This is a genomic window from Nocardioides caricicola (assembly GCF_039541135.1).
Taxonomy (GTDB): domain Bacteria; phylum Actinomycetota; class Actinomycetes; order Propionibacteriales; family Nocardioidaceae; genus Nocardioides; species Nocardioides caricicola.
Genome location: NZ_BAABFQ010000007.1, coordinates 623,472 through 679,410, shown reverse-complemented (window position 1 = coordinate 679,410; position 55,939 = coordinate 623,472). Strand labels below are relative to the sequence as shown.

At 73.1% G+C, this 55,939-nt stretch carries 53 protein-coding genes and 3 tRNA genes (2 of these 56 only partly in view); 34 read left to right on the top strand and 22 right to left on the bottom strand.

The genetic code is table 11. From position 1 onward, the window contains the following. Together ABD875_RS17405 and ABD875_RS17400 are read right to left on the bottom strand one after the other, a co-directional pair. On the bottom strand, positions 1–801 hold the 5' portion of the coding sequence (locus ABD875_RS17405; protein ID WP_345180469.1) for a hypothetical protein. It extends 192 nt beyond the left edge of the window; the window shows 801 of its 993 coding nt (coding positions 1–801); its start codon is at positions 799–801; its stop codon lies beyond the left edge, outside the window. A gap of 3 nt (positions 802–804) precedes the next feature. Then, complete coding sequence (locus ABD875_RS17400) at positions 805–1,296, bottom strand: YajQ family cyclic di-GMP-binding protein (protein WP_345180468.1); 492 nt, start codon at positions 1,294–1,296, stop codon at positions 805–807. Positions 1,297–1,412: 116 nt separating this feature from the next. Here ABD875_RS17400 and ABD875_RS17395 point away from each other — a divergent pair. Together ABD875_RS17395 and ABD875_RS17390 are read left to right on the top strand one after the other, a co-directional pair. Further along, positions 1,413–1,494, top strand: a tRNA-Tyr gene (locus ABD875_RS17395). A gap of 314 nt (positions 1,495–1,808) precedes the next feature. Beyond that, positions 1,809–4,259: a TIM-barrel domain-containing protein gene (locus ABD875_RS17390; RefSeq protein WP_345180466.1), complete on the top strand. Its 2,451-nt coding sequence runs from the start codon at positions 1,809–1,811 to the stop codon at positions 4,257–4,259. 10 nt (positions 4,260–4,269) lie between these two features. On the opposite strand, the gene ABD875_RS17385 is transcribed toward ABD875_RS17390, so the two are convergent. Beyond that, the gene (locus tag ABD875_RS17385; RefSeq protein WP_345180464.1) at positions 4,270–7,212 is read right to left on the bottom strand and encodes a type II toxin-antitoxin system Rv0910 family toxin; all 2,943 of its coding nucleotides are present in this window, start codon (positions 7,210–7,212) and stop codon (positions 4,270–4,272) included. 55 nt (positions 7,213–7,267) lie between these two features. Here ABD875_RS17385 and ABD875_RS17380 point away from each other — a divergent pair, with 55 nt between their 5' ends. From ABD875_RS17380 to ABD875_RS17335, 10 genes are all read left to right on the top strand, one after another. Further along, complete coding sequence (locus tag ABD875_RS17380) at positions 7,268–7,867, top strand: TetR/AcrR family transcriptional regulator (RefSeq protein ID WP_345180463.1); 600 nt, start codon at positions 7,268–7,270, stop codon at positions 7,865–7,867. Positions 7,868–7,877: 10 nt separating this feature from the next. Beyond that, on the top strand, positions 7,878–8,579 hold the full coding sequence (locus tag ABD875_RS17375; RefSeq protein ID WP_345180461.1) for an acyltransferase: 702 nt from the start codon (positions 7,878–7,880) through the stop codon (positions 8,577–8,579). 44 nt (positions 8,580–8,623) lie between these two features. Beyond that, positions 8,624–9,580 (top strand): acyl-ACP desaturase, encoded by a 957-nt coding sequence (locus ABD875_RS17370; RefSeq protein WP_345180460.1) that lies wholly within the window; start codon positions 8,624–8,626, stop codon positions 9,578–9,580. Next, positions 9,580–10,587, top strand: a complete 1,008-nt coding sequence (locus tag ABD875_RS17365) for an RNA polymerase subunit sigma-70 (RefSeq protein ID WP_345180532.1) — start codon at positions 9,580–9,582, stop codon at positions 10,585–10,587. The genes ABD875_RS17370 and ABD875_RS17365 overlap by 1 nt, the downstream gene beginning before the upstream one ends. Positions 10,588–10,610: 23 nt before the next feature. Then, complete coding sequence (locus ABD875_RS17360) at positions 10,611–10,955, top strand: DUF6069 family protein (protein WP_345180459.1); 345 nt, start codon at positions 10,611–10,613, stop codon at positions 10,953–10,955. 89 nt (positions 10,956–11,044) lie between these two features. Then, entirely contained in the window at positions 11,045–11,257 is a 213-nt protein-coding gene (locus tag ABD875_RS17355; RefSeq protein ID WP_345180458.1) for a heavy-metal-associated domain-containing protein, read from the top strand. Beyond that, entirely contained in the window at positions 11,254–12,171 is a 918-nt protein-coding gene (locus ABD875_RS17350) for a heavy-metal-associated domain-containing protein (RefSeq protein WP_345180456.1), read from the top strand. Before ABD875_RS17355 ends, ABD875_RS17350 begins: the two co-directional genes overlap by 4 nt. A gap of 16 nt (positions 12,172–12,187) precedes the next feature. Then, positions 12,188–14,443 carry a heavy metal translocating P-type ATPase gene (locus tag ABD875_RS17345; RefSeq protein ID WP_345180455.1) on the top strand — a complete coding sequence of 752 codons (2,256 nt, stop codon included), beginning with the start codon at positions 12,188–12,190 and terminating at the stop codon, positions 14,441–14,443. 4 nt (positions 14,444–14,447) lie between these two features. Further along, complete coding sequence (locus ABD875_RS17340; RefSeq protein WP_345180454.1) at positions 14,448–14,747, top strand: metal-sensitive transcriptional regulator; 300 nt, start codon at positions 14,448–14,450, stop codon at positions 14,745–14,747. 163 nt (positions 14,748–14,910) lie between these two features. Further along, a complete protein-coding gene (locus ABD875_RS17335) occupies positions 14,911–15,447 on the top strand; it encodes a nucleotidyltransferase domain-containing protein (protein WP_345180453.1) in 537 nt (178 codons plus the stop codon). Between the two features lie 12 nt (positions 15,448–15,459). Here ABD875_RS17335 and ABD875_RS17330 read toward each other — a convergent pair whose 3' ends face one another. The 3 genes from ABD875_RS17330 to ABD875_RS17320 all read right to left on the bottom strand — a co-directional run bounded on the left by ABD875_RS17330 (position 15,460) and on the right by ABD875_RS17320 (position 17,605). Beyond that, positions 15,460–15,918: a hypothetical protein gene (locus tag ABD875_RS17330; RefSeq protein ID WP_345180451.1), complete on the bottom strand. Its 459-nt coding sequence runs from the start codon at positions 15,916–15,918 to the stop codon at positions 15,460–15,462. Between the two features lie 98 nt (positions 15,919–16,016). Further along, positions 16,017–16,700, bottom strand: a complete 684-nt coding sequence (locus ABD875_RS17325; protein WP_345180449.1) for a ZIP family metal transporter — start codon at positions 16,698–16,700, stop codon at positions 16,017–16,019. After that, complete coding sequence (locus ABD875_RS17320) at positions 16,697–17,605, bottom strand: metallophosphoesterase (RefSeq protein WP_345180447.1); 909 nt, start codon at positions 17,603–17,605, stop codon at positions 16,697–16,699. Before ABD875_RS17320 ends, ABD875_RS17325 begins: the two co-directional genes overlap by 4 nt. Before the next feature lie 132 nt (positions 17,606–17,737). On the opposite strand from ABD875_RS17320, the gene ABD875_RS17315 reads away from it, so the two are divergent. From ABD875_RS17315 to ABD875_RS17300, 4 genes are read left to right on the top strand one after another with little or no spacing between them, the layout of a single operon-like run. After that, a complete protein-coding gene (locus tag ABD875_RS17315; protein WP_345180446.1) occupies positions 17,738–18,826 on the top strand; it encodes a FecCD family ABC transporter permease in 1,089 nt (362 codons plus the stop codon). Positions 18,827–18,848: 22 nt separating this feature from the next. Further along, positions 18,849–19,853: an ABC transporter substrate-binding protein gene (locus ABD875_RS17310; protein WP_345180444.1), complete on the top strand. Its 1,005-nt coding sequence runs from the start codon at positions 18,849–18,851 to the stop codon at positions 19,851–19,853. After that, positions 19,850–20,638 carry an ABC transporter ATP-binding protein gene (locus tag ABD875_RS17305; protein ID WP_345180442.1) on the top strand — a complete coding sequence of 263 codons (789 nt, stop codon included), beginning with the start codon at positions 19,850–19,852 and terminating at the stop codon, positions 20,636–20,638. The genes ABD875_RS17310 and ABD875_RS17305 overlap by 4 nt, the downstream gene beginning before the upstream one ends. Beyond that, on the top strand, positions 20,635–21,321 hold the full coding sequence (locus ABD875_RS17300) for a class I SAM-dependent methyltransferase (RefSeq protein ID WP_345180440.1): 687 nt from the start codon (positions 20,635–20,637) through the stop codon (positions 21,319–21,321). The genes ABD875_RS17305 and ABD875_RS17300 overlap by 4 nt, the downstream gene beginning before the upstream one ends. On the opposite strand, the gene ABD875_RS17295 is transcribed toward ABD875_RS17300, so the two are convergent. Together ABD875_RS17295 and ABD875_RS17290 are read right to left on the bottom strand one after the other, a co-directional pair. After that, complete coding sequence (locus ABD875_RS17295) at positions 21,318–22,568, bottom strand: GNAT family N-acetyltransferase (protein WP_345180439.1); 1,251 nt, start codon at positions 22,566–22,568, stop codon at positions 21,318–21,320. The two genes, ABD875_RS17300 and ABD875_RS17295, sit on opposite strands and share 4 nt — an antisense overlap. Then, on the bottom strand, positions 22,565–23,875 hold the full coding sequence (locus tag ABD875_RS17290) for an FAD-dependent monooxygenase (RefSeq protein ID WP_345180437.1): 1,311 nt from the start codon (positions 23,873–23,875) through the stop codon (positions 22,565–22,567). The genes ABD875_RS17295 and ABD875_RS17290 overlap by 4 nt, the downstream gene beginning before the upstream one ends. A 92-nt stretch (positions 23,876–23,967) precedes the next feature. On the opposite strand from ABD875_RS17290, the gene ABD875_RS17285 reads away from it, so the two are divergent. Then, positions 23,968–24,282, top strand: a complete 315-nt coding sequence (locus ABD875_RS17285; protein WP_345180435.1) for a hypothetical protein — start codon at positions 23,968–23,970, stop codon at positions 24,280–24,282. Here the strand turns inward: ABD875_RS17285 and ABD875_RS17280 are convergent. Then, positions 24,234–27,098: an ATP-binding protein gene (locus tag ABD875_RS17280; RefSeq protein ID WP_345180433.1), complete on the bottom strand. Its 2,865-nt coding sequence runs from the start codon at positions 27,096–27,098 to the stop codon at positions 24,234–24,236. The genes ABD875_RS17285 and ABD875_RS17280 overlap by 49 nt on opposite strands. Positions 27,099–27,234: 136 nt before the next feature. Between ABD875_RS17280 and ABD875_RS17275 the strand changes: the two genes are divergently transcribed. Both ABD875_RS17275 and mptB read left to right on the top strand, forming a co-directional pair. Then, positions 27,235–29,169, top strand: a complete 1,935-nt coding sequence (locus ABD875_RS17275; RefSeq protein WP_345180431.1) for a hypothetical protein — start codon at positions 27,235–27,237, stop codon at positions 29,167–29,169. Positions 29,170–29,296: 127 nt separating this feature from the next. After that, a complete protein-coding gene (gene mptB / locus ABD875_RS17270) occupies positions 29,297–30,763 on the top strand; it encodes a polyprenol phosphomannose-dependent alpha 1,6 mannosyltransferase MptB (RefSeq protein WP_345180429.1) in 1,467 nt (488 codons plus the stop codon). On the opposite strand, the gene fahA is transcribed toward mptB, so the two are convergent. Together fahA and ABD875_RS17260 are read right to left on the bottom strand one after the other, a co-directional pair. Continuing rightward, on the bottom strand, positions 30,685–31,863 hold the full coding sequence (gene fahA, locus ABD875_RS17265) for a fumarylacetoacetase (protein WP_345180428.1): 1,179 nt from the start codon (positions 31,861–31,863) through the stop codon (positions 30,685–30,687). The two genes, mptB and fahA, sit on opposite strands and share 79 nt — an antisense overlap. Then, positions 31,860–32,705: a hypothetical protein gene (locus ABD875_RS17260; RefSeq protein WP_345180427.1), complete on the bottom strand. Its 846-nt coding sequence runs from the start codon at positions 32,703–32,705 to the stop codon at positions 31,860–31,862. Before ABD875_RS17260 ends, fahA begins: the two co-directional genes overlap by 4 nt. A 76-nt stretch (positions 32,706–32,781) precedes the next feature. Here ABD875_RS17260 and ABD875_RS17255 point away from each other — a divergent pair, with 76 nt between their 5' ends. Then, on the top strand, positions 32,782–33,984 hold the full coding sequence (locus tag ABD875_RS17255; RefSeq protein WP_345180426.1) for a homogentisate 1,2-dioxygenase: 1,203 nt from the start codon (positions 32,782–32,784) through the stop codon (positions 33,982–33,984). A gap of 31 nt (positions 33,985–34,015) precedes the next feature. Next, a complete protein-coding gene (locus ABD875_RS17250) occupies positions 34,016–34,882 on the top strand; it encodes an aldo/keto reductase (protein ID WP_345180424.1) in 867 nt (288 codons plus the stop codon). Positions 34,883–34,976: 94 nt separating this feature from the next. Here the strand turns inward: ABD875_RS17250 and ABD875_RS17245 are convergent, their stop codons facing one another. After that, positions 34,977–36,122 carry a glycosyltransferase gene (locus ABD875_RS17245; protein ID WP_345180422.1) on the bottom strand — a complete coding sequence of 382 codons (1,146 nt, stop codon included), beginning with the start codon at positions 36,120–36,122 and terminating at the stop codon, positions 34,977–34,979. Between the two features lie 86 nt (positions 36,123–36,208). Here ABD875_RS17245 and ABD875_RS17240 point away from each other — a divergent pair, with 86 nt between their 5' ends. Together ABD875_RS17240 and ABD875_RS17235 are read left to right on the top strand one after the other, a co-directional pair. Beyond that, positions 36,209–36,766, top strand: a complete 558-nt coding sequence (locus tag ABD875_RS17240; protein WP_345180419.1) for a GNAT family N-acetyltransferase — start codon at positions 36,209–36,211, stop codon at positions 36,764–36,766. Between the two features lie 45 nt (positions 36,767–36,811). Continuing rightward, on the top strand, positions 36,812–37,111 hold the full coding sequence (locus ABD875_RS17235; protein WP_345180417.1) for a DUF1905 domain-containing protein: 300 nt from the start codon (positions 36,812–36,814) through the stop codon (positions 37,109–37,111). 6 nt (positions 37,112–37,117) lie between these two features. Here ABD875_RS17235 and ABD875_RS17230 read toward each other — a convergent pair whose 3' ends face one another. Further along, entirely contained in the window at positions 37,118–37,906 is a 789-nt protein-coding gene (locus ABD875_RS17230; RefSeq protein WP_345180416.1) for a DUF2189 domain-containing protein, read from the bottom strand. Between the two features lie 119 nt (positions 37,907–38,025). Here ABD875_RS17230 and ABD875_RS17225 point away from each other — a divergent pair, with 119 nt between their 5' ends. The 3 genes from ABD875_RS17225 to ABD875_RS17215 are packed head-to-tail and all read left to right on the top strand — an operon-like array spanning position 38,026 to position 41,976. After that, complete coding sequence (locus ABD875_RS17225) at positions 38,026–40,380, top strand: FdhF/YdeP family oxidoreductase (RefSeq protein ID WP_345180414.1); 2,355 nt, start codon at positions 38,026–38,028, stop codon at positions 40,378–40,380. A 10-nt stretch (positions 40,381–40,390) separates the two neighbouring features. Beyond that, complete coding sequence (locus ABD875_RS17220) at positions 40,391–41,362, top strand: pirin family protein (RefSeq protein WP_345180413.1); 972 nt, start codon at positions 40,391–40,393, stop codon at positions 41,360–41,362. Positions 41,363–41,415: 53 nt separating this feature from the next. Next, positions 41,416–41,976: a DNA-3-methyladenine glycosylase I gene (locus ABD875_RS17215; RefSeq protein WP_345180411.1), complete on the top strand. Its 561-nt coding sequence runs from the start codon at positions 41,416–41,418 to the stop codon at positions 41,974–41,976. Here ABD875_RS17215 and ABD875_RS17210 read toward each other — a convergent pair. From ABD875_RS17210 to zwf, 4 genes are read right to left on the bottom strand one after another with little or no spacing between them, the layout of a single operon-like run. Further along, positions 41,957–42,766 carry an alpha/beta fold hydrolase gene (locus ABD875_RS17210; protein WP_345180409.1) on the bottom strand — a complete coding sequence of 270 codons (810 nt, stop codon included), beginning with the start codon at positions 42,764–42,766 and terminating at the stop codon, positions 41,957–41,959. The genes ABD875_RS17215 and ABD875_RS17210 overlap by 20 nt on opposite strands. Positions 42,767–42,770: 4 nt before the next feature. After that, entirely contained in the window at positions 42,771–43,403 is a 633-nt protein-coding gene (gene eda / locus ABD875_RS17205; protein ID WP_345180408.1) for a bifunctional 4-hydroxy-2-oxoglutarate aldolase/2-dehydro-3-deoxy-phosphogluconate aldolase, read from the bottom strand. After that, positions 43,387–45,258: a phosphogluconate dehydratase gene (gene edd / locus ABD875_RS17200; protein WP_345180406.1), complete on the bottom strand. Its 1,872-nt coding sequence runs from the start codon at positions 45,256–45,258 to the stop codon at positions 43,387–43,389. Before edd ends, eda begins: the two co-directional genes overlap by 17 nt. After that, the gene (gene zwf, locus ABD875_RS17195) at positions 45,255–46,751 is read right to left on the bottom strand and encodes a glucose-6-phosphate dehydrogenase (RefSeq protein WP_345180404.1); all 1,497 of its coding nucleotides are present in this window, start codon (positions 46,749–46,751) and stop codon (positions 45,255–45,257) included. The genes edd and zwf overlap by 4 nt, the downstream gene beginning before the upstream one ends. Positions 46,752–46,839: 88 nt before the next feature. Between zwf and ABD875_RS17190 the strand changes: the two genes are divergently transcribed. The 5 genes from ABD875_RS17190 to rpmG all read left to right on the top strand — a co-directional run bounded on the left by ABD875_RS17190 (position 46,840) and on the right by rpmG (position 49,936). Continuing rightward, entirely contained in the window at positions 46,840–48,030 is a 1,191-nt protein-coding gene (locus tag ABD875_RS17190) for an ROK family protein (protein ID WP_345180402.1), read from the top strand. A gap of 33 nt (positions 48,031–48,063) precedes the next feature. Then, positions 48,064–49,461, top strand: coding sequence for an amidase (locus ABD875_RS17185; RefSeq protein ID WP_345180400.1), 1,398 nt, complete (start codon positions 48,064–48,066; stop codon positions 49,459–49,461). Between the two features lie 62 nt (positions 49,462–49,523). Then, a tRNA-Thr gene (locus ABD875_RS17180) sits at positions 49,524–49,596 on the top strand. Between the two features lie 55 nt (positions 49,597–49,651). Beyond that, positions 49,652–49,725, top strand: a tRNA-Met gene (locus tag ABD875_RS17175). Positions 49,726–49,765: 40 nt separating this feature from the next. Beyond that, positions 49,766–49,936, top strand: a complete 171-nt coding sequence (rpmG, locus tag ABD875_RS17170; RefSeq protein ID WP_017932999.1) for a 50S ribosomal protein L33 — start codon at positions 49,766–49,768, stop codon at positions 49,934–49,936. Positions 49,937–49,993: 57 nt separating this feature from the next. On the opposite strand, the gene ABD875_RS17165 is transcribed toward rpmG, so the two are convergent. After that, positions 49,994–50,926 carry a hypothetical protein gene (locus tag ABD875_RS17165; RefSeq protein WP_345180397.1) on the bottom strand — a complete coding sequence of 311 codons (933 nt, stop codon included), beginning with the start codon at positions 50,924–50,926 and terminating at the stop codon, positions 49,994–49,996. Between the two features lie 32 nt (positions 50,927–50,958). Between ABD875_RS17165 and ABD875_RS17160 the strand changes: the two genes are divergently transcribed. Genes ABD875_RS17160 through ABD875_RS17150 form a run of 3 tightly spaced genes read left to right on the top strand, consistent with a single transcriptional unit; the run spans position 50,959 to position 52,734 of the window. After that, positions 50,959–51,357: an FAS1-like dehydratase domain-containing protein gene (locus ABD875_RS17160; protein ID WP_345180395.1), complete on the top strand. Its 399-nt coding sequence runs from the start codon at positions 50,959–50,961 to the stop codon at positions 51,355–51,357. Beyond that, positions 51,357–51,728, top strand: coding sequence for a MaoC/PaaZ C-terminal domain-containing protein (locus ABD875_RS17155; protein ID WP_345180393.1), 372 nt, complete (start codon positions 51,357–51,359; stop codon positions 51,726–51,728). The genes ABD875_RS17160 and ABD875_RS17155 overlap by 1 nt, the downstream gene beginning before the upstream one ends. Then, on the top strand, positions 51,721–52,734 hold the full coding sequence (locus ABD875_RS17150) for a UDP-N-acetylmuramate dehydrogenase (RefSeq protein WP_345180392.1): 1,014 nt from the start codon (positions 51,721–51,723) through the stop codon (positions 52,732–52,734). Before ABD875_RS17155 ends, ABD875_RS17150 begins: the two co-directional genes overlap by 8 nt. On the opposite strand, the gene ABD875_RS17145 is transcribed toward ABD875_RS17150, so the two are convergent. The 4 genes in view from ABD875_RS17145 to ABD875_RS17130 are tightly spaced (at most 12 nt apart) and all read right to left on the bottom strand, a layout consistent with a single transcriptional unit that may run on beyond the window. Next, positions 52,731–53,171, bottom strand: coding sequence for a hypothetical protein (locus ABD875_RS17145; protein ID WP_345180390.1), 441 nt, complete (start codon positions 53,169–53,171; stop codon positions 52,731–52,733). The two genes, ABD875_RS17150 and ABD875_RS17145, sit on opposite strands and share 4 nt — an antisense overlap. Before the next feature lie 10 nt (positions 53,172–53,181). Continuing rightward, positions 53,182–53,703, bottom strand: coding sequence for a DUF4190 domain-containing protein (locus tag ABD875_RS17140; protein WP_345180389.1), 522 nt, complete (start codon positions 53,701–53,703; stop codon positions 53,182–53,184). Positions 53,704–53,715: 12 nt separating this feature from the next. Further along, complete coding sequence (locus tag ABD875_RS17135) at positions 53,716–54,744, bottom strand: adenosine deaminase (RefSeq protein WP_345180387.1); 1,029 nt, start codon at positions 54,742–54,744, stop codon at positions 53,716–53,718. Continuing rightward, positions 54,737–55,939, bottom strand: partial view of an aspartate aminotransferase type Ic gene (locus tag ABD875_RS17130; RefSeq protein ID WP_379187955.1) — the 3' portion only. 72 nt of this gene lie beyond the right edge of the window; only the last 1,203 of its 1,275 coding nucleotides appear in the window; its start codon lies beyond the right edge, outside the window; its stop codon occupies positions 54,737–54,739. Before ABD875_RS17130 ends, ABD875_RS17135 begins: the two co-directional genes overlap by 8 nt.

Genomic DNA, 55,939 nt, shown 5'->3' with positions numbered 1-55,939 from the left:
CGGGTCGTCGCGCAGGCCCTCGGCCAGCTGCCCGAGGGTGCGCCGCGGCTCGGGCACGATCTCGGCGTACCGCTGGAGCGAGCCCCGGCCCGGCCGGAGGTAGAGGTGGCAGCCGCCACCGGACCCGTCGACCGACTCGGTCTGGGGGACCGGCGGCGCGTACGACGCGGCGCGGTCGAGCCCCCGCGCCGAGCAGATGCTGCGGTCGCTGCGGAGCAGCGCGAGGCTGTCGGTCACCGCGGCGAGGTCGTCGGCTCCGGCCGGCCGGCCGTGCGGGCTGATCCAGGTGAGCCGGACACCGCCGGCCTGCAGCACGAGGTAGTCGAGGCGCTGCCCGTCGCAGTAGCAGTAGTAGCCGAGCCGCTCACCGACCTGGTCGCCGAACACCGGCACGGCGGCGGCGTACTCGACCTCGCCCAGCTGGCCGTCACCCTGGTCGGGTCCCGTGAACGGGTCGACCTCGCGCTCCTTCACCGCGGCGAGGGTCTGCGCCGGGTCGAGCGCCACGTAGAGCTCGCGGGCGATGCCGGCGCCGAACCCGCAGGTCGGGCCGTCCCGGTGGAGCCAGGAGTACGTCGGCGGCACGCCGAACCTGGTCGCCAGGCCGGTGTTGTCGCGGGCCCGCAGGTCGGAGCACTGGGTGACCGGCCAGCCCCGCGGGACGTCGCCCGTCGCGACGAAGGGCGCCGGTGGTTCGGGAGTGCCGGCGCGGACGGTGGCCGGCTCGGCCGCGTCGTCGGTGCAGCCCGCCGCCACCACGAGGACGGCGACGAGCGCGAGGATGCGGGCCCGAGTCCGCACCGGTCAGCGGTAGTTCGTGAACTGCACCGCGAAGTCGTAGTCCTGGGCCTTCACCAGCTGCTGCACGGCCTGCAGGTCGTCGCGCTTCTTCGACGAGACCCGCAGCTCGTCGCCCTGGATCTGCGCCTTCACGCCCTTGGGGCCCTCGTCGCGGATCAGCTTGGTGATCTTCTTGGCGTCCTCCGAGGAGATGCCCTCCTTGAGCGCGATCCCGATCTTGGACTGCTGCCCGGACTGGCGCGGCTCGGAGGCGTCGAGGATCTTGAGGCTCTGCTGGCGCTTGATGAGCTTGTCCTTGAACACGTCGAGGACGGCGGAGGCCCGGTCGTCGGCCGACGCGGTGATCTCGATGGCGTGCTCGCCCTGCCACTCGATGGTCGCGCCGGTGCCCTTGAAGTCGAACCGGGTGGCGATCTCGCGGGCAGCCTGGCCCAGCGCGTTGTCCACCTCCTGGCGGTCGATCTTGCTGACGATGTCGAACGACGAGTCGGCCATGCGGTGCTCCTAGCGAGTGGCCGGAGATGACCCCGGCATTTTTCTGATGCGGATGTGCCTGCGCTATTGTTTCGTCTTGCTGCCAGCGAGCCAAACGGCTCGACCGGCGCACACCCGGCAGGTTGCCCGAGCGGCCAATGGGAGCGGACTGTAAATCCGTCGGCTTTGCCTTCGAAGGTTCGAATCCTTCACCTGCCACATGGGACGGAAGGCCCCGCACAGACTCTGTGCGGGGCCTTCTGCATCTGTGGTTCAAACCCTGGACTGGACAAGGTTTTCGATCGCGACGGCGTGGGGAATCAGTCGGCCATGGAGGGACAGAACTCGATCGTGATGGTGCCGGAAGAGCTGTTGCGCAACCTGGACTGGAACCCGGGGGCGGACGGATGTTGGCGACCGGCGGTGCACGCCACGACCTGACCGGACCGGCGAGGAGCGTCGGAAAGTAAAAACGGTCAAGACTCGTCGGAAAGCGTGACGGCCGCCACACCGGTCGTGCGAGCATCGCCGGCATGCGCAACCGTCTCCTGCTCGCGAGCCTCGCCGTCGCACCCCTGACGTGCGGCCTCCTCGCGGCCGCCCCGCTCAGCTCCGCCGCCCCGACCGCGCCGTCGCGGGCTCCGATCGTCAGCACCGCCGGCGACCTGGAGGCGGTCGTGACCGCCCCGGTCGGCGGCGACTGGTCGGTGCGGTTCACCGACCGGGCCGGCACGGTCGTGGCCTCGGTGGCCCACGACGCGATCGGGCTCGAGACCGCGGCGGGGCGGGTGCTCGCCGACCACGTCGTCGCGGTCGACGGCGGCGTCGTCGAGCTCGGCACGTCGGACCCGGCGCTGACGGCGACCGTCAGCGTCGTCCCGGACGGCGACGGCGTGTTCGCGGTGTCGGTGGCCGGCCACGGCGACGGCGTCACCGGCGTCTCGCTCGACCTGGTGGCGCCGGGCGGCGAGCGCTACCTCGGTCTCGGCGAGCGCTCCGACGCCGTCGACCACCGCGGCAAGAGCGTGCTGAACCGGGTGATGGACGGGCCGTACACCCAGAGCCAGGCAGAGATCGTGCGGCTCTTCGTGCCCGAGCCCGGCCTCGGCAAGCGCCCCGACTCGACGTACTACCCGATCCCGTGGGTGCTCTCGACGGCCGGGTACGGCGTGCTGGTCGACAACGACGAGGACAGCACGTTCGAGCTGGCCACCCCGAAGCACCGCACGGTCAACCGCTTCTCGGTGGAGTCCGACGAGCTCGACCTCCGCGTCTTCGGCGGGCCCACGCCGGCGCGGGCCCTGGCCCGGATGACCGCGGCCATCGGCCGCCAGCCCGAGCCCGAGACCGCGGCCGTCTACGGCGCGTGGTTCCAGCCGCGCGGGGACGCGGTCGCCCAGATCGACGACCAGCGCAGCCGCGGCGTGCCGGTCTCGGTCGCGCAGACCTATGTGCACTACCTGCCCTGCGGATCGCAGGACACCGAGCGGGAGCGGGCGATGACCGCGGCGCTGCACGAGCGCGGCGTCGCGGTGACGACGTACTTCAACCCGATGGTGTGCCAGGACTACCAGCCGGCCTACGACCAGGGCCTCGAGGCGGACGCCTTCACCCGCGCGGCGGACGGCTCGGTGCTCACCTATCCGTACAACACCGCGAGCCACTTCGAGGTCTCGCAGATCGACTTCTCCGCCGACGCCGGCCGCGACTACTTCAAGCAGCTGCTGCAGGAGTCGGTCGACGACGGCTACGACGGCTGGATGGAGGACTTCGGCGAGTACACGCCGGACGACGTCATCTCCGCCGACGGCACCCCGGGCCCGGCCATGCACAACAGGTACGTCGAGCAGTACCACGCGACCGCCCGCGAGTTCGAGGAGTCCGCACCGAGGCCGCTGCTGCGCTTCTCGCGCTCGGGCTGGACCGACGCGGTCAAGGAGACCACGATCGTCTGGGGCGGCGACCCGACCACGGGCTGGGGCTTCGACGGCCTCACCTCCTCGGTCACGCAGGGCATCACGATGGGCACCTCCGGCGTGACGACCTGGGGACCGGACATCGGCGGGTTCATGACGCTGCCCGGCGACCCCTACCTGACGCCGGAGCTGCTCAACCGCTGGATCCAGTACGGCGCGTTCACCGGCGTGATGCGGCTGCAGTCGGGCGGCATCCAGTTCGCCGGACCGACCAAGCCCCTCGTGACCGACCCCGAGGTGCAGCCGGTGTGGAAGACGTACACCCGCCTGCGCACGATGCTCTACCCGTACGTCGCCGGCAGCCACGATGCCTACCAGAGCTCGGGCCTGCCGCTCATGCGCCACCTCGCGCTGACCCACCCCGACGACCCGCGGGCCGCCGCCTCCGACGACGAGTACCTGTTCGGCCGCGACCTGCTGGTCGCGCCGGTGACCACCGAGCGGACCTCGCGGCGTGAGGTCTACCTGCCGCGGGGCCGGTGGCTCGAGCTCGCGAACGCGTGGACCTTCAGGCAGGACGGCCGGTTCACGCTGAAGCGCGCGACGATGACCCCCGGTGGCCGCACGGTCAAGGCGTCGGCGCCGTTGGACACCATCCCCGTGTTCCTCCGCGGCGGCGCGGTCGTCCCGATGCTGCCGCGGACCGTCGACACGCTGAGCGAGTACGGCGACGGCACCGGCATCGGCGCCCTGGCCGACGCGGCCGGCCGGCGTACCCTCCTCGCCGCACCGGTGGCGGGGACGTCCCGCGGCACGCTCGGCCCGGACGAGACGCTCACCTCGCAGGTGCGGAGCGGCGCGTGGACCGTGCGTCTCGACGGTGCGCAGGCGCGGACCTACGACCTCCGCGCGACGCTGACCGGTCTGGCGCCGTCGTGGACGCCCTGCCGGGTCGAGGCCGACGGTGCGAAGGTGCCGTTCGACTACGACGCCGCCTCGCGGGTGCTGACCCTCAGCGCCGGTCTGGCCGCGGACGGCGTGCTGCGCGTGGTCGCCTGCGGTCGCTAGCGCGGCGGCGTCAGCGACCGGTCCAGCGGGGCTCCCGCTTCTCGGTGAAGGCCGCGACTCCCTCGCGGGCGTCGTCGGAGAGCAGGACGGGGCTGGCGAGCTCGCTCTGGCGGGCGAACGCCTCCGCGGGGGTCCAGGTGGGTGCGACGTCGACGATGTGCTTGCCCACGCGGACCGACAGCGGCGCGTTGGCCGCGATGCGGTGCGCCGCCGCGAGCGCGGAGGCCAGGGTCTCCCCGCGCGGGACGACGGTGTTGACCAGTCCCAGCTCGGCGAGGCGCTGAGCCGGGAGCGGGTCGCCGACCAGGGCGAGCTCCAGCGCCACGGCACGGGGGAGCCGGGTGGCGGTGCGCCACAGCCCGCCGGCAGCGGCGAGCAGACCGCGCTTGGCCTCGGGCAGGCCGAACGTCGCGTCCTGCGCGGCGACGATGAGGTCGGCGCACAGGGCGAGCTCGAAGCCCCCGGCGAGCGCGGGCCCCTCGACCGCGGCGATCGTGGGCTTGGTGGGTGGTTCGGCGGTCAGCCCCAGCGGGCCGCGGCGGTCGGTGACCGGGACCTCGCCGCGGTTGGCTCCGGCGAGGTCCATCCCCGCACAGAAGGTGTCACCCGCCCCGGTGAGCACGATGACCCGGACGGTGTCGTCGGCCTCGGCGTCGTCGACCGCCCGCTCGAGGAGCTGGGCGGTCAGCCGGTCGACGGCGTTGCGGGAGCGCGGGCGGTTGAGGGTGATGACCCAGACCTCGTCGCCGTCACGGCCGGTCAGCACCGGGGACGGGGGCGGGGCGGGGAGCGGCTGCCGCTCCCCGTCGACGACGAGGTCGCCGTCCTCGAGCCGCACGGTGCGCCGGAGCGGGTCAGCGGCGGTCAGGGCCTCGATGCCGGCCGCGTCCTCGCGGCGGAGCAGGACCCGCTCACCGCCCGGGGTGATCGCCGAGAGCACCGCACCTTCGACGTTCCCCTCGCGGTCGTGCGAGATCGTCACGGCCTCGATGACCGCGGGCCCGTCCAGCTCGGTGCGGACCGGTCGCGGCGCCGGGCGCTCGAACGCCGGCTTGAGGTGGGCGAACTGCCGCGCGGGCGGGGTCGCGGAGTAGACGCCGAGGGCGTGCTTGGTCGCGTACCAGCCCAGCGAGCTGGACAGCCCGTACTGCTCCGGCTGCGCCCGCAGCAGCGGGACGAGGGTGGCGACCGCGTGCAGCCCGTAGTTGTTGCCGGGGCCGCCGGCCGAGGTGAGACCGCCGGTCACGCTCAGTGGCCGGTCCGGGTCCTGCCACGGGAGGCCGAGCGCTCGGGCGCCGAGCTGCACGGCGGCCGGGAAGCAGGAGTAGAGGTCGATCGGCCCCAGGTCCGCGACGCTGATCCCGGCGTGGTCCAGAGCGGCCGCGCCGGCGGCCTCGATCGCCGGCGAGGAGGTCAGGTCGGCGCGTTCGGAGACGAACCACTCGTCGGTCGCGGAGGCCCCGGCGTGCAGGAAGACCCACCGGTCCTGAGGGACCCCGAGAGCCTGCGCGGCGGCGACGCTGGCCACGATCACGCCCGCGGCGAGGTCGACCTGGAGGTTCGCGCACATCAGCTTGGTGTACGGCTCGGACACCGCCCGGTTGGTCGCGCCCGGCACGCCGATCTCGGTCGCGGTGCGCTCGGTGGGGTCCCAGGCGTAGGGGTTGCCCGCCGCGACGGCGCTGTGCCGCGCCCACAGGTCCGCGATCCGTTGCTGGTGCTCCTCGGCGCCGGCGCCGGACTCGCCGCGCAGCGCGGACTCGATCAGCGCGTACACGTAGATGGGGGCGCCCAGCCCGACGCTCGTCTCGGCCTCGTTGTTCGCCGGCCGGTCCACCCCGATCACCCGGTCGGGCCCGGCGTCCGGATCCTGCCGGGTCCATGCCGGCTCACGACCCTGCGCCTGGAGCGCCGCGACGGTGGCACCGGCCTCGGCGCCACTGACGAGGACGACGTGCGCCGCCTGGTCCGCGACCTGCTGGGCGGCGTCGTTGAGCGCGAGCTGCGCACCGTCGCCGCCGTACGGCGAGGTCTGCACGGTGCCCGCCTCGGTGGCGCCGACCAGCTCGGCCACCAGGCCGGCCTGGTCCGGATAGGTCCACGAGGCGGTGGGCACGGCGTAGACCAGGTCGGCGCGGGCCAGCAGGTCGGCGGAGACGCCCGCGTCGTCGGCGGCCGACCGCAGCGCCCGGACCGCCAGCTCGACCGGCTCGACCGGCGCCGCGAGGTCCGGGGTCCGCTGGACGACCTGGCCGGCTCCGATGACGACCGGGGTCGAGGGATCCAGCATCCTCCCGGTGCGCTCGTGGAGCACGGGCTCGTCCGCGAACCGGCCCTGCCGGCCCGGGCTGCCGTCCAGGAGGCCGGCCAGGGCCTCCAGGGACTCGGTCAGGGCGGTCTCGACGCTGCGGACCGCGGTCAGGCCGACGGGGCCCCGCACCGGTGCCCCGTCCAGCGCTCCGTCCAGGCGCACCGCCGCACCGCCCCGCGCCGCGACGACCGTGCACCACAGCCCCACCGTGATGCCCATCGGTCCCGTGCCGCGGAGCTCGAAGCCGCTCTCGTCGGCCCGCTCGACCCGCCAGCGCGCCTGCGCGGGGATGTCCATGAGCGAGATCTGCTGGACGAACTCGTCACCCACGCCCATCCGGTCCGGGCGCTCGCCGCGCCAGGACAGGTGCAGCGTCAGCCACTCGTGCGCCCGGCCCAGGTCGGAGACCAGGTCGACGACGGCGGCCGGCGCCGCCCCCACGGTCCGCACCGCATGGACCTGCCGCGCGTAGTCGTCGAGACCGTCCGGCGCCGGCACCGAGACGTCCGGCGTACTCGCGTCGGAGCCCGCGCGGAACCTGCCCACGACGTCCGTCACGGTCACCTTGGCGGTCTGCGCCAGGACCGGCGCCAACGTGCGAGCGCTGCGCAGCACGCGGCGCGACGAGGAGGGGCGAGACATCGAGACCAACTTTCCGTCTGACCAGACTGTTTCGGGAGAGCATAGGGTCGCGGCCATGTCGACCGGCCGCCGCACCCAGCAGGAGCGGTCCGCCGCGACGCGCGCCAAGGTGCTCGAGGCCGCCTACGAGAGCCTCCTGGAGCGCGGGTACGGCGGCACCACGGTCGGCGAGGTCCAGCAGCGCGCCGGCGTCGCCCGGGGCACCCTGCTGCACCACTTCCCGACCCGCGGCGCGCTGATGGGGGGCGTGGTCGAGGACATCATCGAGCGCCGCCTGCGGGTGCTCACCGGCCCGGAGCTCGAGGCCGCCACCGCGGCCGGCAGCTGGGACGACGTCGTGGACCTCGTCTGGGACGAGCTCCAGCAGCCGCCGTTCGCCGCTGCCCTCGAGCTGTGGGTCGCCGCCCGTACCGATGCCGACCTCCGCCAGGCGCTGCTGCCCCTGCAGGAGCGGATCTACGCCACGGTTCACCGCCGCGTGACGGTGCTCGCCGGTGACGACCATCCCCGCGCGCCGATGCTCGTGCAGTTCACGATCGACCTGCTGACCGGCTCCCACCTCGCCGGCATCCTCCGCCCCAGGGCCGGGACGTCGGCCGTCGTCGAGGCGTGGAAGTCCGCCGTACGCGAGCTCGCGGAGCGCGACTCCGGCTAGGGTCCCGACCGTGAACTTCGCGAAGCGGCTGGCCAACCGGGCCCTGCTCGCCGGCTGGCGCTGGGCGAGCCGGGCCGGCGAGATCGTGCCCGGCACGCGCGAGGCCGAGCGGTTCGGCAGCTTCGGCCGGGGCAGCAGCCTCGGCTTCCCCGCCGCCACCCTGATGGGCACCCGCGCCATCCACCTCGGCGAGGACGTGCTGGTCGGCCGGCAGGCGTCGCTGTCGGTGGGCTACGGCCCGACGCAGGCGAACCTCCCCGAGCGCGGCCTCGTCATCGGCGACCGCACCGTGCTCGGCGCGCGGATCACGATCGTCGCCCACGTCTCCATCGAGATCGGCGACGACGTGTGGTTCGGCCAGGACGTGTTCGTCACCGACTCCGGGCACGGCTACCAGGACCCGACGCTGCCGATCGGCGAGCAGTTCGGCGCCCACCTCCCGGTCCGGATCGGGTCCGGCTCCTGGATCGGGCACGGCGCGATCATCCTGCCCGGCGCGACCATCGGCCGGAACGTCGTGGTCGCGGCCGGGTCCGTCGTCCGCGGCGACGTCGCCGACCACAGCGTCGTCGGCGGCGCACCGGCCAAGCTGATCCGCCGCTACGAGCCGGGCGTGGGGTGGATCGGCGCCCGCGGCGACGTACGCCCGATCACCTCCGGGCACTTCGGCGGACTCTTCGACGAGCCGGACGACACCATCGTGAGCGCGTAGGGCATAGCCTCGGTGCAGGGGGCAACCGACCGAGGGAGCTGAAGGTGACCACGACGCCGCCCAACCTGCTGGAGGAGCTCGAGCCTGTCGTCGCCGAGAACCTCGACCGGCACCTCTCGATGGCCCAGGAGTGGCACCCGCACGACTACATCCCGTGGAGCCAGGGCCGCGACTTCGCCATGCTCGGCGGGGAGGACTGGTCGCCGGAGCAGTCGCAGCTGTCCGAGACGGCCAAGGCCGCGATGTTCACGAACCTGCTCACCGAGGACAACCTGCCGTCGTACCACCGCGAGATCGCCACCCGCTTCGGCCGGGACGGCGCGTGGGGCACCTGGGTGGGGCGCTGGACCGCGGAGGAGAACCGGCACGGCATCGCGATGCGCGACTACCTCGTCGTCACGCGCGGTGTCGACCCGGTCGAGCTCGAGAGGGCGCGGATGGAGTACATGACCTCCGGCTACGACTCCGGCGACAAGACCGCGCTCGAGGCGGTGACGTACGTGTCGTTCCAGGAGCTCGCGACGCGGGTCTCGCACCGCAACACCGGCAAGGTCACGGGCGACCCGATCGCCGACCGGATGCTCGCGCGGATCTCCAAGGACGAGAACCTGCACATGGTCTTCTATCGCAACATCGTGGCCGCGGCGCTGGAGATCGCGCCGGACGCGACGATGCGCGCGATCGCCGACGAGGTGATCGGGTTCGAGATGCCGGGCGCGACGATGGCGGGCTTCCGGCGCAGCTCGATGCTCATCGCCAAGGCCGGGATCTACGACCTGCGGCTGCACCACGACGACGTGATCATGCCGGTGCTGCGGCACTGGGACGTCTTCGACCGCACCGGGCTCGGCCCCGAGGGGGAGCGGGCCCGCGAGGAGCTCGGGGCGTTCCTCGAGGCGCTCGACGCCCAGGCGACGAAGTTCGTCGACCGGCGCGCGGAGAACCGGGCCCGCGACGCCGCCCGCGCCGACGGCAGGAAGCCCGACATCGTCGCCTCGTGATGAGTTCTCGCGGCGTCACCCGTCACATGGACGACGGGTACGACGACGAGAGGGATGGCGAGATGACCGTGGACACGAGGATGGCGGAGACCGACGAGCAGGAGTTCTCGGCGCTGGCCGAGCGACACCGGCGCGAGCTGCACGTGCACTGCTACCGGATGCTCGGGTCGTTCGACGACGCCGAGGACGCCGTGCAGGAGACGTTCCTGCGGGCCTGGCGCCGGCGCGAGACCTTCGAGGGACGCTCGACGTTCCGCGCGTGGCTCTACCGGATCGCGACGAACACCTGCCTGGACCTGCTCGCGACGAAGCGGCCGGAGCCCGCCACCGGCGGCGAGGTGCTGTGGCTGCAGCCCTACCCCGACCGGCTGCTCGACGACCCGGAGGTCGCGGCCGCGGCGCGGGAGACCCTCGAGCTGGCGTACGTCGTCGCGGTCCAGCACCTCGCGCCGCGCCCGCGGGCCGCGCTGCTGCTGCGCGACGTCGTGGGCTGGCCGGCCAAGGAGGTGGCGGAGCTGCTCGGCGACTCCGTGAACTCGGTGAACTCCGCGCTCCAGCGGGCTCGCGCCGGCATGCGCGAGCACCTGCCCGCCGAGCGGCAGGACTGGACCGGTGGCGAGGACGACGCGGCGACCCGCGAGCTGGTCCGACGGTTCACCGACGCGACCGTGGCCACCGACATCGACACCCTCGCGGCGATGCTGCGCGACGACGTCCGCAGCTCGATGCCGCCGACGCCGGGCGTGCACCGCGGTCGCGACGCCGTCCTGGCCGACTGGGTGCAGGACGGCTTCACGGAGATCACCGGCCTGCGCGGCGTACCCACCTCCGTGAACCGGCAGCCCGCGGTCGCGTTCTACCTCTGGCGGGACGCGGAGGACGCCCACGTCCCGCTGACCCTCGACGTGCTGCGCGTCAGCGGCGGGCGGATCACCGAGGTCACGATCTTCCACGACGACCAGTTCGCACGTCTCGGCCTGCCCGAGCGGCTGCCCGCGACCCGGTGAGGTCCCTCGCGCTGCGTGGCCTGGTGGCCACGCTCGCGGCGACGGCGTCCACCACGCTCGCCGCCGCGCTCGCCCACGCCCTCGGGATCGACCTCGAGGTCTCGGGAGGCGAGGCGATCCCGGTCCCGGGGATCGCCACCGTCACCTGCTTCCTCTCGCTCGTCGGTGTCGGGATCGCCCTGGCGCTCCGGCGGTGGAGCGACCGGCCGGCCAAGCGGTTCGTGTCGGTCGCCGGGACGCTGACCGTGCTCTCGCTGGTCCCACCCCTGCTGCTCGCCGGGGACGCCGCGACGGCGGTCACCCTGGTCGCGCTCCATCTCCTGGCGGCGGCGGTGATGGTCCCCGCGCTCGCGCGGGGCCTGCGCTGAGCTCGCCGTTGCGTGATACCCCTGGGGGGTATATGGTACGAACACCAGTACCCCCCAGGGGTATCATTGCAACGGAGAAGGAGCCCCCGATGAGCACGAGCGAGTACCAGGTCACCGGCATGACGTGCGGCCACTGCGAGATGTCGGTCCGCGAGGAGGTCGGCACGCTGCCGGGTGTCCAGGACGTCCAGGTCAGCCACGAGACCGGCAGGCTGGTCATCACCGCCGCCGAGCCCCTCGACGACGCCGCCGTGATCGCGGCCGTCGACGAGGCCGGATACCAGGCGGTGCGGACCTCATGAACACCGCCCCTCGGCTCGGGTTGTACGGCGCGGGGCTGGCCGTGCTCTTCGTCGGCGCCTTCGCCGCAGCCGGCGCGGTCGTCCCGCAGAGCACGGTCGACAGCTGGACGCAGGAGGCCGACGGCGGCCACGAGATGGGGGCCGAGGACTCGGCCGGTCATGGCGACGAGCACCCCGCGGAGACCGCGAGTGCGGTCCGCGGGGTGAGCAGCGCCCAGGACGGCTACCTGCTCGCGCCGGTCGCCGCGCCGGACCAGGTCGGCGATCGCGGGACGCTGTCGTTCCAGGTGCGCGACGCGCACGGCGAAGCGCTCACCAGCTTCGCCACCGAGCACGACAAGGAGCTGCACCTGATCGTCGTCCGTTCCGACGGCAGCAGGTTCCGCCACGTCCACCCGACGATGGCGGCCGACGGCACCTGGTCGCTGCCCTGGGAGTGGCGTGCGGCCGGCACCTACCGCGTGTACGCCGACTTCGTGCCCGCCGACGACCCCGAGGGCCAGCCGGTCACGCTGACCCGGACCGTCGAGGTGACCGGGGCGTTCGCGCCGGTGGTAGCGACGCCGACCGACACCGCCGAGGTCGACGGCTTCACCGTCGCCCTCACCGGTGACCTGGAGGTCGGCGAGAGCTCGCAGCTCACCCTGACCGTGACCCAGGACGGCGAGCCCGTGACCACGCTCGAGCCCTACCTCGGCGCGTTCGGCCACCTGGTGGCGTTGCGCGAGGGTGACCTCGCCTTCCTGCACGTCCACCCGGAGGGCGACGAGCCCGCCGCAGGTGAGACCTCCGGGCCGGAGATCTCGTTCATGGCGCAGGCGCCGACCCCGGGTCGGTACCTGCTCTACCTGGACTTCCAGGTCGACGGCCAGGTGCACAGCGCGCCGTTCGTCGTCGACACCCACACCCACTGATCGCGGAGGAGGAACCATGGGCACCACACCGGTCATCGAGCTCGAGATCGGCGGCATGACCTGCGCCTCCTGCGCGATGCGGATCGAGAAGAAGCTGAACAAGCTCGACGGCGTCACCGCGACCGTGAACTACGCGACCGAGAAGGCGCAGGTGCACGCGCCCGACGGGCTCGACGCGGAGACGTTGATCGCCGAGGTGGCGAAGGCCGGCTACACCGCGAGCCTCCCGGCCGCGCCCGACGCCGACGCGGACGAGGAGCGCCCCGACGCCGAGCTGGTCGCGCTGCGGCAGCGGCTCATCGGCTCGATCGTGCTCGCCGTACCCGTGATCGCGATGGCGATGGTGCCGGCGCTGCAGTTCGAGTACTGGCAGTGGGCGTCGCTGACGCTGGCGGCGCCGGTCGTGCTGTGGGCGGCGTGGCCGTTCCACAAGGCCGCCTGGACCAACCTGCGGCACGGCGCCGCGACCATGGACACCCTGGTCTCGCTGGGCACGCTGTCGGCGTTCGCCTGGTCGCTCTACGCGCTGTTCTTCGGCACCGCCGGCGAGCCCGGCATGACCCACCCGTTCGAGCTCACCGTCAGTCCCACCGACGGCGCCGCGAACATCTACTTCGAGGTCGCCGCCGGCGTCACGATGTTCCTGCTGGCGGGCCGGTACTTCGAGAAGCGGTCGAAGCGGCAGGCCGGGGCGGCGCTGCGCGCGCTGCTGGAGCTCGGCGCCAAGGACGTCGCCGTCCTGCGCGACGGCGTCGAGACCCGCATCCCGACCGCTGAGCTGACGGTCGGTGACGAGTTCGTCGTGCGCCCGGGCGAGAAGATCGCCACCGACGGCGTGGTCGTCGGCGGTACGTCGGCGGTCGACGCCTCGATGCTCACCGGCGAGTCGGTGCCGGTCGAGGTGGCCGTGGGGGACGCGGTCACCGGCGGGACCGTCAACGCCGGAGGTCGGCTGGTCGTGCGCGCGACGCGCGTCGGCGGCGACACGCAGCTGGCGCAGATGGCCAAGCTCGTCGAGGACGCGCAGTCCGGCAAGGCCGAGGTGCAGCGGCTCGCCGACCGGGTCGCGGGCGTGTTCGTCCCGATCGTCATCGCGATCGCGGTCGGCACCCTGGGCGCGTGGCTGGGCGCCGGGTTCCCTGCGGCCGCCGCGTTCACCGCCGCGGTCGCCGTCCTCATCATCGCGTGCCCGTGCGCCCTGGGGCTGGCGACGCCGACGGCGCTGCTGGTCGGGACCGGCCGGGGCGCCCAGCTCGGCGTGCTCATCAAGGGGCCGGAGGTGCTGGAGTCGACCCGCAGGGTCGACACCGTCGTCCTCGACAAGACCGGCACGGTCACCACGGGCACGATGACGCTGGTCGACGTGGTCACCGGCGCGGGGGTCTCCCGCGCGGAGCTGCTCCGTCTCGCCGGTGCCCTCGAGGCCGCGTCCGAGCACCCCATCGCCCGGGCGATCGCCCGCGGCGCGGCCGAGGAGGCCGGGCCGCTGCCGGACCCGGAGGACTTCGCGAACGTCGAGGGCACCGGCGTCCAGGGCATCGTCGACGGCCACGCGGTCCTGGTCGGCCGGGAGTCGCTGCTCGCCGAGTGGTCGCAGCACCTCGACGACGAGCTCGCGGGCGCCATGGCCCACGCCCGGGCCCAGGGGCGGACCGCGGTCGCGGTCGGCTGGGACGGCGCCGCGCGCGGTGTGCTCGTCGTCGCCGACCGCGTGAAGCCGACCAGCCGTGAGGCGGTCGACCAGCTGAAGGCGCTCGGGCTGACGCCGGTGCTGCTCACCGGCGACAACCGGGCAGTGGCCGAGCAGATCGCCGCAGAGGTCGGCATCGACCGGGTCGTCGCGGAGGTCCTGCCGCAGGACAAGGTCGCCGTCGTCCGCGACCTGCAGGGCGAGGGCAAGGTCGTCGCGATGGTCGGGGACGGTGTCAACGACGCCGCCGCGCTCGCCCAGGCCGACCTCGGCCTGGCGATGGGCACCGGCACCGACGTGGCCATCGAGGCCGCGGACATCACCCTGGTGCGCGGCGACCTGCGCAGCGCCGCCGACGCGATCCGGCTGTCCCGCCGGACCCTCGGCACGATCAAGGTCAACCTGTTCTGGGCGTTCGCCTACAACGTGGCCGCGATCCCCCTGGCCGCCCTCGGCCTGCTGAACCCGATGCTGGCCGGCGCCGCGATGGCGTTCTCCAGCGTGTTCGTCGTCGGCAACAGCCTGCGGCTGCGCTCGTTCGCGAGCCACGCCGTCTCCACCACCCCTGAGCAGAGAGACTGATCCCATGACCGCGACCCACAGCCACCACGGCTACATCTCGGACAAGGACCGCTACCTCGCGCGGCTCAAGCGGATCGAGGGCCAGGCCCGCGGCATCCACCGGATGGTCGAGGAGGAGAAGTACTGCATCGACATCCTCACCCAGGTCAGCGCGCTCACGAAGGCCCTCGAGTCGGTCGCGCTCGGCCTCCTCGACGACCACCTCAAGCACTGCGTCATGGACGCGGCGATCGAGGGCGGCCCGGCCGCGGAGGAGAAGCTGAAGGAAGCCTCCGAGGCGATCGCGCGGCTCGTGCGCTCCTGACGTCCAGCGCAGTGGAGCGCGCGTAGTCTCGTCGCTCGTGCCGACGACTCCCTCGCCGCCTCCGACACCGGAACCAGCCGCGGCAGGGCACCTCCCGCCAGACGCCCTTCGACGGTGGTACGGCGGTTGGGAGCCCCTGGACCCCTCGAACATCGCCGAGTTCATGGCTGGCTTCGACCGACCGTGGTGGATCGTCGGAGGGTGGAGCATCGAGGTCTTCACGGGTGTCAGCAGGGTGCACGAGGACATGGACATCTCCATGCTGTCGAGCGACGCCGAGGCCTTCCGGTCGTTCCTCGGCGACCGCTGGACACCGTGGAACGTCGACGAGTCATGGTTCCGGCCGTTCGACGACCGGTTCCGGGAGGTGCGGCCGGACAGTCAGCTCTGGGTGCGGCGGGACGCGCAGTCCCCGTGGGTCCTGGACGTCCCGCTCACGCCGGACACCGAGGGGCGCTGGACGAACAAGCGCTACCTGGCGCACACGGAGGACCTCGAGACGGTCACCTGGGTTGCCTCCGACGGACTGCGCTACTCCAAGCCCGAGGTGGCGCTGTTGTTCAAGGCTGCGCAGGCGCGGGAGAAGGACCGGCAGGACGCGGAGGTGGCCCTCCCGATGCTGGACTCTGGTGCCCGCGCCTGGCTTCGCGACGCGGTCGCCCGGACGACACCGAACCATCCCTGGCTCAGCGAGCTGTAGCGACCCCGGAGGTCAGGAGCCGGCCGCACCCGAGGGCGGGTCGATCTGGTCGAGCATCTCGGTCAGGTGGCGCCGCAACCGTTCGCGGTGCTCGGTCTCCACCTCCTCGAGCTGCGCGATGTGCTCCTCGTGTCGTTGGCGCGAGGCCGCCGCGTCCTCGCGGATGCGGTACGCCTCGACGCGGGCATCGCCGGTCGCCTGCGCCGCCTCCCTCTGCGCGGCGCTCACCAGCCGTTCGGCCTCCGCGCGGGCGGCCTGGACGAGGTCGTCGGACTCGCGGCGGGCCGCAGCCACGAGGGCGGCCGCCTCGCTCCTGGCGTCCGCGCGCCACTGCTCGGTCTCGCGGGCCGTGATCTCCAGCAGCCGGGCTGCCGCCGAACCGTCGGACGCGTCGTCGCCGCCGCCGTTGCCGCCGTTGCTGCCGCCGGATCGTGCGTACGGATCGCCGTACGTGTGCGCGTTGATGCTCATCGCTGCCCTCCCGAGATTGGCATGGACGGTCCATTCTGCCGTTCCCGTCGCCGGTACGGCGTCGCGGCACCCGTTTTACCGCGGCGGGGGCAGGACTGCTACTGCGCGGCGCTGAGGATGCCGGCGACGAGGAACCCGAGCACGGTGAAGAGCCCCGCGAGCCGGCCGGCGCGCTCGTAGGACTCCGGGACCATCGAGTCGGCGAGCATGGTCAGCACGGCGCCGCCCGCGAACGCGCTGGCGATCTCGCCGCTGTGCGAGCCGGAGTCGGCGACGACGTACCCCGCCATCGACGCGAGGCCGCAGACGACGGTCAGGGAGCCCCACATCACGGTGATCCGGCGCTCGCCGACCCCCGACTCCCGCATGTCGGCGGTGCCCGCCAGGCCCTCCGGGATGTTCGACAGCAAGACGGCGGCGAGGAACGCGAGGCTGATCGAGCCGCCGAGGGCCAGGCCGAGGCCGAGGATGAAGGACTCGGGGATCCCGTCGAGCAGCGCGCCGAGGAACAGGGCCGTGCCCGAGCTGCCGCCGCGGTCGACCAGCCGGGCGCCGACGTAGTAGGCGAGCGCGCCGACGAGGAACGCCGCGCCGACCTCCCAGCCGAGATCGAGGTTGGCCTCCGGGATGAGCTCGTAGCCGACCGCGCTGATCAGGGTGCCGCCGCCGAAGGCCATCATCAGCCCGACGGAGCGCCGCGACCCGGCCAGCGGCCCGGCCAGGGCCTGACCCAGGAGGAGGGACCCTGCGGCGAGCAGTCCCCAGAGGAGGGCCTCGGTCATTCGCCCGCGTACAGCGGCGAGGTCTTGCTGGAGACCAGCTCGTGGCGCTCCTCGGGACTCAGCGCCTCGAACTGGGCACGGACGTCGGACGGGTAGCCACTCACCTCGGGCGCGTCCTCGACCGGCACGATCGTGTGCACGATGCGGTCGTCGTACACGTGCAGCATCGAGATCGCCTGGTGCCCGTCCACCCCGGACACGAAGCGGTCGAGCGGCGCCGGGTCGCCGGTGTAGCAGGTCGCGGACGCGACCGAGACCGGGATGCCGGCGAACATCGAGTGCGACGAGAAGTGGAAGTGGCCGCCGAGGATCGCGCGGACGTCGCTGCCCGCCACGACGTCGGCCAGGCGATGCTGGTCGAGCAGCTCGATGATCGCCGCGACCGGCATCATCGGCACCGGGATCGGCGGGTGGTGCATCGCCAGCACGGTCCCGTGCGGCGCCGGCGTGGCGAGGACGTCGCCCAGCCAGGCGAGCTGCTCGTCGCTCAGCTCGCCGTGGTGGTAGCCCGGCACGGTGGAGTCGATCGAGACGATCCGCAACCCGTCGACGTCGTACACCCGGTCCTGCGTCAGCTCGCTGTCCTCGCCGAACAGCTCGCGGGCGTACGTCGCCCGCTCGTCGTGGTTGCCCATGACCCACACGACCTCGGCGCCCATGGCCGCCGCCGCGGGCTCGACGATCTCGCGCAGCCGGGCGTACGCCTTCGGCTCGGCCTTGTCGGCGAGGTCGCCGGTGAAGACCAGCGCCTGCGGGGCCGGGTCGAGCCGCGCGAGCCGGGCCAGGGCCAGCTCGAGGCCGGCCTCGGTGTCGATGACGCCGTACTGCAACGCGTCGGCGAGCAGGTGCGGGTCGCTCAGGTGGGCGACGACATGACCGGGACTCGGGTACTGGCCGAACTGCACGGGTCTCACGCTACCGGCCGAGACCGGACCGCGGGCTCGTCGCGCCGCGCGGGGCGCCTGCGCGGTGACGACCGCTTGTTGCTACGTTTCCGCTATTGCAAAGACTGGGCAATAAGGGAAGCGAGGGGCGGCGTGCGCGACACGGCGGACGAGGTCGCGAGCGCCGACCCGCTCGGGCTCGCGGCCGGCCGGCGACGGACCCGGCTGTGGCTCGCCGGCCTCGCGCTCGGCCTGGTCGCGACGGTCGTCGCCGGCGTCGGCGTGGGTGCCGTCGTGGTGCCCGCGAGCACCGTCGCCCAGGTCGTCGGCCACCACCTGCTGGGCTGGCCCGCCGAGCGGACCTGGAGCGCGCCGGCGGACGCGATCGTGTGGCAGGTGCGCCTGCCGCGGGTGCTCCTGGGTGCGCTCGTCGGCGCCGGTCTCGCGATCTGCGGGGTGGCCCTCCAGGCGATGGTGCGCAACGTGCTGGCCGACCCGTACCTGCTCGGGGTGAACTCCGGGGCGTCGAGCGGTGCCGCCGCGGCGATCCTCTTCGGCGTCGGGGTCGGGTACGTCGAGCACGCCCTGCAGGCGATGGCGTTCCTCGGCGCGCTCGCCGCGTCGCTCCTGGTGTTCCTCGTGGCCCGCAGTGCCGGCCGCGTCACGTCGGTCCGGCTGCTGCTGGCCGGGGTCGCCGTCGGCTACGCGCTCTACGCCCTGACCAGCTTCCTCATCTTCGCGTCCGGCTCGGCCGAGGGTGCTCGGTCGGTGATGTTCTGGCTGCTCGGGTCGCTCGCCCTCGCCGAGTGGGGCACCCCGCTCGCGATCGTCGCGGTGGTCGTGCTCGGCGCCGCGGCGCTGCTGACCGCCTGGGGGCGCCGGCTCGACGCGCTGGCGATCGGGGACGAGACCGCCCACACCCTCGGCGTGCGCCCGGAGCGGTTCCGGCTCCAGCTGCTGCTCGTGGTCGCCCTCTGCGTCGGGGTCGTGGTCGCGGCGTCGGGCAGCATCGGCTTCGTCGGGCTGGTCGTGCCGCACCTCGCCCGACGCGCCGTCGGCGGGCCGCACGTCCGCGTCGTCGCGGTGGCCGCGCTGATGGGCGCGATCCTCCTGGTCTGGGCCGACGTCCTCGCCCGGACGCTCTTCGCGCCGCAGGAGATCCCGATCGGGATCATCACCTCCCTCGTCGGCGCGCCGTTCCTGCTCGTGCTGATCCGCCGGCTGCACGCCACCGGCGTCTAGCCACCAACCCCGAAGGAGAACCGTGCCCACCCAGCCCTCTCGCCGTCCTGCTCCCGGCTGGATCGCCGCGTCCGTGCTGCTCACCGGTGTCCTGACCGCGTGCGGGGCGGAGGCGGACGCACCGGAGCCCGCATCGGCCGGCACCGGCAGCCACCCGGTGACGATCGAGAACTGCGGCGCCGAGGTCACGTTCGACGCGGCGCCGCAGCGCGTCGTGCTGCTCAAGAGCTCGTCGGTGCCCTTCCTCCACGAGCTCGGGGTGCTGGACCGGGTCACCGCGCGGGCCGGGCAGTACCCGCCCGACTACTACGACGACGAGACCCTGGCCGAGCTCGAGGCGATCCCGCTGCTGACCGACGAGCTCGACAGCAGCGGCCACCTCCAGATCTCCAAGGAGGTCGTGATCAGCCAGGAGCCGGACCTCGTGCTCGGCGAGGTCGACAACCTCTCCCGCGCCACGCTCGACAGCGTCGGCATCCCGCTCATCGAGGAGCCCGCGCTCTGCGAGCAGGGCGTCGACGATCCCGGCTTCGACGACGTCTGGGCCCAGCTCGAGCTGTACGGCGAGGTCTTCGGCCGCGAGGCCGAGGCCCGGGCGGCCATCGCAGAGCTGAAGGGTGACCTCGCCGAGGTCGAGGCGCAGGCGGGTGCGCCCTCGGGGCGTACGGCGGCGGTGCTCTACCCGACCGTCGGCGGCGGCGTGACCTACGCCTACGGCACCAAGAGCATGGCGGCGCCGCAGCTCCGGGCAGCTGGCTTCGTGAACGCGTTCGGCGACGTCGACGAGCGGGTGTTCGAGGTGACCCTGGAGGAGCTGCTCGGTCGTGACCCCGACGTCCTGATCCTGCTCCACAGCGAGGGCGACCCGGCCGCCGTCGAGGACGCCATCACCGAGCTGCCCGGCGCGGAGGACCTGACCGCGGTCCGCAACGGCGACGTGATGGCGCAGCTGTTCAACTTCACCGAGCCCCCCACGCCGCTCTCGGTCGAGGGGCTCGAGCGGATCGTGGAACGGTTCGGATCGTGATCCGGGCCGACCAGCTCTCCTGGTCCTACGGCCGGTCCTCGGTGCTGCGGGCGGTGACGCTCGCAGCACCGCACGGGCGGGTGCTGGGACTGATCGGTCCCAACGGGAGCGGGAAGACGACGCTCCTGCGGCTGCTGTACGGCGCGTTGAGCAGCCCCACGGGATCGGTCACCGTCGACGGCGACCCGCTGTCCTCCCTCGCCCCGCAGGAGGCGGCCCGCCGGCTCGCGGTCGTCGTGCAGGAGGCCGGCGGCGAGAGCTCGATGACGGTCGCCGAGGTCGTGCTGCTCGGGCGCGGGCCGCACCTGTCGACGTTCCAGCGCGCCGGATCCGACGACCACGCGATCGCGGCACGGGCGCTCGAGCGGGTCGGGGCCGCACACCTGGCGCGGCGGCCGTTCGGGGGCCTCTCCGGCGGTGAGCGCCAGCGCGTGCTGATCGCCCGGGCGCTCACCCAGCAGTCGACGCACCTGCTGCTCGACGAGCCCACCAACCACCTCGACATCCGGTTCCAGCACGAGGTGCTCGGCCTCGTCGCCCGCCTGGCCCGCGACCTCGACACCACCACGGTCGTGGTGCTCCACGACCTCAACCTCGCCGCCCGCTACTGCGACGACCTGGTCCTCCTCGGCGCCGGCGGCGTCGCGGCCGCCGGCAGCGTCGACGAGGTCCTCCGGGCGGAGGTCCTCGAGCCCGTGTACGGCATCGGCATCGAGCGGATCGAGGCCGCCTGCCGCTTCCACCTGCTGTTCCATCCCTTCGACCCACAGGACGTCACCGCATGAACCCGCAGCTGCAGGACACCATCAACGCGTACTGGACCGACCGGGCGCCGGAGTACGACGCCTACCAGCAGCGGCCCGAACGACGCGACCTCGACCGGGACGCCTGGGTCCGGGTCTGGTCGCCGGCGCTGCCGCCGGCGCCCGTCGACGTGCTCGATGTCGGGACGGGCAGCGGGCACGTCGCCTGCCTGCTCGCCGACCTCGGGCACCGGGTCACCGGGATCGACCTCGCGGACGGGATGCTCGACATCGCCCGCGGGCACGCCGCCGCCTCGGTGCGCCCGCCGCGCATCCTGGCCGGCGACGCGGTGGCGCCCGACTTCCCGCCGGCGTCGTACGACGCGGTCGTCGGCCGCTACGTCATGTGGACGCTGCGCGACCCCGACGCGGCGGTCGCGAGCTGGGTCCGCCTGCTCCGGCCCGGCGGTGTCGTCGCCGTCGTCGACAGCACGTGGTTCACCGACGGTCTCGGCAACCTGTACGGCGACCGCCCCGACGCCACCCTCCCGCTGGCCGACGCGCGGACCATCGACGAGACCGCCGAGGTCCTGCGCCGCGCGGGCCTGGCCGACGTCACCGTGACGCCGCTCGAGGAGGTCCTGGAGCTCGACCGCGCCCACGGCGTCGCGCCCGGGCACGACGTCCAGCTGCAGTACCTCGTCAGCGGGCGGCTGGCCGGCTAGAACATCATCGACGCCGCCGGGGCGACGTCCGTGCGCATCGCCCGCCACAGCTCGGCGGCCGCGCCGGGACGCGCCTCGGTGACCAGCCCGGCTCGCACCCGGCCGACCAGGTTCCCGCCCCCGACGTACGCCGCTCCGAGCGCCTCGACCGGCAGCAGCAGGTCGGCGTCGGCGTCGGTGCGCTCGGCGGTCGCGGCGCCGGAGGCGTCGGCGCGGATCCGCCAGCGGCCGGCGTTCCAGGGGGCGTAGGTGTCGACGACCTCGACGACCACGTCGCACGGCGCGCTCCACGCGCGGGCGGCGAGCGCGGCGGGCAGGTCGACGAGGCGGATCCACAGGCAGTCGTAGGTCGACACCGTCGACGTCGAGCGTGGGCCCCCGACCCAGGTGAGGACCGGGTCCTCGGCGTAGCCGGTGCGCAGTCGGACGCTGCTCACCAGGTCGAAGTCGACCAGCCGGCGCACCAGCGCCAGCCGGGTGGCGGGGTCGCCGACCAGCAGCGGGACGTCCATGCTTCCCGACGGCCGGGCGTCCTCCCACTTCTGGTCGCGGCGCAGCATCGCGAACCCGACGTCGCGCCCGTCCCGCCGCGCGAACAGCACCCGCCACGGCTCCTTGTCGCGCAGCCACTCGGGGACCGACAGGCACAGCCGCTCGTAGTAGGACGCCGCCCCGACCACCGATCCCATGTCGGCGACCGCGCGGTGGCAGGCGTGCATCCGTTCCGGGGTGCCGGCGTCGCGGACGCTCACCAGCTGCGTGGTGATCGCACCGGCCGCCTCGTCGAGCCCGGGCGCGGTCAGCGTGGTGCCGCGCGACAGCGTGATCGGCAGCTCCAGCGACGCCAGCCCGTAGCCGTAGCGGCCGTAGATCGCGGGCTCGCTCGCGTGCAGCGCCGACACCGCGGTGCCGGGGGTGTCGCGCACCTGCTCGAAGTGGTGGCGCAGCATCGCCGACAGCACGCCCCGCCGGCGGTGGTCGGGGTGCACGCCCACCCACGTCAGCCCGGCGCACGGGACGAGCCGGTCGCCCGGGACGGCCAGCTCGAGCGGGTACACGCCGTAGATGCCGGGGTACGTCGTCGGGTCGGTGGGCGCGTCGAGCTCGGCGGCGAAGCGCTGGTCGGCGGGCACGCCCAGCAGCTGCGTCTCGACCGGGGCGGACAGCTCCTCCTGGAACCAGACCACGGTGTCGGTGCGCAGGAACCGCTCGGCGTCGGCGGCCACGCCCACCCGGATGTCAGTCATGGGCCCCAGCCAACAACGTGGCCGTCGGGTCGGACAACCAGATTGTCGTGGGTGAGGAAGCCGCCGCGCGCCCGTCGCGCCGCCGCCCGCACGCCGTGGTCGGGATGCAGCGCCCCGACGACCGGGTCCGGGTCGGCGCCGTACCGGAACGGCGCGTAGAGCCGGCCGGAGTCGATCAGCGCGCGGGCGTCGGGGTCGGTGACCGCGCGCTCGAGCACGTCGCGGCGGTGCGCCCAGCCGGACTCGCTCTGCGGGACGAGGAAGTCCATCGTGCGCGTGGTGACCGCGAGGTTCTCCCGCGCGGCCGCGCGCCGCTCGGCGTCGTACGCGTCCACGATGCTCGGGTCCGCCCAGCCGTGCAGCGCGTAGGCGATGCGCCAGGCGGCGTTCTCGGCGTCGGCGACGCCGGAGTTCAGCCCGCGTGCGCCGAACGGCGCCATGAGGTGCGCGGCGTCGCCCGCCAACAGCACCCGCCCTCGGCCCATCGACGTCGCGCACCGCGAGTGGAAGCGGTACACCGTGCACCAGACGACCTCGTGCTCCTGGTCGCCGACGATCCGGCGGATGCGTCGGTCCAGGTCGCCGTTCGCGCGTTCCTGCTCGAGGTCGAAGCCGGGCGGCACCTGCCAGTCGATGCGGTACGTCGAGTCCGGGCAGGGATGCATCAGCACCTGGCGGCCCGGATTCCAGGCGGGGTCGAAGTAGAAGCGCCGCTCGAGCTCGCGGTCGGGCAGGTCGCAGCGGATGTCGCAGATCAGGAACTGGTCGTCGAACGTGCGGCCCTCGAAGTCCGCGCCGATCGCCCGACGCACGACCTCGCCCCGAGCACCCGCGCAGCCGACGACGTACGGCGCCTCGATGTCACCCCGATCGGTGTGGACGCGCACGCCGCCGGGACGGGCGGTGATGCCGGTGACGGTCGTGCCCCAGCGCACCTCGATCCCCGGCGTGGCCGCGATCCGCTCGTCGAGGACCTGCTCGACGCGGGCCTGCCCGATGTTCACCCACGGCGGGAAAGCCGAGCCGCTGCTGTCGGAGAACGCCACGTGGAACAGCTCGTGCTCGCGGTAGTACGTGCGCGCCACCCGCCAGGTCACGCCCTCGTCCGCGATCGTCCGCCCGGCGCCGACGGTGTCCCAGATGTCCAGGGTGTCGCGCTGCTGGCAGATCGAGCGCGACCCGACGACCTCGCGCCGCGGGTGCGCGTCGACGACCAGCACGGGCACGTCCCAGCGGGCCAGCAGCAGCGCGGCCGTCTGGCCGACCGGTCCGTTCCCGACGACGACCACCGGCGGTCCGTCGTACATGCGGCCAGCGTAGGACTCTTTGCCCGCGCCGACCCTTGAATGCGTAGCCGTCACGGATGTCCGGCGCCCGGCGCTCGCGCGAGGCTGCCCCCATGGCGACCCTGGTGCTCACGATGGCGCTCGACCCGCGGCGCGGGGACACGGTGGTGCGGACCGTCCGCGACGAGGTGCTGCCCTGGGTCCGCCGGCTGCCTGGGTTCACGGCCGGCCGTTGGCTGCGCAGCGAGGACCACGGCTGCTGCCTGGTCGTGCTCGACTTCGACACGACGGACGACGCCCGCGCGGTGGCGGAGCTGCTGGCCGCCGACGCCGGGCACCCGGCCCGCGCATGGAGCCTCGAGAAGGTCGTGCTCGCCGATCAGATCGCGGTGACGTCCCGGCCACCCGCGCTCGGGGGAGCGACGTAGGTGGCCAGCTGGCCGCGACCGCCGCTGCCAGTGCGTTGCAGCAGCCGTGCGACGTGGGTCTCGACGGTGCGCGTCGAGAGGAACAGCCGCTCGGCGATCGCCTGGTTCGTGAGTCCCTGCGCGACGAGCTCGAGCACGTCGTACTCCCGCGCGGTGACGCCGAGGTGCTGCAGGTGGTTCGGCACCGGGCGAGCGCCTGCGGCCTTGCGGGGTACGGCGATCCCGGCGTCACGCATCGCCGCCCGGCAGGCGGACGCGGCCTCGGTCTGCCCGGCCTCGACCAGGCCGTCCAACGTCTGGCGGAACCACAGCTCGGGCTCGCCCCACCCGTCGGCGGCCGCCGCCCGGGCGACGAGGCCGCGCATGTGGACCTCCATCCAGGGCTCGGGTCCCGGATGGGTCCACGTCGCGTCGGCGAAGGTCTGCTCGGCCTCCTCGGCGCGGCCCTCACGGCCGAGCGCGACGGCATCGGCGTACCGCAGCGCGAACCAGTTGTGCGGGCTGGTGATCTGCGGTCCGTCGCGCACCTCGTCGCGCGCCGCGGCGCCGTCGCCGTGCACCGTCTCCAGCAGTGCCCAGAGCCCGCGCATCGAGAACGCCAGCCCGGGGTGCAGCCGGTAGACCTCCATGCCGGCGGCGAACGCGGCCCGTGCCTCGTCGTACCGCCCGCGCGCCAGCGCCACCGGTCCGCGGACATGGGCGTCCTTCCCGGCGATGAGCTCGGGGTCGTCGGGGGCGGTCCGCAGGCCGGCGGCCAGGTCGACCTCCATCTCCTCGGGCCGTCCGGCCAGGCCATGGGTCATCGCCCGGATCAGGTAGGCGCTGCCGAGCGCCGGGAGCCGCAGCCGGGTCATCAACGCGATCGCGGCGTCGGCTGCGGCCATCGCCCGCTCCAGGTCGAGGTAGCGGATCCGGAGCAGGTTGAGCTGGAGGTCGACGATCGCCGCCGTCGCGAGCGAGCCGGCCTCCAGTGCTGCGGCGCGGGCCGCGAGCAGGCGGTCCTCGGTGGGCCGGCGCCCGACCAGGTCGAGGCTGCCGAGCTGCTGGAGGATCCGGGCCCGCCAGTGCCCGAGGCCGTGCTGCTCGGCGATCCGGTAGGCCTCCTCGAAGGCCTCCTCCGCCTGCAGCACGTCGCGCCCGCGCGCGGCCCGGCCGATGACCTCCCACGCCTCGCACGCGACGTCGGCGCGCTCGCCGGCCGCGGCGAGCGCGACCTGCGCCTCCGCCACGGCCTGGTCCGGCTGCAGCCGGCCCAGCGCGACCCCGGCGCGCAGCACCGCGGTCCCGGCGGGGTCGACGCCGTCGATGGGCGCCAGCAGGTCCGCGGCCTCGTCCCAGAGACCTCCCGCGTACGCCGCGCGCGCGAGCCTCAGCCGCACCGGAGCCAGCCGGTCGGCGGCCGCGCCCGACCGTTCGAGGTCGGCGACCAGCGACTCGCCCACCCGAAGCGCCGCCGGCGAGTCGCCCGCCAGGGCGTGCACCTCGAGCAGCGTCTGCCGGACCGCGAGGCCGGTCTCGGAGTCCGGCTCGACCAGGTCTCCGGCGCGGCCGACCATCTCCAGAGCGGTGGCCAACGCGCCCTTGCCGAGCGCGTCCACCGCCGCGGTGTGCCAGGCCCCGGCGGATCGTTCGGCGTCCCCGGCGAGGTCGAAGAGCTCGGCGAGCGTCTGCTGGTCGACGTCGGCGTCGGGCCGCGCGCACGCCTCGGCCAGCCGCCTGGCCAGCTCGGCCCGCTCGGGTGGCAGGAGCGCGGCCAGCACCGCCTCACGCGTGAGCGCGTGCCGGAACGCGAAGCTCTGCTCGCGCGCGGCGACGATCTGCTGGTCGACCAGGGTTCGCAACGCCTGGAGCACGCTCGCATCGTCGAGCTCGAGGGCCGCGGGCAGTGGCGTCCAGTCGAAGTCGGAGCCGAGGACGGCCGCGGCTCGGGCGACCTGCTGGACGACGGGCTCCTGCGTCTGCAGCCGCAGCTGCACGGTCCGCGCGAACGTCTCGGGCACGGCGGCGGTGATGGGGCCGGCGACCTGCCAGGTGCCGTCCGGAGCCGCGACCAGCGCACCGGCCGCCTGCATGCCGGTGAGCAGCTCCTCGACGAGGAGCGGCACGCCCTCGGCGTTGGCGGTCACGAACTGGCGGACCTCCGAGGGCACGTCGCCGCCGAGGCAGGCCGCCACCATCGCGTCGGTCGCGGCGGCGTCGAGGACCGTGAGGTCGAGGCGCTCCGCCGACCCGCGAGTGACCAGGGCGTCCACGAGCTGCTGGGTGGCGGCGGACTCGCCGGGTCGCGTGGTGGCGACGACCAGCAGGGGTACGTCGGCGACGTTGTCGGCGACGTACTCGAACACCGCGAGCGTCTCCGGGTCCGCCCAGTGCAGGTCCTCCAGGACGAGCAGGCAGCCGCGTCCCTCCCCGGCCGCCGCAGCGAGTCGCAGCAGCGCCTCGCCGAGCAGCACCAGGGAGGTCGCCTGCTCGCCCGCACGGCCGTCCCAGAGCTGGGGTGCGAGGCGGGCCAGCGAGGGCCGGAAGGGATCCATGCGCGTCGAGGCAGGGAGCTCGTTGCGGCGCAGCCAGGCGAGCAGCGCCTCGCTCAGGGGACGCAGCGGCGTCGGGGTCGACGCCCGCACCGCACGTCCGGACAGCACGACCAGGCCGTGCTCCTCGGCGTCGGACTGGAGGGCCGCGACGGCCCGGGACTTGCCCACGCCCGGCTCGCCGGAGAGCACGACGGTGCCGCCCCGGCCGTCCACGGCGCGCTGCGTGGCGGCGCGCAGGAGTCCGGTCTCGGTGTCCCTACCGACCAGGACCGGGCACTTCACCCGCTGCACATTAGCTAGATGCGTAGGTGCGCGCACTCGGTTACGTAGTCACGACGGATGTCTCCGAAGTGGGTCCGCGGCGAGGGTTCTGGCAACCGCCGACAACGACGTCGGCACTCACGAAAGGCACCAACCCATGTCACGCCCCACGTCTCGGACCGCTCTCGGCTCGCTGGCCGTCACGGCGCTCACCTCCACCCTCCTCGTCGGGGCGCTGCCCGCCGACGCCACCCCCACCTGGGTGCACAACTCCTCGATCAGCAAGTCCGGCGCCCTGCCGTCCGACGCGACGGTCGCCGTCGCCGACGACGGCACGGCCGTCGCGGCCTGGGTCCGCGAGGTCGGCCCCGACCTGCGGGTGCAGGTCGCCTCCGCCTCCGACGGCGTGTGGGGCACGGTCTCCACCGTGTCGGATGCAGGCAAGGACGCCGCCGACCCGTCGGTCGCGATCAACGAGCACGGTGACGCCGTGGTCACCTGGCTCCAGCCCGACCTGAACGACGACCTCCGGCTGGCCGCGTCCCGTCGGCTCACCAGCTCGACCTGGGACGGCCGGGCCCTGATCTCGCCGCAGGACGCCACCGTGGACGGCCCGGCCGACATCGCCCTCAGCGGCGACGGCCGGCTGCACGCGGCGTACGTCGCGGTCGACGACGCGAACCTCCGGACGGTGCAGGTCACGACCTGGGGCACCGACGGCGACGCCGCTGAGTCCAAGCTCCTGTCCGGTAGCGACGACGGCTATGGCCCGTCGATCGACGTGAACGACTCCGGCGCCGGGCTGGTGTCGTTCCACGACGCCGAGGGCCCCGCTCCGGACGACGTCATCATGGTCAGCCGCCTCGCTGCCGGGGCCACCTCCTGGCAGCAGGCCAAGGAGGTCTCGGAGGGCGTGCACGGTCTGCAGACCGACGTCGCGGTCAGCGACTCGGGCTTCGGGCGGGTCGCCTTCACGCGGACCTGGGAGGGCGACCACCGGGTGTCGGCGGTGAAGGTGCAGCCGAACGGCAGTGCCGGCAACCCGGCGTTCGTCTCGCCCGCGGGCAGCGACGCCGCGGACCCGAGCATCGACATGAGTGCCGCTGGCGACGCCCTGCTGGCGTGGCGATCGACGACTGACGGGACCAACGGGATCGGCTACGCCAGCGGCAAGCCGACCGGCGAGTGGATCCCGGGCGCGCTCAAGGTCGACGTCTTCTCGCCGTCGAACCCGACCGCGCTGATCAGCGACACCGGCGTCACGGCGATCACGTACGGCGGCAGCGGTCGCCTGCTGGCGGCGTACCGCACCCGGTCGATCTTGCCGTTCACCTACTTCGACTCCGGCGACCAGGACTTCAAGTCCGGCAGCGCCGCGGGTGGCATGGACGACCAGGGCAACACGCTCCTGGCCGGGGTCCTGCCCGACGAGCTCGTCGGGGCGTTCCTGGACGTCGCCGGCCCGGTGATCGAGACGTCGGCGCCCGCGAACGCCCTGAAGAAGTCCTACCGGCTGACGTGGAGCGGTCTCGACCGGCTCTCCGCCGTGCAGGACTCCGACGTCGTCGTTCGCACGGCTCCGTGGAACGGCACGTTCGGCGACTCGAAGCAGCTCGCGGAGAACACCGACGCGGATGCGCTGCAGGTTGCGCTGGCTCCGGGTCGGACGGCGTGCGCGTCGGTGCAGATGCGGGACACGGTCGGCAACCTCTCGCTCTGGTCCGAGCGCTGCACCACCGCGCCGGTCGACGACCGGGCCCTGCAGGCCACCACCGGGTTCATCAAGGCGAAGGGCAAGGGCCACTACCGCGGCACGGTCATCACCACGACCGACAAGGGCGCCCGACTGATGCTCGCCGGGGCGAAGGCGAAGCGGCTGGCGCTGGTCGTGGCCAAGTCCCCGAACGCCGGCTCGGTCCGGGTCAGCTTCGCCGGAGTCGACCTCGGCGTCTTCAGCCTCAAGGGCAGCGGCAAGAAGAAGGTCGTGCCGGTGAAGACCTTCGGTGCGGTCAAGAGCGGCAAGCTGGTGATCACCGTGGTCAGCCCGAACGGCAAGCCCGTCGTGATCGACGGAGTCGTCGTCGCGAAGTGACGCAGGCGCACGGCCCCGGACACCTCACTCGAGGTGACCGGGGCCGTTGCGCATTCCTCGACACTCCGTCGCGGACCGTTCACCTGCCCGTCAGGGGCACGCCGGATCCGCTTCCTAGCGTGCGACCGTGCTGACTCGAGGCTTCGTGGGCAGTGTGCTCGTCCTGGTGGGCGGGCTCATCGTGTCCACGCTGCCCCCGTCGACCTGGCTGATGCGCCAGGACCTGCTGCTCGACCTCCGCGGCGCCGAGGCCGGCCGGATGCTCGGCCTCACCGTCGTGCTGGTCGGGCTGGGCATCCTCGCTGCCGAGTGGCTCTCCCTGTGCCGCCACGTCGCGCTCGCCGACGGCGAGGACCGCGCGGACGCGCTCCACCTGGTGCGGTACGCCGTCGTCGTGTGGTCCGCCCCGTTGGTGCTCGCCCCGCCGCTGTTCTCACGCGACGGCTGGTCGTACGCCGCCCAGGGCATGCTCGCCCACCTGGGCATCTCGCCGTACGAGCACGGGCCGGGTGTGCTCCGCGGGCCCGTGGTCGAGGCGGTCGACCCGCGCTGGATGGACACGATCACGCCGTACGGCCCGGTCCCCCTGGTCGCGGGGGACTTCGCCGCGGGCCTGACCGGGAATCCGTGGGTGCTCGTGGTCGGGCACCGTCTCGTGGCGCTGGCCGGGCTGGTGCTGCTCGCGTGGGCGGTGCCGCGGCTCGCGGCGTGGACCGACGTCAACCCGGCGCTCGCGTCCGCGGTCGTCCTCGCCTCCCCGCTGATGCTCGCCAACGGCGTCGGCGGGCTGCACAACGACCTGCTCATGGTCGGCCTGATGGCCGCCGCCCTCGTCGTCGCGGCCGAGCGCGGCTGGGTCGCGGGTGCGGTGCTCGGCGGGCTGGCGGCCGCGGTCAAGCTGCCGGGTGGCCTCGTCTGCGTGGGCGTCGCGCTGGTGACGCTGCCGCTCGCCGCTCCGCTCCTCCAGCGCGTACGCCGGCTCGCGGGCGTCGCGGCCGTCTCCGTGGGGACGTTGCTCGGGCTCGGTGTGGTCACCGGGCTCGGCAGCGGCTGGATCGCCGGGCTCACCGTCCCCGGCACCGTGACGACACCGCTGTCGGTGATGGCGATGCTCGGGATCCGCAACGTGGGGACCGTCGTCGCCGGCGTCGTGGTGGTGGTCGTCGCCCTGCGCTGGCGGACGGGGGAGCGGGACCGTGCGCTGCGCGCGGTGGCGCTGGTGGTCGGCGTGACCGTGGTGCTCGGACCGGTCGTGCACCTCTGGTACCTGCTCTGGGTGGTGCCGTTCCTCGCCACGATGCGGCTCCCGCGGGTCGCGATGGCCGGGCTGCTCGCCGGCTCGACGGTCTTCGGGCTCGTGGCGCCGATGGACTCGTCGCTGCACGAGGCCTACCTCGCGATCGTGCTCGGCAGCCTGCTCATCGCGCTGCTGGTCCCGCTGCTGCTGCTCACCCGTCGCTCGCGCGCCCGGATCGAGCGGATCGTCTCCGCGGAGTGGATCCCGGCGCAGCTGCCTCAGCCGCGCGCCGGGCGGATCACGCCGGTGACCTCACCGAGCGCGATGCGTCCCCCGGAGGTCCCGGGCGCCGCATAGCGAAGCGTGACCTCGTCGCCGTCGGCGAGGAACGCGGACTCGTCGCCCCAGCCGATCTCCAGCAGCGAGCCGCGCTGGTCGGGCGACGGCCCGCTGATCGTGCCCGAGCCGTAGAGGTCGCCGGTGCGCAGGGACGCGCCGTTGACGGTCAGGTGCGCCAGCATCTGCGCGGGCGACCAGTACATGGTGCGGAACGGCGGCCGGCTGACGACGTCGCCGTTCACGACGACCTCGACGTCGATGTCGAGTCCCAACGTGTCACCAGGACCCAGGTACGGCAAGGGTTCCGGGTCCTGTCCGGGGAGGTCGACCCACGCCGCGGCGAGCGCCTCGATCGGGGTGACCCAGTGCGAGATCGACGTCGCGAAGGACTTGCCGAGGAACGGGCCGAGCGGCACGTACTCCCACGCCTGGATGTCCCGCGCCGACCAGTCGTTGAGGCCGACCACGCCGAAGACGTGGTCGGCGAAGGCGCCGTACGGCACCGGGCTGCCGAGCTCCGACGGCGTGCCGACCACGAAGCCGAGCTCCGCCTCGATGTCGAGCCGCGCCGACGGGCCGAACGCGCCGCCCGGGCGCTGGCCGGTCGGCCGCACGATCGGGGTCCCGGACGCGACGACGGTCCCGGAGCGGCCGTGGTAGCCGACCGGGAGGTGCTTCCAGTTCGGCAGCAGCGCGTCGCCGTCGGGCCGGAAGATCCGGCCGACGTTGGTGGCGTGGTGCTCGGAGGCGTAGAAGTCGACGTAGTCGGCGACCTCGATCGGCAGGTGCAGGGCGACGTCGGCGAGCGGTACGAGGTGCGGCTCCACCAGGTCGCGCTCGGTCTCGTCGGTCAGCAGGCCGGTGATCCAGGTGCGCACGGACTCGCGGACCCGTCGCCCCTCGGCCATCAGCGCGTTCAGCGAGCGCTCCTCGAACACGTGGTGGACGTCGAGCATCTCCGCCGCGGCCACGGGCGCGAGGTCGAGCACGCGGTCCCCGATCCGCACCCCCACCCGCGGCTCCTCGCCGGCGCGGGAGAACACGCCGTACGGCAGGTTGTCGACGTCGAAGCGGGAGCCGGCGGCGCCCTCGACCCAGGTGGTTCCGGGCGTGGTCATGATGCCTCCAGCAGGCCGTAGGCGAGCAGGTCGTCGAGGGGCTCCTGGACCGAGCAGGACCCGAACGACGTGAACCAGCGGCGGGCCCGGTCGAGCTCGCCGGCGTCCTCCACGAGCACGGCGGGCTGACGCTCCTCGAGCGTCGCGACGACCTCGTCGAGCGGGGCGCCGTCGAAGGCCCGCCGGGTGGCGACGAGCACGTTGAGGAAGCCGTGGTGCTCGAAGCCGTCCTCGCCCGTGTGCCGGACTGCGCGGTGCAGGCCGGCGGTGCACTTGAACGGCGTCTCGCGGTCCAGCGCCGCGTCGATCCACCGCGCCAGCGCGTGCGGGGCGGGGAACGCCGAGGCGTCCAGCCCGCCGGTGCGGAACTTCAGGCGGAACTCGTGCGCCGCTACCTCGTCGGCCGCTGCCAGCCACGCTCCGGTCGAGCCCACGTGGGGGAGCTCGACGTACACGGGCACCTCGTCGTCGAGCTGGCCGTCGGCCCGGGCCGCGTCGACAGCGGCGGCGACCCGGCGGGCGGCGCCGACCGGGTCGCCGGGGTCGCGTAGCGCGATCTCGATGCCGTCGATCGAGATGTGCAGCTTGCGGGCGAGCGCCGCGGTCCCGGCGATCTGTCCGGCGCCGCCGGTGATCACGACCGAGAGCGCGAGCGGTGTGGCCTTGAGGGCGGGCAGGTCCAGGTCCTTGACGACGAACGTGCCGACCAGGTCGGCGTACGGGTCAGCCCTGCGGGCCTGGTGCGCAGCGGCCGCGTCGGCCAGCGGCGCGTCGCCGGGAGGAAAGATCGCGGCGTCGTCGACCAGCCCGCGCCAGGCGGGTCCGAGGGGTTGCGTTGACACGATGGCTACTCTAACCAGGAGACACATAGCGGACGAATGCGTTCGATAGTCGAACAGTCTGGGGAGGCGGAGGACCATGGCCCACTACCGACGCATCGGGTCGGTACCCCCGAAGCGGCACACCCAGTTCCGTGCCGAGGACGGCCGGCTCCACTACGAGGAGCTGATGGGCGAGGAGGGCTTCTCCTCGGACTCCTCGCTGCTCTACCACCGCGGGGTGCCGTCGGCGATCGTCGCGTCGGAGGTCTGGGAGCTGCCCGACCAGACGCGCACGCCCAACCACCCGCTCAAGCCGCGCCACCTCAAGCTGCACGACCTCACCACGGGGACGGACGCGGTCACCGACCGCCGCCTGGTGCTCGGCAACAACGACGTGCGGATCGCCTACGTCGTCACCGGCACCGACCCCTCGCCCTACTACCGCAACGCGATCGGCGACGAGTGCGTGTACGTCGAGTCCGGCGCCGGCGTGGTCGAGACGGTGTTCGGCGTCATCGGCTACCGGACCGGTGACTACGTGGTGATCCCGCGCGCGACGACGCACCGCTGGGTCCCGGCGGAGGCGAGTCGGCTCTACGCGATCGAGGCGAACAGCCACGTCGCGCCGCCGAAGCGGTACCTCTCGCGCTACGGCCAGCTGCTCGAGCACGCGCCGTACTGCGAGCGCGACCTGTACGGCCCCGAGCAGCCGTTCCTGCAGGAGGGCGAGGACGTCGAGGTGCTGGTGAAGCACCGCACCAGTGCCGGGATCGTCGGCACGCGGATGACCTACGCGACGCACCCGTTCGACGTGGTCGGGTGGGACGGCTGCCTGTACCCGTACACGTTCAACATCGAGGACTACATGCCGATCACCGGCAAGATCCACCAGCCGCCGCCGGTGCACCAGGTCTTCGAGGGCCACAACTTCGTGATCTGCAACTTCCTGCCGCGCAAGGTCGACTACCACCCGCTGGCGATCCCGGTGCCGTACTACCACTCCAACGTCGACAGCGACGAGGTGATGTTCTACGTCGGCGGCGACTACGAGGCCCGCAAGGGCTCCGGCATCGGCATCGGCTCGATCTCCCTGCACCCGGGCGGCTACGCCCACGGTCCGCAGCCGGCCGCGATCGAGGCGTCGTTGGGCGCGGAGTTCTTCGAGGAGTCCGCGGTCATGGTCGACACGTTCGCGCCGCTCGACCTCGGTGAGGGCGGCGTCGCGGCCGAGGACCCGGCGTACGCGTGGACCTGGGCGGGGCGCGGCCCGGACGACCCGGCGGTGTTCAGCAACAGTTGAGCCGGCCCTCCCGAGCGGGTTGAGTGGAGCCATGGAGACGCGCAGGCTCGGCCGGCTGGAGCACCGGAGCTCGGTCCTGATCTACGGCGCCGCCGCGTTGGCGAGCGTGAGCCAGGACGAGGCGGACCGGTCGTTGCAGGAGGCGCTCGACGGCGGCATCAACCACTTCGACGTCGCGGCGGGCTACGGCGACGCCGAGCTGCGGATGGGGCCGTGGGTGCCGGAGGTCCGCGACCGGATCTTCCTGGCGACCAAGACCGGCGAACGCGAGCGGGAGGCCGCGTGGGCGGAGATCAACCGCTCGCTCGAGCGGTTGCAGACCGACCACGTCGACCTGATCCAGCTGCACGCGGTCGGGGACCTCGCCGACCTCGACCGGGCGACCGGCCCCGGTGGTGCGCTCGAGGCGGCGTTGCGCGCGCAGGACGAGGGGATCGCCGGCGCGGTCGGCATCACGGGCCACGGTGACCAGGCCGCCGCCACCCACGTCGAGGCGTTGCGCCGGCACCCCTTCGCGACCGTCCTCACCCCGCTCAACCCGTACCTGTGGCGCGACGCGGACTTCCGCGGGGACTTCGTGGAGCTGGTGCGCGAGGCCCGGGCGCAGGACGCCGGGCTGATGACGATCAAGGCCGTGGCGCGTCGGAACTGGATGCCGAACGCCGAGCACCGCTACACGACCTGGTACGAGCCGTACGACGACCAGGACCGGATCACGGCCGCGGTCTCCTGGGTGCTGGACTTCGCGTTCGTCGCCGGCGTGCCGACCCCGTCCGACGTCCGGCTGCTCCCGATGCTCCTGGCGGCCGAGCGCGACCGGATCGGGCGCAAGGAGGCCGAGCAGGTGCTGGCCGAGGACCCGCTCTACGACTCGCCGTTCGTCACGATCCCGTTCTAGCCACCACGTTGAATCGGGACTTTTGACGCTTCAATCGGGAGTTCCGGTCAGTTGAGTCGGGAGTTCTGGCGCGACCGTGACCGGAACTCCCGACTCAACTGACCGAAAGTCCGGACTCGACGGTCACAAGTCCCGATTCAACGTCGTCGGTGACCGCGGCGTGCACCTCGAGCATCCGGTCCACGGTGGTCTGCCAGGGGAACTGCTCGGCGCGCAGGCGGGCCGCGCGGCGGCGGGCCGCGACCGGCCGGGTGGCCACCTCGAGGACGGCGTCGGCGAGCGCGGCCGGGTGGGCGTTCGCCCAGGCGCCGGAGGTCGCGTCCACCAGCTCGCGGGCACCGCCGCGGTCGGCGGTGACGACCGGGGTGCCGCACGCGAGCGCCTCCAGCACCGCGAGGCCGAACGTCTCGCCGGGGCACACCGACAGCGCGACGTCGGCGGCGGAGATCCGGCGGCTGAGGTCCTCGCGGCCCGCCACGAACCCGTGGAACACCACGGGCGCACCCTCGGCGATCACCCGGAGCTCGTCGAGGTGCGGACCCTCGCCGTACACGTCGAGCCGGACGGGTACGCCGCGGCGGTGCAGCTCGACGGCCGTCTCGACCGCGAGGTGCGGCGACTTCTCGCGCGAGAGCCGCCCGACGTGCGTGAGCCGGATCAGCCGCGCGTCGGCCGCCGTGGGGTGCGGGCGGAACGTGTCGAGGTCGACGCCGAGCGGCACCCGCACCATGGGGCACCCGGCCGCGTCCGCCACCGCCTGGAACTCCTGCTGGGCGTACCGCGAGGTCACCACGACGGTGTCGAAGCTGCGCACCAGGATCCGGTTGAGCATCGCGATCGACACCTTGGAGGTGGTCTCGCGCCCGATGCGCAGCGCGAGCATGTCGTCGAGGCGCTCGTGCGAGAACAGCACCGAGCCGACTCCGCGACGGCGCGCCCACCGCGCCACCGGCAGCAGCGTGAGCTTGTCGCTGAGCTCGACCGACGTGGGCGCGTAGCGCTCGAGCACGTCGATGACCCGCCACGGCTCCACGATCAGCCGGTACCCGCCCCCGACCCGCGGCGCCCGGACCTGCACGACGTCGCCGTGCTCGGTCTCCGTGATCCGGTCGACCGGTCCCGGTACGACGAGCAGCCGCTCGCACCCGGCGGCGACGTACCCGCTCCCGAGCGCGGCGACCGCGGTCTTCATGCCGCCTGAGGCGGGTCCGATGAAGTTGGCGAGCTGGGCGATGCGCACGACGGCGACGCTCCCGCGTCCGCGTGAACGCCTGGCGATGCCGGGGTTGCTGCCGGGTGTCGGCCCGGGTTCGTACGCTACGCATCGTGGAGGACGCCGGGGTCGACAGCCTGCCGACGTACGCCGTGCGCCTGGCACGGGTGGGCGAGGAGGTCGCGATCGGCGACGTCTGTCGCCGCGGGTTCGCCTGGTCCTCGCAGGGACTGCTCTCGCCCGCGAGCATCGAGCGCCAGGCCCAGGCGTACTACGCCCCCGCGCGCGTGCGCCACGAGATCAGCACCGCCGGTGACTCGCCGCAGTGGCAGGGCTACGTCGTGGCCGTGACGGAGCGCGACGAGGTACTCGGGGCGGCCGGCGGTGGTGTCGGCGGTGGTGTCGGCGGTGAGGTCGGCAACGTGTATGTCCTGTACCTGGAACCGGCGCTCCGCGGGCGAGGCATCGGGACGGCGCTGCTCGACTTCGTCACGGCGCAGCAGAGGTCCGTCGGCGCCGCCGAGCAGTGGGTCTCGGTCACCGAGGGGAACGAGCGCGGCATCCCCTTCTATCGCGCGCGGGGCTTCACGCTGGTCGACCGGGTCCCGTACGTCGTCGCCGGTGACGGCACGGTCGAGGCCCACTCGCTGCGGATGCGGCGCAGCATCTGAGCCTGGTCCACCCCGGGTGTCGGTGCGGTGGTGCAGCATGCCGCCATGGGCTGGTCCTGCGAGTTCGACGCGGTGCTGTGGGAGTGGGAGTCCTCGCCCGAGGGCACCGCGTGGGTCTTCCTCACGGTGCCCGAGGACGAGACCGAGGAGATCCGGCTGCGCGCCGGCCCGCCCCGCGGGTTCGGCTCCGTGCGCGTCGAGGTGACCGTCGGCGGCTCCACCTGGGCCACCTCGGTCTTCCCCGACAAGGTCCGCGGGTTCGTGCTGCCGGTGAAGAAGGCCGTGCGCCGCGCCGAGTCCCTCGAGCCGGGGGACTCGGCGCGGGTCACGCTCGAGCTGGTCTGACCGGCGCTAGGCCGCGACCGGCTCGCCGTTGAGCGTCTTGTACGTGTACGCCGTACCGATCAGGACGACCGGGACCGCCACGAGGAGTCCGATGCCGCACAGGATCGCGCCGACGAACCACGCGGCGACGCTGAGCAGGAACCAGAGGATGACGTTGCCGGCGTTGTTCTTCGTGAACTCGAAGCTCGCCTTGATCGCGTCGACCGCGCCCAGGTCCTCGCGGTCCATCAGGAAGTACAGCGTGTACGACGTGAAGAACATGACCAGCAGGCCCGGGATCACGCAGAGGATGAACCCGACGAACGTCGCGATCCCGATCAGCAGCGAGGCGACGACGACGTCGCCGAGCTTGTGCGGCGTCAGGACCTGGGAAGCGTTGGCCTGGCGGCCCTCGGTGATCGCGAGCGCGAAGCGGACGATGCCGGCGCCGATGATCATGGACACGACCCAGCTGACCAGGCTGAAGCCCCACTGGACGAAGAACTGCAAGCTGAAGAAGCCCCCACAGTCGTCGACCTCGCCGGTCTGCAGGTTGAGCTTGGGGTCGCACGCTGCCGCGTTGGAGATCGCGAAGCCGATCACCTGCAGCACGACCAGCGCGCCGACCAGCACCAGCACCGCGACCAGGATCTGGCCGAGGTTCGCGGTGAACTTGTTCCAGCCGTAGGTGAACGCGTCGCCGACGCTGTACCCGCCGGCTCCTCCGCCCGGCGCGGGCGGACCCGGCGGTGGGGGAGGCGGGGTCGACTCGCCATAGCTCTCGTACGGCGGCGGTGGGGGCTCGTTCGTGGACATGGGATTCCTCCTGGCTCGGGACACACCCTGGGAAGGCCAGTCGCAACTTAGTGCCTGCGCCGGTCGGACGAACAGGTCCGATCGGGGCATTCCCTTGGCACCCGCGAGAGGATGGGCCCATGAGGAAGCCGCCGCAGCAGGACATCGACGAGCGGGAGCTGGACGTCGACCCTCCGAAGCAGGTGGCCGCAGGGCCGACCGCGGTGGCGATCACCATGAAGCGCGCGGTCGAGCAGATGGGCGTGCGGCGTACGGCGAAGACGCTGCGGCGGATCAACCAGGCCGACGGCTTCGACTGCCAGGGCTGTGCCTGGCCGGACCCGGACCCGAGCCACCGGCACACCGCGGAGTTCTGCGAGAACGGCGCCAAGGCGGTCACCGAGGAGGCGACGCTGCGCCGGGTCGGCCGCGAGTTCTTCGCCGAGCACCCGCTGGACGAGCTGCGGGACCGCACCGACTACTGGCTCGGCCAGCAGGGCCGGATCACCGAGCCGATGGTGCTGCGTCCCGGCGGCACCCACTACGAGCCGATCTCGTGGGACGACGCGTTCAGCCTGATCGCGGGCCACCTGAACGCCCTGGCGTCGCCGGACCAGGCGATCTTCTACACCTCGGGCAAGACCTCGAACGAGGCGGCGTTCGCCTACCAGCTGTTCGTGCGCGCGTTCGGCACCAACAACCTGCCGGACTGCTCGAACATGTGCCACGAGTCCTCGGGCGTCGCTCTCGCCGAGGTGATGGGCATCGGCAAGGGCTCGGTCAGCCTGCAGGACATCCACGACGCGCAGCTGATCGTGATCGCCGGGCAGAACCCCGGCACGAACCACCCGCGGATGCTGATCGCGCTGGAGGAGGCCAAGCGCAAGGGCGCGAAGATCCTCGCGATCAACCCCCTGCGCGAGGCCGGGCTGGTGCGGTTCAAGAACCCGCAGAAGCCCCGCGGCCTCGCCGGCAAGGGCACCGCCCTCGCGGACCTGCACCTCCCGGTCCGGATCAACGGCGACCTCGCGCTGTTCCAGGCGATCGGGGCGCTGCTGCTCGAGTGGGACGCCGTCGACCGTGACTTCGTCGAGCAGTACACGACCGGCTTCGACGCGTGGGCCGCGCACGTCAAGGACCTCGACTGGGACCTCGTCCTCGACGCCACCGGGCTGACCCGGGCGCAGATCGAGGAGGCGGCGGCGTTGTTCCGCGACTCCGACGCGACCGTGCTCTGCTGGGCGATGGGCATCACCCAGCACCGCAACGCGGTCGCCACCATCAAGGAGTTCGCGAACGTCGCGTTCCTCCAGGGCAACATCGGCAAGCCCGGCGCCGGGCTGTGCCCGGTGCGCGGCCACTCGAACGTGCAGGGCGACCGCACCATGGGGATCTGGGAGCGCCCGCCCGGCCACTTCCTCGACAGCCTGCGCGACGAGTTCGGCTTCGAGCCGCCGCGCGAGCACGGTCTCGACACGGTCGCGTCGATCAAGGCCCTCCACGACGGCGACGCCACGGTGTTCTTCGCGATGGGCGGCAACTTCGTCTCCGCCGCCCCCGACACCGAGGTGACCGAGGACGCCATGCGACGCGCCGCGCTCACCGTGCACGTGTCGACCAAGCTCAACCGCTCGCACGTCGTGCACGGCCGCGAGGCGCTGATCCTGCCCGCGCTCGGCCGCAGCGAGAAGGACCGCACCGGGGGCCGCGACCAGCGGGTCACCGTCGAGGACTCGATGTCGGCGGTGCACGCGTCGCGCGGCCCGCTCGACCCGGCGTCGCCGTACCTGAAGTCCGAGGTCGACATCGTCTGCTCCCTCGCCGAGGCGACGCTCGGCGACCGGCACGGCATCCCGTGGTCGGCGTTCCGCAGCGACTACACCGAGATCCGCCGCCGGATCGCGCGCGTGGTGCCCGGCTGCGACGCGTACGACGAGAAGGTCGACCGGCCGGGCGGCTTCGTGCTGCCGCACCCGCCCCGGGACAGCCGGACGTTCCCGACGAAGCAGGACAAGGCGATCTTCACGGTGAGCCCCACCGACGTCCTGCAAGTGCCGGACGGCCGGCTGCTGCTGCAGACCATCCGCTCGCACGACCAGTTCAACACCACGATCTACGGACTCGACGACCGCTACCGCGGCATCTCCAACGGCCGCCGCGTCGTGTTCGTGCACCCCGACGACATCGCCGCCCTCGGCTTCGAGGAGGGCCAGTACGTCGACCTGGTCAGCGAGTGGGACGGGACCGAGCGGCAGGCGCCGTCGTTCCGGATCGTGGCCTACGACCAGCCGCGCGGGTGCGCGGCGGCGTACTACCCCGAGACGAACCCGCTCGTGCCGCTCGAGTCCACCGCCGAGGGCAGCAACTGCCCGACCTCGAAGTCGGTGATCATCCGGCTGGAGAAGGCCGACGGCGCCGGCCGGCGAAGTGTCGAGACCCCGGCCGGTCGCGGCGACGAGACCAAGCGGCAGGTGGAGCCGGAGCACAACGCGTGAGGAGACGGGCATGAGCAACCTGGAGGACAAGCCGGCCGAGCTCGCCTGCGAGGCGACGCCGGCCACGGGTGTCGAGATCATGACGCCGCGGGACGTCCCGCTCGGTGGCCCTCGTGCGATGCGCGTCCGCCGGACGCTCCCGCAGCGGCACCGGTCCCTGATCGGCGCCTGGTGCTTCGTCGACCACTACGGGCCCGACCAGGTCGCCGACACCGGCGGGATGAAGGTCGCCCCGCACCCGCACACCGGGCTGCAGACCGTGAGCTGGCTGTTCACCGGCGAGGTCGAGCACCGCGACAGCGCGGGCAACCACGCGATGGTGCGACCCGGTGAGGTGAACCTGATGACCGCCGGTCGCGGCATCAGCCACTCGGAGGTCTCGCCGCCGACCACCAGCACCCTGCACGGCGCCCAGCTGTGGGTGGCACTTCCCGACGCCCACCGGCACACCGACCCGGGCTTCGCCCACCACGCGCCGGAGCCGGTGACCGGAGCGGGCTGGGAGGCCCGGGTGTTCCTCGGCTCCCTGCTGGGCGTCTCCTCACCGGTGCCGACGTACACACCCCTCCTCGGTGCCGAGATCCTGCTCGAGCCCGGCACGTCGCTCACCCTCGACGTCGACGCGACCTACGAGCACGGGGTCCTCGTCGACAGCGGCGTCGTGGGCGTCGACGAGACCGACGCGAAGAAGGACGACCTCGCCTACGTCCCGCCCGGGTCCGCCGCGCTCACGTTGACGACGTACGACGAGCCCGCCCGCCTGCTGCTCCTCGGCGGACCGCCGTTCGGCGAGAGCATCGTGATGTGGTGGAACTTCGTCGGCCGCTCGCACGACGAGATCGTGGGCTACCGGGCGGAGTGGCAGGGGCAGATCACGGACGCCGGCCTGGTCGACGGCCGCTTCGGGATCCCGGTCGGCGACGAGCTGCCGCCGATCCCGGCGCCCCCGCTGCCCAACGCGCGGCTGAGGGAACGGCGCTAGTCCGACAGCCTGGGAAGGCACCCACTGTCGGCACCCTCCGTCAGGATGGAGCCATGGGACCGCTGACGGGTGAGGACGGGATCGTGCGCTGCCCGTGGGCCGGTGGCCCGGGCGTGATGCGCGACTACCACGACACCGAGTGGGGCAACCGCGTCCACGGCGAGTCGGCGTACCTCGAGCGGCTGACGCTGGAGGCCTTCCAGTCCGGGCTGTCGTGGTCGACGATCCTCAACAAGCGCCCGGCGTTCCGCGAGGTCTTCCACGACTTCGACGCCGAGGCGATCGCGGCGTTCGGCCCGGACGACGTCGAGCGGCTGATGGCCGAGCCACGCATCGTCCGCAACCGGATGAAGATCGAGGCCGCGGTCACCAACGCCCGCGCGACGGTCGCGCTGCGCGAGGACGGCGGGCTCGAGGACTTCGTGCTCTCGTTCGCCCCGGAGCGGTCGCCCGAGGAGCCCGCCACCCAGTCCGCCGAGTCGGTCGCGCTGTCGAAGGGCCTGAAGAAGCGCGGGTTCGCGTTCGTCGGGCCGACGACGATGTACGCGTTGATGGAGGCGATCGGCGTCTTCGACCCGCACCTCGTCGGCTGCTTCAGGCGAGGAACCCGATGACCTTCTCCGCAACGGCCTCCGGCCGCTCGAGCTGAAGGAAGTGGCCGGCACCGGGCACCGGCGTCGCGCCGGCCAGCCGGGCGAGCCCGACCTCCATGCACCGGTCCTCCTCGCCGTGCAGGACCAGCAGGGGGTGGACCGGGTCGGCCAGCGCCGGCTTGATCCCAGGCCCGAGCATCGCCCGGTAGTACGACACGACGGCCTTGGCGTGCGCGCGGTCGGGCACCGACTCCCGCAGGTGCGCGAGGTCCTCGGCGGCGTCGTAGCCCGGTGACCACAGCCGCCAGAGCCGCGCGGTCAGCCACGCGAAGCTCCGCTCGGCCAGGCCCGGCACCTGGTTGTAGGCGATGTACCAGGAGTGCAACGGCTGGCGCAGCAGAGCCGGGTCCCAGCCGTGCATCGCCGAGAGCGGCGGCACGGCGAGCGCCACGTGCTTCGCGTACGGCGACGCGGGGTCGGCCGCGACCGCGTTGGTCGTGATCGCACCCCAGTCGTGGCCGAGCAGCACGGTCCGCTCGTCGCCGCCCAGCAACGCGTGGAACGCGACCGCGTCGGCGACCAGCGCCCGCACGGAGTAGTCGCGGTCGGTCGGGATCCCCGACGGCGCGTAGCCGCGCAGGTACGGCGCAGCCACCCGCCAGCCCGCGTCGGCGAGCAGCGGCGCGACCCGCCGCCAGGTCAGCGCGGTGTCGGGGAACCCGTGCAGCGCCACGATCAGTGGCCCGTCCTCAGGCCCCCACTCGAGGACCCGGACGATGTGGGTGGGCAGCTCGACGTCGTACTCGCGCACGACCTCAGCGAACCAGAGCAGCAGCCTCCGCGGCGAGCTTCGTGATCCGGTCCCAGTCCCCGGACGCGACGGCGTCCGCCGGCGTCAGCCAGGAGCCGCCCACGCAGCCGACGTTCGGCAGCGCGAGGTACGACGGCGCCGATGCGGGCGTGATGCCACCGGTCGGGCAGAAGCGGGCGGCCGGCAACGGGCCGGCGACCGACTTGAGGAACGCGGCACCGCCGGCGGCCTCCGCCGGGAAGAACTTGAGCTGGGTGATGCCGGCCTCGAGCGCAGCGAGGACCTCCGAGACGGTCGCCGTCCCGGGCAGGAAGGGCAGGCCGGTGTCCTGCATCGCGTGCAGCAGCGAGCCCGTGGTGCCGGGGGAGACGAGGAACTGCGCGCCCGCGTCGGCGGCGAGCTTCGCGTGCCCGGGCCGGGTGATGGTGCCGGCGCCGACCAGGATCCCGGGCACCTCGTCGGCGATCGCGCGGATCGCGTCGAGCGCGGCGTCGGTCCGCAGCGTCAGCTCGATGGCGGGCAGGCCACCCGCGACGAGGGCGCGCGCGATGGCCACGCCCTCGTCGGCGGAGTTCGCGACGACGACCGGCATCACCGGGACGACACTCAGCAGATCGACGTCATGCAGGCTGGACAACACGGACCTCCTGGCCGGGGGCGGTGACGCCCGGGAACACGCTGGCGCCGGTGTCGGCGGACCCGACGGTGGCACGGAACGCCGCGAACAGCTCGCGGCCGGTGCCTGCCCACTCGGGGCCTTGCGGAGCGCGGCCGGTGATCGGCCGCTGCTGGAGCTCGGCAGGATCGACGTGCAGGTCGAGCCGGCCGGAGCTCGCGTCGACGGTGACGAGGTCGCCGTCGACGACGCGCGCGAGCGGGCCACCGAGCGATGCCTCCGGCGTGACGTGGATGGCGGCGGGCACCTTGCCGGAGGCGCCGGACATCCGGCCGTCGGTCACGATCGCGACCTTCTGGCCGCGGTCCTGCAGCACGCCGAGCGCGGGGTTGAGCTTGTGCAGCTCGGGCATGCCGTTCGCCGCCGGGCCCTGGTAGCGGATCACCGCGACGAAGTCGCGGCCGTCGAGCTGGCCGGCGCCGAAGGCGTCGAGGAAGTCGTGCTGGTCGTCGAAGACCACCGCGGGCGCGGTGACCACGCGGTGCTCCGGCTTCACCGCGGACGTCTTGATGACGGCCCGGCCGAGCGGCCCGGTCAGCATCCGCAGCCCGCCGTCGGGGGAGAACGGGTCGGACGCCGGGCGCAGCACGTCGTGGTCGAGCGAGGCCTTCGGCCCCTCCTCCCACGTGAGGTCGTCCCCGCGCAGCACGGGCTCCTGCGTGTAGCGCCACAGGCCCCGACCGGCGACGGTCAGCACGTCGTCGTGGAGCAGGCCGGCGCGCAGCAGCGTGTGCACGAGGAACGCGATCCCGCCGGCGGCGTGGAAGTGGTTCACGTCCGCCTCGCCGTTCGGGTACATCCGGCTGACCAGCGGCACCACCGCGGACAGGTCGGACATGTCGTCCCACGTCAGCGTGATGCCGGCGGCGCGGGCGATCGCGACGAGGTGCATGGTGTGGTTGGTCGAGCCACCGCTGGCGAGCAGGGCGACGACGGCGTTGACGATCGCCTTCTCGTCGACGATCTCGCCGATCGGCGTGGGCTCGCCGCCCTGGCGGGTCAGCTCGGTGACGCGCCGGCCGGCGGCCTTGGTCAGCGCCTCGCGCAGCGGGGTGCCCGGGTTCACGAACGACGAGCCGGGCAGGTGCAGGCCGAGCACCTCCATGAGCAGCTGGTTGGAGTTCGCGGTGCCGTAGAACGTGCACGTCCCGGCGGAGTGGTACGACGCCGCCTCGGCCTCGAGCAGCTCCTCGCGACCGACCTTGCCCTCGGCGTACAGCTGGCGGACCCGGGCCTTCTCGGAGTTCGGCAGCCCGGACGTCATCGGCCCCGCGGGCACGAAGACCGTCGGGAGGTGGCCGAACGACAGCGCGCCGATCAGCAGCCCGGGCGTGATCTTGTCGCAGACGCCGAGCATCAGCGCGCCGTCGAACATGTCGTGCGACAGCGCGATCGCGGTCGACATCGCGATCACGTCGCGGCTGTACAGCGACAGCTGCATGCCGTCGCGGCCCTGGGTGATGCCGTCGCACATCGCCGGCACACCGCCGGCGAACTGCGCGATGCCGCCGGCCCGGATCACGGCCTTCTTCAGCGTCTCGGGGTAGTCGCGGTACGGCTGGTGCGCGGAGAGCATGTCGTTGTACGACGACACGATCGCCAGGTTGGGCTTCACGTGGCCGCGCAGCGCCTGCTTCTCGGTCGGCTCGGAGGCCGCGAAGCCGTGCGCGAGGTTGGCGCACGCGAGCCGGCCCCGGGCGGGACCGGTCTCGCCGGCGGCGCGGATCCGGCGCAGGTACTCGGCGCGGCCCTCGGCGCTGCGCTCGGCGACCCGGGCGGTCACCTCGCGGAGGACGGGATGGAGGGGAGTGGTCACTGGTCCGGCTCCTGCCAGGTTCGGCCGTCCCGCTCGAGGAGCATCGCGGCGGCGATCGGGCCGGTCGTGCCGGCCGGGTAGCGCTTGGGGCGCTCGGGCGTCGCCGCCCAGCGCCGGAGGATGGGCTCGGTCCACGACCACGCGGCCTCGACCTCGTCGCGGCGCATGAACAGCGTGGGGTTGCCCTTGATGACGTCCATCAGCAGTCGCTCGTAGGCGTCGGGCAGCCGCGCGTCGAACGCCGCGGCGTAGCTGAGGTCGAGCGAGACGGGCCGCAGCCGGTAGCCACCGGGGCCCGGCTCCTTCGCGGTCAGGTGCAGGCGCATGCCCTCGTCGGGCTGCACCAGGATGTGCAGCCGGTTCGGGGCGGTGACGCCCTCGGCTCCGGGGAACATCGAGTGCGGCGGCTCCTTGAAGACCACCACGATCTCCGACGCCCGCCGGTCCATCCGCTTGCCCGTGCGCAGGTAGAACGGGACCCCCGCCCAGCGCCAGTTCTGGACCTCGGTCTTCAGTGCCACGAACGTCTCGGTGCGCGAGCCGGAGTAGCCCAGGTCGTCGGCGTACGACGGCACCGCGACCCCGTCGACCAGGCCGGCGTCGTACCGGCCACGCACGGTGTCGTGGTCGACGGCGGTCGCGTCCATCGGCTTCAGCGCCTGGAGGACCTTCACCTTCTCGTCACGCACGGTCTCGCGGCCGACGTACGTCGGCGGCTCCATCGCGACCAGGCAGAGCAGCTGGAGCAGGTGGTTCTGCACCATGTCGCGCAGCGCGCCGGCGTTGTCGTAGTACTCGCCGCGGCCGCCGACGCCGACGGTCTCGGAGACGGTGATCTCGACGTGGTCGACCCAGCGCGAGTTCCACAGCGGCTCGAGGAACGTGTTGGCGAACCGGGTGACGAGGAGGTTCTGGACGCTCTCCTTGCCGAGGTAGTGGTCGATGCGGAAGATCTGCGACTCGTCGAAGACCCGGCCGACGGCCTCGTTGACCTCGCGCGCGGAGGCGAGGTCGTGGCCGATCGGCTTCTCCAGGACGACGCGGGCGCGCTCGTCGACCACGCCGATCTCGTCGAGACGCTCGCAGATCGAGCCGAACAGTCGCGGGGCGACGGCGAGGTAGAAGACGCGGACGGCGTTCTCGGGGTGCGCGCGCTCCTTGAGCAGGGCGTGGAAGCGGTCCCAGTCCGCGGGGTTCTGCGCGTCGAGGCGCAGGTGGTAGAGCCGCGCGAGGAAGCGGTCGACGACCGGGGTCAGCAGCTGCTCGCCGGCGACGAACGTCGTGAGCGCCGCGAGGACCGCGTCGCGCCAGCCGGCGTCGTCGAGGTCCGACATCGAGATGCCCAGGATCCGGTAGTCGGCGGGCAGCTGTCCCTCGAGGTCGCGGTGGTACAGCGCCGGCAGGAGCTTGCGCAGCGCCAGGTCGCCGGTGCCGCCGAAGACGGTGAAGTCGCACGAGTCGGGTAGCACGTGCGAGGTCGGATGCGGCTCCATGTCGTTCACAGTAGGCACCAGTTCGGCATTCAGCAAGCACAACTAAGGTTTTTACGCGATCAAACTGTGGGGGTTTATGCTCTCCCGCGTGAGCCAGCTTGTCGAGACGCGGGAGACCGCGGCGCCCGCCACTGCCGGGGAGCTGCTCGACCTGGTGCGCACCGGTCGGGCGAGCACCCGCTCCCAGCTCCGCATGCTCACGGGCCTGTCCCGGACCGCGGTCACCGCCCGCGTCACCGCGCTGACGTCCGCCGGGCTGCTGCGCCTCGGCGAGGAACTCGCCTCCACCGGGGGCCGCCCGCCCGGCGCGCTGGTGTTCAACCAGGACGCCGGGGTCGTGCTCGCGGTCGCGATCGGCCGCTCGCGCAGCCAGCTGGCGGTCCTCGACCTCGACGGCCAGGAGATCTCCTCCGACTCGCGCGACCACGCGGTCGGCGTCGGCCCCGACGAGCTGCTGCCCGACGTCGTCCGGCGCCTCGGCGGGCTGCTCGACGGCGTCGCGCCGCCGGTGCTCGGCATCGGGCTCAGCCTGCCCGGCACCCTCGACCGCTCGCGCGGCATCAGCATCGGCTCCCCGGTGATGACCGGCTGGGACGGCGTCGAGCTGGCGCCCTACTTCGCCGGCCTCGCCGACGCGCCCTTGTTCGTCGGGAACGACGCCGACGTGCTCGCCCGCGCCGAGCTGCTCGGCGGGGCCAGCGGCCTCGACGACATGCTGGTCGTGAAGGCGTCGACCGGTCTCGGCCTCGGGATCGTCGCGGACGGCCGGGTGCTCAGCGGGCACCTCGGCGCCGCCGGCGAGATCGGCCACACGACGGTCGACGCCGCCGGTGAGCTGCCCTGCCGCTGCGGCGCCACCGGCTGCCTCGAGACGATCGCCGGCGGCTGGGCGCTGGTCGCGAAGCTCGAGGAGTCCGGACAGCCGGTCGGCCACGTGCGCGACCTGGTGTCCCTCGCGCTGCAGGGCGACTCGTTCGCCCGCGGCCTGCTGCGAGACAGCGGTCGCGAGCTCGGCGAGGTGCTCGCGGTCGCGATCAACCTGCTCAACCCCGGTGCGGTGGTGATCGGCGGCGACATGGCCGCGGCGTTCGACTTCTACGTCGCCGGCGTCCGCGAGAGCGTCTACCGCCGCTCCGCCCCGCTGGCCACCCGGGACCTGCAGTTCCTGCCCGCGACCCACGGCGACCGCGCGGGCGTCGTCGGGTGCGCCGCGCTCGCGCTCGACCACGTGCTCGCCCCGGTCGCCGTCGACGCCCGCCTCGCCGCCGCGTCCCTCTGACCCGAGGGCGTCGACGGCGCTACCTTGAGCGGCGTGACGCGCGTGCACGCCTTCTCCGACGACGCCCTGGGTGACCTCGACGCGGTGGGCCTGGTGGGCGCCATCCAGGACGGCCAGGTGTCGATCCCCGAGGTCGTCGAGGCGGCCATCGCCCGCGCCGAGCGGCTCCAGCCCGACCTCAACGCCGTGTCGTACGTCGCCTACGACCGGGCGCGGGCCGAGGCGCGCGATCCCCGCGGCGGGTTCTTCGCGGGCGTCCCGACGTTCGTCAAGGACAACGTCGAGGTTGCCGGGATGCCCACCCAGCAGGGGTGCGACGCCTACCGCGCCCGGCCCGTCCCGCGGGACGGAGACTTCGCGCGGATGTTCCTCGCCACCGGCCTGGTGCCGCTCGGCAAGAGCCAGCTCTCCGAGTTCGGCTTCAGTCCGTCCGCGGAGCACCCGCGGCTCGGCCCGGTCCGCTCGCCCTGGGACGCCGCGCGCACCGCCGGGGCGTCCTCGGCGGGCGCCGGCGCCCTCGTCGCGGCCGGCGCCGTACCGCTCGCGCACGGCAACGACGGCGGCGGCTCGATCCGGATCCCGGCCTCGGTCAACGGCCTGGTCGGCCTCAAGCCCACCCGGGACCGGCTGCCCCAGGACCGGATGAGCCGACAGATGCCGCTCCGCATCGTCGCCGACGGCGTGATCACCCGCTCCGTGCGCGACACCGCGGCGTTCCTCCGCGAGGCCGAGCACGTCTACCGAGCCCTGCGGCTCCCGCCGATCGGCGACGTCACCCGGCCGGGCCACAAGCGGCTGCGGGTCGCGGTCCACACCGCCGGCATCGGCCGGGCGGCGTCGCCCGAGGTCGCGGAGCTGACGCTCAAGACCGCCCGGCAGCTCGAGGAGCTCGGCCACCACGTCGAGCAGGTCGACCACCCGGCGCCGCCCACGATCCCCGAGGACTTCCTGCTCTACTGGTCGATGCTCGCGATGCTGGTCGTGCGCACCGGCCGCCAGCTCGGCCCCGGGTGGGACACCGCCCGTCTCGACAACCTCACCCTCGGCCTCGAGCGGCACTGCCGGCGGCGCATGCACCGGCTGCCCGGCGCGATCGCGCGGCTGCGGCGTACCGCCCGGGTCTCGGCGCAGTTCCACCAGACGTACGACGTCGCGCTCAGCCCGACGCTCGCGCACGAGACACCGCTGGTCGGCCACCTCGACCCGACCCTCGACTTCGACACCGTGATGGAGCGGATCCTGGCATGGGTGGCCTTCACGCCGTGGCAGAACGCCACCGGCGACCCGGCGATCTCGCTGCCGCTCGCGACGACCGCGGCGGGCCTCCCGCAGGGGATGATGTTCTCGGCCGGAGCCGGTCGCGAGGCGCTGCTGCTGGAGCTCGCCCACGAGCTCGAGGAGGCCTCTCCGTGGGCTTCGCTGAGCGGCTGAACCGGCCGATGCGGGGCCGATTTTTCGATCGCGCCGACCCCTGTATATAGTTCTCCGTCGTTGCCCCTTTAGCTCAGTCGGCAGAGCGTCTCCATGGTAAGGAGAAGGTCTACGGTTCGATTCCGTAAAGGGGCTCTGGGTAGGGATCTTGCGCTGGCCGTTAGTCTGGTCAGCGCAGTCGTGCCCTCGTGGCGGGGTAGCTCAGGTGGTTAGAGCACACGGCTCATAATCGTGGTGTCGCGGGTTCGAGTCCCGCCCCCGCTACTCACCACAGCGACACCGTACCGACAACCAAGGACTTCCCGTGGCCAGCAAGAGCTCCGACGTTCGCCCCAAGATCACTCTCGCCTGCGTGGAGTGCAAGGAGCGGAACTACATCACCAAGAAGAACCGCCGCAACGACCCCGATCGTCTCGAGCTGGCGAAGTTCTGCCCGCGGTGCCGCAAGCACCAGGCGCACCGCGAGACCCGCTGATCTGAGTCTTCGCACGTCCGGCCCGCCAGGTTCCCTGGCGGGCCGTTCTGCTTCCTCCTAGACCTCGCAGTCAGGTCCGGTCCACGACCGCACGCGCGAGACGTCCAACCGGATCAGCTGCGGTACGACGGGCCGCCCGCCGAGGTCCTGGTAGTGCCGGGTGCCGGCCTCGCTGACCACCCACAGCGTGTGCCGCCCGACCAGGTCCATGCCCTCGGCGCCCGGGACGAACCCGCGCCGACCCGGGCCGGACAGCACGCCGCAGCGGGTCACCGACTGCGCGAACCACGGCCGGTCGGACCACACCGCGCCCTGGGTCGCCCGCGGTGCGACCGTGTGGCCCTCGGTCAGCTCCTCGGTGATGTCGAGCGCGTCCGAGCCGACCAGCGCGTCCGGGTCCAGCCAGTCGACCTGCGCCCTGCGGTGCGGGTGCCACCGGCCGATGCCCAGCCGGCCGTCGTCGTCGAGCAGCGCGAACGAGCCGCGCAGCGGCGGCTGCAGGGCCCACGCCCGCTCGACCTCCAGCCCCTCGGGGTCGATCAGCCACAGCCGTCCGGTCTCGACCAGCCACAGGCCGTGCTCGTCGCGGACCAGCCCGCCGCCGTGGCGGCACCCCACGGGCGGCCGGTCGCCCACCTGCCCGGTCACCGGGTCCAGGGAGTCCGTCCGTCGCCCGGTGCGCAGGTCGACCTGCTCGACGCGGCAGTACCGGGACCCGACGCGGGCGTTGCCGTCGAACCCGCTCACCCACGCGGTGCGCCCCTCGACCACGAGTCCCTGCGGCACGAAGCCGCGCCCGGTGCGCAGCCACACACCCGCGCAGGCCGCGTGGTCGTTGGGGAAGCGGGCCAGCTCCTGGGTCGCCAGGTGCTGCGGCGGCCGGCCGCGCACCTCGTCGAACGACAGCGGGCCGCACCCCTCCGGGCGCGCCCGCGGCGTGGCGCCCTGAGGGTCGGCCGGCTCGGCCGTGCACCCGGTGGCCACGAGCACGACGACCAGCAGCCACCGGATAGGTTGGCGGCATGCCAGTCGACCAGTCCCTCGTCGGCCGTGTCTTCCCACCCACCCGACCCTATGCGGTCACCGAGGAGGGGATCGGCACCTTCGTCGCCGCCACCGGCGGTGCGTACGACGGCGGCCCCGCGCCGGCGACGTACCCGATCGTGCTGGCGTTCGACGCGATGAACGCGTTCCTCGAGGCCGAGCGGCTGGACCTGTACCGGATCGTGCACGGCGAGCAGAAGTTCGGCTACGAGCGCCCGGTCGTGCCCGGCGACGTGCTGACCGCGACGCTCACGGTCAGCAGCCTGCGCCAGATCGGCGGCAACGACATCATCGGCACCACCAGCGAGATCACCGATGAGTCCGGAGCCCTGGTCTGCTCGACCAGCGCCACCCTGGTGCACCGAGGCGGCGCCTGATGCTCGAGACGCAGACCTACACGATCACCCGTGCCGACCTGGTGGCCTACGCCGAGGCCAGCGGGGACCACAACCCGATCCACCAGGACGAGCAGGTCGCCCTGAGCGTCGGACTGCCCGGGGTGATCGCGCACGGCATGTACACGATGGCGCTCGCCGCCCGCGCGGTGGCGACGTGGTTCCCCGGCGCCGAGGTCGTCAGCCTCGGCTGCAAGTTCACCAACCCGGTCGTCGTGCCCGCCGAGGGCGGCGTCGACGTCGAGGTCGCCGGCGAAGCCGCGGAGGAGGACGGCCTGACGACGGTCAAGCTCACCGTGACGTGCGCCGGCCAGAAGGTGCTGGGGATGCCGAAGGCAGTCGTCCGTGCCTGAGCGGCTCGCCGACCACACCACGCTGCGGCTCGGCGGACCCGCCGACGAGTGGGTGACCGTGACGTCCGAGGCCGACCTCGCCGCCGCGCTCGACACCGACCGCTCCGTGCTGGTGCTCGGCGGCGGCAGCAACCTCGTCGTGGCCGACGACGGCTTCCACGGCCGGGTCGTCGAGATCGCCACCCGCGGCATCAGCCCGGACGTCGAGGACGGCGTCTCCTGCGGCGGGGTCATGGTGACCGTGGCCGCCGGCGAGAGCTGGGACGACTTCGTGGCCCTGGCCGTCGAGAAGGAGTGGTCCGGGATCGAGGCGCTGTCCGGCATCCCCGGCTCGGTCGGCGCCACCCCGATCCAGAACGTCGGCGCCTACGGCCAGGAGGTCAGCCAGACGATCGCCAGCGTGCGGGTCTGGGACCGCACGCTCCGCGGCGTCCGCACGTTCGCCAACGCCGACTGCGGCTTCGGCTACCGCACCTCCCGCTTCAAGGCCGACCCCGGGCGGCACGTCGTGCTGTCCGTGACGTTCCAGCTGCGCCAGGGCTCGCTCGGCGGTCCGGTGGGGTACGCCGAGCTCGCCCGGACGCTCGGCGTCGCGGTGGGGGAGCGGGCTCCGCTGGGCGACGTGCGCCGCGCCGTGCTCGCGCTGCGCGCAGGCAAGGGCATGGTGCTCGACCCGGCCGACCACGACACCTGGAGCGCCGGGTCCTTCTTCACCAACCCGATCGTCGCGGCCGACGCCGTACCGGACGGCGCGCCCGCGTGGCCGCAGCCCGACGGCACCGTGAAGACCAGCGCCGCCTGGCTCATCGAGCACGCCGGCTTCGCCAAGGGCCACGGCAACGAGCGGGTCGCGCTCTCGACCAAGCACACGCTGGCGCTCACCAACCGCGGCGGCGCGAGCACCGCCGACCTGCTCGCGCTGGCTCTCGAGGTCCGTGACGGCGTAGAGCTGGCGTTCGGCATCCGGCTCGAGAACGAGCCGGTCCTGGTGGGCTGCTCCCTCTAGTCGAGGGTGCTGGAGTCGAGGGTGACCACCCAGCCGATGAACAGCGCGAACGCGAGCACGCCGAGCACCAGCAGCACGGTGCCGATGATGCCCATCACCTTGCCGGCGAACGCCTGCTCACGACCGCTGTAGGCACCGGGGTTCGCGTCGATCTCGCGCACCGCCTTGCCGCCGATCGCCCAGGCGAACGGCGAGAGGATCAGCGTGAGCCCCCCGCAGAACAGCAGCCCGATCAGCCCGATCAGGCCGAGCGCCATCGCGGTCGTCGCCGAGTTGTGCGCCGGCGGCTGCGGGGTGAAGTTGTAGGCGTACGGCGGCTGCTGGCCGTAGGGCGGCTGGAACTGCTGCTGGAAGCCCTGCTGGAACCCGCCCGGCTGCTGCTGGTGCGGCTGCTGCGGGGGCTGCTCGCCGTACGGCGGCTGCTCCGGGTTGCTCATCTCGCGCTCCTCAGTAGGACGACTGGTCGTCGAAGCCACCGCTGGCCGCGACTGCGACGATGATGATCACCGCGATGATCGCGAGCACCAGGAAGACGGTGCCGATGATGCCGAGGATGAACCCGGCCTGCGCCATCCCGCGGCCGCCGAGCCGGCCCTCCGAGCGGTCGATCCGCTTCATCGAGATCCGGCCCATGATCAGCGCGGCGGGCGACCCGAGCAGCCCGACGCCGTACAGGCACGACAGCACCAGCGCCGCGATGCCGATGATCATCGAGGCGAGGCCGAGCCCTTCGGTCGGCGGGGCCGCCTGGTACGGCGGGTAGCCCGGCGGCTGCGGCGGGTAGCCCGAGGGCGGGTACGGCTGCTGCTGGTACGGGTTGTACGGCGGCTGCTGGGGCTGGCCGTACGGGTTTGCCGGCGGGGGCTGCTGGCCGTACGGGTTCGCCGGGGGAGGCTGCTGGCCGTACGGGTTCGGCGGCGGGGGCTGCTGGCCGTACGGGTTCGGCTGCTCGGGATCGGAGGAGCTCATGGGGCCATCGTGTCAGGCCTCGTGGTCCGGCGGTGCGGCCAGCCACGCGTCGATGTCCGCGAGGACCTCGCGCTTCAGGGTCTCGGGTGCCCGCGACGCCCGCACCGACATCCGGGCGAGCTCGGCCAGCTGCGCGTCGGTGAGCTCGTGCGCGGCGCGCATCGAGGCGTACTGACCGGCCAGCCGCGACCCGAACAGCAACGGGTCGTCGGCGCCGAGCGCGACCGTCGCGCCGGCGGCCAGCAGCTCCGGGAGCGGGACCGACGTCGGGTCGGAGTAGACGCCCAGGGCGACGTTCGAGACCGGGCACACCTCGAGCGCGACCCCGGCCTGGACGATCCGGTCGAGCAGGGCCGGGTCCTCCGCCGACCGCACGCCGTGGCCGAGCCGCTGGGCGTGCAGCGACTCCAGGCAGACCCGGATGTGCTCGGGGCCGCGCAGCTCGCCGCCGTGCGGCACCAGCGTCAGGCCGGCGTCCTCGGCGATCCGGAACGCGCCCGCGAAGTCCGTGGTGCTCCCGCGCCGCTCGTCGTTGGAGAGGCCGAAGCCGACCACGCCGCGGTCGGCGTACTGCCCGGCGAGCCGGGCCAGCGTGCGGGCGTCGAGCGGGTGGCGGGTGCGGTTCGCCGCGATCACCAGGGCGATGCCGAGGCCGGTCGCCGCCGACGCCTCCCGGACCGCGTCGAGCACGAGGTCGGTGAACGCCGTGATGCCGCCGAAGCGGGCGCCGTAGCCGCTCGGGTCGACCTGGATCTCCAGCCAGCGGCCGCCGTCGCGGACGTCGTCCTCCGCGGCCTCGCGGACCAGGCGGCGCACGTCGTTCTCGGTGCGCAGCACCGAGCGGGCGACGTCGTAGAGCCGCTGGAAGCGGAACCAGCCCTTCTCGTCGGCCGCCGAGAGCACCGGGGGCCAGTCCGCCACGAGCTGGTCGGGCAGCACGATGCCATCGCGGTCGGCGAGCTCGAGCAGCGTCGAGTGGCGCATCGACCCGGTGAAGTGCAGGTGGAGGTGCGCCTTCGGCAGCTCGTGGAGATCACGCAAGCAGGTGCTCCGCCGCCGCCAGCAGCACGCACGTGGCGACGGCCTCCATCGCGCCGGTCACCTCGGCGAGCGTCGGGAACGAGGGCGCCAGCCGGATGTTCGTGTCCTCCGGGTCGTTGCGGTACGGGAACGCCGAGCCGGCCGGGGTCAGCGCGACGCCGGCGCTCTTCGCCAGCTCGATCACGCGGGTCGCGGTGCCCGGCATCACGTCGAGGCTCACGAAGTAGCCGCCGCGCGGCTGGCTCCAGCTCGCGACGCCGAGCCCGCCCAGCCGCTCGGTGAGGATCCGCTCGACCTCGGCGAACTTCGGCGCCAGGAGGTCGCGGTGCTTGGCCATGTGCTCGCGCACCCCGTCGGGGGAGCCGAAGAACTCCAGGTGCCGCAGGTGGTTGACCTTGTCGGGGCCGATCGAGCCGAGGCCCAGGTTGTCGTGGAACCAGGTGATGGTCTCCCGCGAGCCGCCGACGAACGCGACGCCGGCGCCGGCGTAGGTGATCTTGGAGGTCGAGGCGAACAGCACCGGGCGGTGCGGGTTCCCCGCGACCGCGGCGAGCGACACGATGTCGGCGCTCTTGGTCTCCTCGGCCGACAGGTGGTGCAGCGCGTAGGCGTTGTCCCAGAAGATCTTGAAGTCAGGGGCCGCGGTCGGCATCGACGCGAGCCGCTCGGCGACCTCCTGGGAAGTCACCTGGCCGGTCGGGTTGGCGTAGGTCGGCACCAGCCACATGCCCTTGATCGTCGGGTCGTCCGCGACCAGCGCGGCGATCGCGTCGGCGTCCGGGCCGGTGTCGGTCATCGCGACCGGGACCATCTCGATGCCGAACCACTCCAGCAGCGTGAAGTGGCGGTCGTAGCCGGGCACGGGGCACACGAAACGCACCTTCTCCTCGGCACCCCAGGGGCGCTCGGAGTCCACCCCGCCCTTCAGCCAGAGGTAGGTCAGCACGTCCTTCATCAGCGTGAGGCTCGACGTGCCCTGCGCGGACAGCTGCGCGACCTCGAGGCCGAGCAGCTCGGCGAACATCTCGCGCAGCGCGGTGACGCCGGCCAGGCCGCCGTAGTTGCGCGCGTCGACGCCGTCGGGCGTCGTGGTCGTGGTCGGCAGCGTGAGCAGGCCGTCGGAGAGGTCGAGCTGCTCCGCGGACGGCTTGCCGCGCGTGAGGTCCAGCTTCAGGCCCGAGGCCACGAGGTCGTC

Coding starts and splice junctions, on each gene's coding strand:
- ABD875_RS17340 (WP_345180454.1), top strand. CDS start 14,448: ATGACCGCGACCCACAGCCACCACGGCTACATCTCGGACAAGGACCGC.
- ABD875_RS17385 (WP_345180464.1), bottom strand. CDS start 7,212: ATGTCTCGCCCCTCCTCGTCGCGCCGCGTGCTGCGCAGCGCTCGCACG.
- ABD875_RS17390 (WP_345180466.1), top strand. CDS start 1,809: ATGCGCAACCGTCTCCTGCTCGCGAGCCTCGCCGTCGCACCCCTGACG.
- ABD875_RS17155 (WP_345180393.1), top strand. CDS start 51,357: ATGCTCGAGACGCAGACCTACACGATCACCCGTGCCGACCTGGTGGCC.
- ABD875_RS17335 (WP_345180453.1), top strand. CDS start 14,911: ATGGCTGGCTTCGACCGACCGTGGTGGATCGTCGGAGGGTGGAGCATC.
- ABD875_RS17160 (WP_345180395.1), top strand. CDS start 50,959: ATGCCAGTCGACCAGTCCCTCGTCGGCCGTGTCTTCCCACCCACCCGA.
- zwf (WP_345180404.1), bottom strand. CDS start 46,751: ATGGAGCCGCATCCGACCTCGCACGTGCTACCCGACTCGTGCGACTTC.
- ABD875_RS17145 (WP_345180390.1), bottom strand. CDS start 53,171: ATGAGCAACCCGGAGCAGCCGCCGTACGGCGAGCAGCCCCCGCAGCAG.
- ABD875_RS17350 (WP_345180456.1), top strand. CDS start 11,254: ATGAACACCGCCCCTCGGCTCGGGTTGTACGGCGCGGGGCTGGCCGTG.
- ABD875_RS17290 (WP_345180437.1), bottom strand. CDS start 23,875: ATGTACGACGGACCGCCGGTGGTCGTCGTCGGGAACGGACCGGTCGGC.
- ABD875_RS17230 (WP_345180416.1), bottom strand. CDS start 37,906: ATGTCCACGAACGAGCCCCCACCGCCGCCGTACGAGAGCTATGGCGAG.
- ABD875_RS17235 (WP_345180417.1), top strand. CDS start 36,812: ATGGGCTGGTCCTGCGAGTTCGACGCGGTGCTGTGGGAGTGGGAGTCC.
- fahA (WP_345180428.1), bottom strand. CDS start 31,863: ATGACCACGCCCGGAACCACCTGGGTCGAGGGCGCCGCCGGCTCCCGC.
- ABD875_RS17295 (WP_345180439.1), bottom strand. CDS start 22,568: ATGACTGACATCCGGGTGGGCGTGGCCGCCGACGCCGAGCGGTTCCTG.
- ABD875_RS17255 (WP_345180426.1), top strand. CDS start 32,782: ATGGCCCACTACCGACGCATCGGGTCGGTACCCCCGAAGCGGCACACC.
- ABD875_RS17400 (WP_345180468.1), bottom strand. CDS start 1,296: ATGGCCGACTCGTCGTTCGACATCGTCAGCAAGATCGACCGCCAGGAG.
- ABD875_RS17275 (WP_345180431.1), top strand. CDS start 27,235: ATGTCACGCCCCACGTCTCGGACCGCTCTCGGCTCGCTGGCCGTCACG.
- ABD875_RS17300 (WP_345180440.1), top strand. CDS start 20,635: ATGAACCCGCAGCTGCAGGACACCATCAACGCGTACTGGACCGACCGG.
- ABD875_RS17345 (WP_345180455.1), top strand. CDS start 12,188: ATGGGCACCACACCGGTCATCGAGCTCGAGATCGGCGGCATGACCTGC.
- ABD875_RS17250 (WP_345180424.1), top strand. CDS start 34,016: ATGGAGACGCGCAGGCTCGGCCGGCTGGAGCACCGGAGCTCGGTCCTG.
- ABD875_RS17365 (WP_345180532.1), top strand. CDS start 9,580: ATGAGTTCTCGCGGCGTCACCCGTCACATGGACGACGGGTACGACGAC.
- ABD875_RS17380 (WP_345180463.1), top strand. CDS start 7,268: ATGTCGACCGGCCGCCGCACCCAGCAGGAGCGGTCCGCCGCGACGCGC.
- ABD875_RS17220 (WP_345180413.1), top strand. CDS start 40,391: ATGAGCAACCTGGAGGACAAGCCGGCCGAGCTCGCCTGCGAGGCGACG.
- ABD875_RS17215 (WP_345180411.1), top strand. CDS start 41,416: ATGGGACCGCTGACGGGTGAGGACGGGATCGTGCGCTGCCCGTGGGCC.
- ABD875_RS17325 (WP_345180449.1), bottom strand. CDS start 16,700: ATGACCGAGGCCCTCCTCTGGGGACTGCTCGCCGCAGGGTCCCTCCTC.
- ABD875_RS17285 (WP_345180435.1), top strand. CDS start 23,968: ATGGCGACCCTGGTGCTCACGATGGCGCTCGACCCGCGGCGCGGGGAC.
- ABD875_RS17140 (WP_345180389.1), bottom strand. CDS start 53,703: ATGAGCTCCTCCGATCCCGAGCAGCCGAACCCGTACGGCCAGCAGCCC.
- ABD875_RS17330 (WP_345180451.1), bottom strand. CDS start 15,918: ATGAGCATCAACGCGCACACGTACGGCGATCCGTACGCACGATCCGGC.
- ABD875_RS17225 (WP_345180414.1), top strand. CDS start 38,026: ATGAGGAAGCCGCCGCAGCAGGACATCGACGAGCGGGAGCTGGACGTC.
- ABD875_RS17355 (WP_345180458.1), top strand. CDS start 11,045: ATGAGCACGAGCGAGTACCAGGTCACCGGCATGACGTGCGGCCACTGC.